This is a genomic window from Mycolicibacterium arcueilense, from assembly GCF_058536225.1.
Window position 1 is genome coordinate 114447 of record NZ_JBZTYL010000036.1, and the last position, 57671, is coordinate 172117.

Below are 57671 nucleotides of genomic sequence, written 5' to 3' on the forward strand. Positions count from 1 at the left end.
ACACTTTCGGTACGGGAACTCGGCAGTCATCTGCGAGGGCGCATCGATGCGCGCACAGTGCCGCCAACTGGCGACAGTGGTAACCGTCAAGGGAGATGTCGACAGCAACAACATCGACCAGATCGCGTCGTATGTGAATCGATTCATTCTTGCGGAGAAGCCTTTGGCACTCGATCTGAGTGGCGTGAACAGCTTTACCCCGCAGGCGATCTCACTGTTCTACGACATCGATGACCGGTGCGGCGCACTCGGTGTGGACTGGGCGGTAGTCGCCAGCCAGCCGGTCGCCGCCGAGATCCACCACCAGGAGGTGGGCGTACCGCTCAGCTCGTCGGTGCCCGAAGCCCTGCATCACTTCGCCGAAGGCAATACGGCGCGCCGCCGGTTGCTGCCCCTGCTTACCAAGAGCGCCTGAGAGAAAGGCCAACGCAATGTTGATCGATGTCCGCTGGTTGTCCCGCCTGCTTCGTCATCGTCACCGGGCGGTGCACATCTAACCCAACGCACACCAAACGACTTTCGAGGTGGCTGCCGGACCTGGTCCGGCAGCCACCTCGTTTTTGTCGGGTCTAGGTGTATGCGACGTGCACGCGGTGAATACGACCTTCGAAGGGGAACGGCGCGCGCTCGCGGTAGTCCAGCGATACGGGTGAGCCGAGGCAGGTGCCGATGTCCAGGCAGTCGTTGGCGGTGAACAACAACGGTGCACTGATCGGGACCTGGCCACTGGCGATCGTTTCGCCATTGCGCGCGACGGTGATGTCCAGCGGGCCGGCCGGGCGTGGATCCGCGTACTGAGTGGTCACCGTGAGGGTGGCGCGTCCCGGCGGGACCTTGCCCTCGGATCGGATCTTTGTGCGCTGCAGAATGAACAGGTTGTACTCGTAGCAGAGCTGCCCTTCGTCCAGATACAGGGTCAGCCCACCTGCCCCGGCGCCGAGCGCGTACAGCACCCCGTTCGCGCTGGCGGGAATGTCGACGTCGATGGTGACGACGTTGTTCTTGTTTCCGAGCGCCGGTGCGCAGAACTCCGGCATCCGGATGGTGTCGCCCGAGAACTCCCACTCCCGGTACGGCGGCGCGATGCGCAGCTCGGGGTGATACACCGGCACCCACAGCCCACCGCCGACCGGCAGCACCTCGTTGCGGGCCGCCTCGACCATGAACATCTCCCGCATCTGAGCCAGCTTCTCGGGCTGTTCAGCGGCGAGATCGTGGGCCTGGGACCAGTCTTCGTCGAGGTGGTAGAGCTCCCAGGTGTCGTTGTCGGGCGTCCAGGTGGCGATCCCCGGCGGCTGGCCCGGCACCCACGGCAGCCGCGGTCCGCGCGCCGAGGCCATCCAGCCATCGTGGTAGATGCCGCGGCTACCCATGATCTCGAAGTACTGGGTCAACTTGCCGCCGGGCGCATTTCGGTCTCCCAGCGTGCGGGCGAAACTCACTCCCGCCAGCGGCATCTGAGGTTCACCGTTGACCGTATGCGGCGGCACGATACCGACGACGTCGTAGATGGTCGGCACGATGTCGTTGCAGTGCAGGAACACGTCCCGCGGGGCGCTCTCCGCGGCGACCTTGGCCGGCCAGCGCACCGCCATCGGGTTGCGCGTGCCACCCAGATGCGACGCGAGCAGCTTCATCCCCTTGTACGGCGTGCTGCCGGCCCAGGCCCACGCCGCGTGATACTGGTTGTCGACCAACGGTGAGCCCAGAACGTCGAGGCCGCCGAGTTCGTCGAGAGCGTCGATGTGCTGACGCACCGTGGTGGGAATCCCGTTCTGCGCCAACAGTTCGGCGATGGTGCCGTTCTGGCCCTCGCCCGACGAGCCGTTGTCACCCCAGATGTAGAGGAACAGGGTGTTCTCGGCGTAGCCGAGCGAGTCGAGCTCATCGGCGATCCGGCCGACCTGGACGTCGACGTGTTCGCCGAACCCGGCGGCGACCTCCATCAGGCGTCGCTGGAACGGTTTCTCGTCCTCGGGGATGTCATCCCAGGCGGCGAGCTGCTCATCACGTTCGGTCAGTTCGCAGTTCTGCGGGATCCAGCCCTTGTCCTTGGCGCGCGCGAACACCCGCTGCCGGTAGGCATCCCAGCCGTCGTCGAACTTGCCCGCGTACTTGTCCGCCCACTCCTTCATGATGTGGTGCGGGCCGTGGATGGCGCCGCTGGCCCAGTACATGAAGAACGGCTTGTCGGCGTTGAACGCCTTGTGCCGGCGCAGCCACGAGATCGCGTCGTCGGCCAGATCCTCCGACAGGTGGTAGCCCTCCTCCGGAGTCCGGGGCGGTGGGACGACGGTGGTGTTGCGCACCAGGTTCGGTTCGTACTGCGACGCCTCTCCGGCGAGGAAGCCGTAGAAGTATTCGAAACCCAATCCGGTGGGCCAGTTCTCGAACGGCCCCGCCGCGGTGGTCTCCTCCGCGGGGGTGTTGTGCCACTTTCCGAAGGCCGATGTCGCGTAGCCGTACTGCTTGAGCACTTCGGCCACGGTGGCGCTGGACCGCGGGATCTTGCCGGCGTAGCCGTCCCAGTCATTGGCCAGCTCGGCGATCTGGCCGTTGCCGATCTCGTGGTGGTTGCGGCCCGTGAGCAGCGAGGCCCGCGTCGGCGAGCACATCGCCGTGGTGTGAAAACGGTTGTACGACACCCCTTCAGCGCAGATTCTGTCGAGGGTCGCGGTCGTCACCTCACCACCGAAGGTCGAGGGCAGGCCGGGTCCGGCATCGTCAATGAGCACGATGACGATGTTCGGCGAGTCGTCATGGAGTCGCTTCGGCACTGACCGCGGGTTGTACGTGGACTCCTGCAACGTGCGGCCCGCGATACTGCCCGACGGGACCGGCGGGAACGGCAAAACGCCGCCGTCCGGTAGAGCTGCTGCCACCAACTGGTCACCCTGCACGTCAGACACCGCGCCCCTCTTCTCCATGAGGACTGGGCTGTGCAGCCGACCACTGGTGGGGCAAGCCGCGCAGCCGATTCACCCCGACCCGGGCATCCACTGTGCAGCAAACTGCCAGCTTCTGTCTTGACATTCCAGGACAAATCTTTGACATTGTGGGACATGGCCGTGATCCGGGGCACGGCACTCACGAATTTTCACCAGTTGGTCACCGAACTCGGTGGAGATAGTCGCGCTCTGGTCGATGCCGCCCACATTCCCTACGACGATGTCGGCCGCCACGACCGCTTCATCTCCCTGCCCAACGGGGCACAAATGCTCGAAGACACTGCCGCCACACTCGAAACCCCGGACTTCGGGCGGCGTTTGGCGCTCCGCCAAGGCATCGACATCCTCGGCCCGGTCGGGCTGGCGGGTCGTAATGCCGCCAGCGTTGCCGAAGCCTTCCTGATCTTCGACAAGTTCATGGCGGCCTACAGCCCGTCGATCACCGCGCGGGTGACCACCCATCTGGACCCGAATCTGCGTCGCTTCGAATTCGAGTACGCCCTGAACCCGGCACCTCCGCAAGCCCAGGCCATCGAGCTGTCGCTGGGAGTCACATTGCAGGTACTGCGGCTGTTCCTCGGTGCCGACTACCGGCCCGTCGCCGTGCACCTACCCCATCCCGCCCTGACGCCCACCGACGACTATCAGACCTACTTCGGCTGTCCGCCCAGCTTTTTCGAACCGGTCGCCGGGTTCACCCTGCGCACCACCGACCTGCAACGCCCGCTGCCCACCGATCGGCTTGCCCACCAGACCGCGGTCGACTATCTGGCCCAGGTGATGGGTGAATCCAACCCGACCACCAGCCAACTGGTCCGCAGCCTGGTGCGCCAACTCCTGCCCACCGGAGTGGTCGGCCTGACCGACATCGCCCGTCACATCGGTCTTCATCCGAAGGCCCTGCAACGGCGCCTGCTCGCCGAGAACGCCACGTTCGCCGACCTCGTCGACCAGACGCGGCGCGAGTCCGCTCAACGTCTGCTGCTCGACACCGACCTCAGCCTCGACCAGCTCTGCCACCAACTCGGCTATGCCGAGCAGAGTGTCCTCACCCGCTCCTGCAAACGCTGGTTCGGCACCACCCCGACGGCGTATCGCAATGGCCGCACCGCGGTACCGCCGCGGCCCTAAAGGCTGACGCACCAAGACATGCCACGTGCTTGCCGAGCGAAAGATTCGTCGCACACACCCCGTCCCACCTGCTAAAGTTCGGCCCGCCGGGCGATGCAATCGGCACCTGCCCACCTCGGGAAGGAGTCCCGCTGTGTCCCGCACACCGACCACCGTGCGCTACGGAATGATGCCGGCGTTCGCCGCTGGTGCCGTCGGGGTTGTCGTCGGCCTGTTCGGCCCTGTGACAGCAGCCGCCGAGCCGCCGCCGCCCAATTGCACGGCCGCCGATCTCGCCGGCATCGCCTCCGGAGTCGCCGCGGCAACCTCCACATACTTGTGGACCCATCCGGACGTGAACGATTTCTACACAAATCTGCACGGCCGCCCACAGGAAGAAGTGCAGGGCGACACCAAGGCCTTCTTCGACGCCAACCCGCAGGCCCACGCCGACCTGGTCGGGATCCGTCAGCCGCTGACCGACTTCCGCGCCCGTTGCGGGATCAAGCCACCTGATCAGCCCCTAGGACAACGATGAACACCCCAACGCCTCGATCATCATGGCTCCGCGCGGCCACGGTCGCGCTCGCCTTCACCGCGCTGCCCGGCGCCATCGTCCTGGCGGCCCCGGCCGGGACCGCCAACGCCGACGTGTGCGCCAGCGCCGGGCGCCGGATCTCGGTCGGCGGCTGCGTCAACATCGCCGACGCCGTCGCCCCTTACGTTCCGCCGCCGGCCTATTACGCGCCGCTCCCGGAGGACGCGCCTCCGCCGCCGCCCCCACCGGGTTCCAACGTCAGCGGCTGCATCGGCTACAACGGCCGGTGGGTTCACGCGGGCGGTTGCAACTAGCTCCGGCGATCGCGTTTGCGTGCGTCGGTGCTTCGTTGCGCCCCGCCGGCGGGCGTTTCGCCGGTGCTTCTTCGCACTCCCGTCGGCGTGCGTTTCGCCGATTTCTACCTAGGGGTCGCTGCCGCCGCGATGAGCAGCCCTGGTGTAGAAAACCGCGCCAAAGCCTGCGCAGCGACGCCGCGGCTAACCACGCCAAAGCGTGCGCCGACGCGGCAGACCGCGCGCCAACCACCTCAGGCGATCGCGCCCGAGTCCTTGAGCTCCTCGATCCGGTCCCAGTCGAGGCCGAGTTCCATCAGCACGATCTCGGTGTGCTCGGAGGCCTGGGGCGCCCGGGTGGTCTCCAAGGGTTCGTGGTTGAACTGCACGGGCCCGCGCACCACCTTGAACGGCTTGCCGCCGTCACTGGCGTCCACCTCGACGACCATGTCGTTGGCCACCGCCTGGTCGTCCGAAGCGAGATCGACCAGGCTCTGGAACGGCGCCCACTGGCCCTTCATGGTCTTGAGGTGCTGACGCCAGTACTCGAACGGCTTGCTGCCGATCGCCTTCGCGATGAGTTCGACGCCTTCCGAGGCGTTCTCGATCAGCGGGAGCACATCGGAGAACCGTGGATCATCGGCAAGCTCGGGCAGACCGAGATGTTCGAAGGCATCACGGATGTAGCCAGTCGGGCTGACAATGCACAGATTGATGGTGCCGCCGTCGGACGTCCGGTAGTTGGCCATGAACGGGTTCACCGAAGTGGCGTCGTCGGGCATCAGCGAGCGCATCGTCTCACCGGTCTCCATGCCCTGCGTGACGCTGGCGCCGGCCGCCCACCACGCCGTGCTCAGCAGTGAGACGTCGATCTCGGCCGTTTCCCCGGTCCGCTCGCGGTGGAACAACGCCGCCGAGATCCCGCCGGCAATGTTCATGCCGCCGATCGAATCACCGAAGGCCGGGATGCCCTGGGACAGTGCACCGTTGATGGCCTCCGGGGTGAGGGCATGGCCGACGCCGCTGCGGGTCCAGAAGGCGGTGCCGTCGAAGCCGCCGGTATCACGCTCGGAACCTTTGTCGCCGTAGGCGCTGCCGCGGGCGTAGATGATGTTGGGGTTCACCGCCCGGATGTGCTCGACGTCGAACTTGTTCTTCTGCCGTTGGGCGGGAAGGTAATTGGTCAGGAAGACGTCTGCCGTCTTTGCGATCTCATAGAGCACCTCCTGCCCGCCGGGGGTCGAGACGTCGATGCCGACGCTGCGCTTACCGCGGTTGGGGTGCTCGATGAGCGGATGACGGTTCGGGTCGAGTTGGAACCCGCCCATGTTGATGAACCCACGCTGAGTGTCGCCGCGCACCGGGTGCTCGACTTTGATGACGTCGGCGCCCCAGTCGGCGAGGATGGCTCCCGCCGCCGGCACGAAGGTGAATTGCGCGACCTCGAGCACTCGCACGCCCTGCATGACCTTGATCAACGCGGCTCCTAACCGTTGCACTTACAGTAAGTGTAGCTAGGGCCGGGTCGGCGCAGTCGCTCCCCGCCGAAACCGCACTCCGGCAGGAGAAGTTCGAGAGCCGGCCTGCTGGAATGCCGTTTCGGCGAAATTTGGCGCGGGTATGCCACCAGCGAACGGACGTATGGAGGCCGGCCGATGACCGCTACCGGAGAAGTCAACGAACGACAAGCCAGGCAGGTCGCCGAGGAGGCGCGGGAAGCGCGATGGGACCAGCCCAGTTTCGGCAAAGAACTGTTTCTCGGCAGACTGCGGTTGGACCTGGTCCATCCGTACCCGCGTGGTCCGGCCGCGACCACGGATCGGGGCGAGGCCTTCCTGGCCGAGCTGCGGGAGTTCTGCGAGACGCAGATCGACGCTGCGGTCATCGAACGCGACGCGCAGATCCCGGACAAGGTCATCCAGGGTTTGAAGGGACTCGGCGCGTTCGGCATGAAGATCGGCGTCGACTACGAGGGGCTCGGCCTGTCGCAGGTGTACTACAACAAGGCCCTCGCCCTGGTCGGCTCGGTGCACCCCGCGCTGGGCGCCTTGCTGTCCGCACATCAGTCGATCGGTGTGCCGCAGCCGGTGTCGATGTTCGGGACAACCGAGCAGAAGCAGACCTGGCTGCCGCGGTGCACGCGGGAGATCAGCGCCTTCCTGCTCACCGAACCCGACGTCGGCAGCGACCCGGCCAGGTTGCACGCCACCGCGACCCCCGACGGCGACGACTATCTGCTGAACGGCGTCAAACTGTGGACCACCAACGGGGTCATCGCCGATCTACTGGTAGTGATGGCCCAGGTGCCGCCCGGCGAGGGACACAAAGGCGGCATCACCGCCTTCGTCGTCGAGGCAGACACCCCCGGCATCGTCGTCACCAACCGCAACGCATTCATGGGGCTACGCGGAATCGAGAACGGTCTGACCAAACTGACCGACGTGCGGGTGCCCGCGGCGAACCGCATCGGTCGCGAGGGTGAAGGCCTCAAGATCGCGCTGACCACGCTCAATGTCGGACGGCTGTCGCTGCCGGCCGTATGCACCGGGACGGCGAAGTGGTGCGTGAAGATCGCCAGGGAATGGTCGAAGGAGCGCGTTCAGTGGGGCCGGCCGGTCGGCGAGCACGACGCCGTGGCCGGCAAGGTGGCGTTCATCGCAGCCACCGCTTACGGAATCGAGTCGATGGTCGAGCTTGCCAGCGAGCTCGCCGACGCCGGCCGCACCGACATCCGGATCGAGGCCGCACTGGCCAAGCTCTACGGCTCGGAGATGACCTGGCTGATCGCCGACGAGCTGGTGCAGATCCGTGGCGGCCGCGGCTTCGAGACCGCCGAATCGCTGGCGGCCCGCGGCGAGCGCGGGGTGCCCGTCGAGCAGGTACTGCGCGACATGCGGATCAACCGCATCTTCGAGGGGTCCACCGAGATCATGCATCTGATGCTCGCCCGCGAGGCCGTCGACGCCCATCTTTCCGTGGCGGGCGACATCATCGACCCCGACGCCGACCTCAAACACAAGGCGAAAGCAGCCGCCCAAGCCGGGAAATTCTACGCACGTTGGCTACCCACCCTGGTCACCGGAAAAGGGCAACTACCAACATCATTCACCGAGTTCGGACCGCTCGGCGAACACCTGCGCTACGTCGAACGGGCCAGCCGCAAGCTCGCCCGCAGCACGTTCTATGCGATGTCCCGGTGGCAGGGCAAGTTGGAATACCGACAGCGCTTCCTCGGCCGGATCGTCGACATCGGGGCAGAACTGTTCGCGATTACGGCGGCCTGCGTCCGGGCCCGCAGCGACACGCCGGACTCCGCGGTGGAGCTCGCCGACGCGTTCTGCCGCCAGTCCCGGGTGCGGGCCGAGCGGCTGTTCACCGAACTCTGGGACAACAGCGACGACTCTGACCGGACACTGGCGCACAACGTGCTCGGCGGTCGGTACACGTGGCTGGAGGACGGGATCATCGATCCGTCGATCGACGGACCATGGATCGCTCAGGAAGGCGGCGAGGTGATCGATGATGTGCACAGAGTCATCCGTTGAAGAAATTACTTGCGCACGTGAACAACCCGCGCGCACGCACTTCCTGCCAACGCGGCACGCTCGTAGACTCGATAGGTTATGACGACCCCGTCGAACGCGCACGGCGGCTGGGCACAGCGGCCGCATTCGGTCGATGCCCTCGATCACCGTCTCACCCGCAGACAGGCGCGTCAGATGAGTCGGCGGTTCGACCGGGTCGGCGTGGGCATCGCCGCAGCCCGCCTTCGTGAAATCTCCTCCGGGGCCCCTGCCGCCGATGCCGAACTGGAACGCGTCCAATTCGCCGTCGTCGCAGACGAACTCATGCACGACGAGCGGATAGCGAAGCTGGCACGCGGCAAGCAGCGCTGCGCGTCGTGGTTCGTGGTCGTCATCATGGGGCTGATCATGTTCAGCTCATTGCTGTGCATGGTCGTGCTGATGTTGAGCCTGATGCAGCACTCGGCGCCGTTCTGAGCCGACCGGTCAGTCGAAGGCCACGCTGAAGTACTGCGTCTCCTGGAACTCCTCGAGGCCGACACGTGCGCCTTCGCGGCCGAGACCGCTCTGCTTCATCCCGCCGAACGGGGTCGACGGATCGGACACGACGCCCCGGTTGATGCCGACCATTCCGGCGTCGAGGGATTCGGCGAGTCGCACCGCATCTTGCAGCCGGCCGGCGTAAACATAGGCAGCCAAACCATATTCGGTGTCGTTGGCCCAGCGCAGGAGGTCTTCCTCGTCGTCCCACACCACCACCGGAGCGACAGGTCCGAAGATCTCGTCGGCGAGGACGGCGGCGTCCGGGGCGACTCCGGTCAACAGTGTGGGCGCGACGAACCAGCCCGCCGATGGCACCTCGGCCTGCGCGGCGATCACCGCACCGTCGGCCACTGCGGCATCGATCGTGGCGGCCACCCGCAGCGCCGCGCGCTCGCTGACCAGGGGGCCGATCTGCGATGCCGGATCGGATGCCGGACCCACTCGCAGCGCCGCGACCTCGGCGCCCAAACCGGCAACGAACTCATCGACGACCGACGCGTGCACATAGAACCGGTTGGCCGCCGTGCAGGCCTGCCCACCGCCACGGAACTTGGCCACCATCGCACCGGCGATGGCCGCCTCGACGTCGGCGTCGGCGGTGACGACAAACGGCGCGTTGCCGCCGAGTTCCATGCTGGCGTTGACGATCCGGTCCGAGGCCTGCTTGAGCAGCACGCGGCCGACGCCGGTGGAACCGGTGAACGACACCTTGCGGACCCGGTCATCGCTCAACCAGTTCTCGACCACGGCGGCGGCATCGGTGGTGGGCACCATGTTCACCACACCGTCGGGGACGCCTGCGGCCGACAGTATTCCGGCGATCGCCAGTGCCGTCAGGGGCGTCTCGGCGGCCGGCTTGAGAACCACGGTGCATCCCGCGGCCAGCGCGGGGGCGATCTTGCGGGTCGCCATCGCGGCCGGGAAGTTCCAGGGCGTCACGAGCGCCGCGACCCCGACCGGCTTGTGTGTGACCAGGGTCCGGGTGCCACCGGCGGGGCTGACGCCGTAGGCGCCGTCCGTCCGCACCGCCTCCTCGGAGAACCAGCGGAAGAACTCAGCGGCATAGGCCACCTCGGCCCGGGCGTCGGCCTGCGATTTGCCGTTCTCCGCGCAGATCAGGGCGGCCAGGCGCTCGGAGTCGGCGACCATCAGGTCGAACACCCGGCGCAGGATGTCGCTGCGTTGTCTCGGGCTCGTCCCGGCCCAGCCGGCGAAGGCCCGGTGCGCGGCGTCGACAGCCGAGCGGGCGTCGGCCACGGTGCCGTCGGCCACTTCGGCGATGGACAGGCCGGTGGCCGGGTCACGCACTTCGAACGTGGTGGCAGCCCCGCGGTTCTGCCCGTCGATGAGGATCCCGTGCTTGGTGTCGAGACCGGCGATCGCGTTCTGTGTGTTCACTGAAATCTCCAGGGATCGAGCCGGCCAGGGTTCAGCGGGTCTCGGCGAAGATGGCGGCCAGGATGTCCAGCCCCTCCTCGAGCAGGTGGTCGGGCATCGACAGCGGCGGCAGGAAACGGAGCACGTTGCCGTAGGTTCCGCAGGTCAGCACCACCAGCCCCTGGGCGTGGGCAGCGGCCGAGACCTGCTTGGCCAGGTCGGCGTCGGGTTCGGTGGTGCCGGCCTTGACCAGTTCGACGGCGATCATCGCGCCGCGGCCGCGGACCTCGCCGATTCGGGAATCCTCGGCAGCGATGGCCTCGAGGCGGCCGGTCATCGCCTTCTCGATCTCCACCGCACGGGCCAGCAGCCCGTCGCGCTCGATGGTGTCGATCACCGCGAGCGCCGCCGCGCAGGCGATCGGGTTGCCGCCGTAGGTACCGCCGAGCCCGCCGGCATGCGGCGCATCCATGATCTCGGCGCGACCGGTGACCGCCGACAGCGGCAGGCCACCGGCGATGCCCTTGGCGGTCACGATCAGATCGGGGACGACGCCGTCGTGCTCGATGGCGAACATCGCGCCGGTGCGGGCGAAGCCCGACTGCACCTCGTCGGCGACGAACACCGCGCCGGCCTCGGTACACCAGTCCTGCAGTGCGCGCAGGAATCCCGGTGCGGGAACGATGAATCCGCCTTCACCCTGAATGGGCTCGATCACCACGGCAGCGACGTTCTCGGTGCCGACCTGCTTGTCGATCAGGTCCAGGGCGCGGGCGGCCGCAGCGGCACCGTCGGTCTCGCCGTCACGGAACGGGAACGAGGTCGGCACGCGGTACACCTCACCGGCGAATGGCCCGAAGCCGTTCTTGTACGGCTGGTTCTTGGCGGTCATCGCCATGGTCAGGTTGGTACGGCCGTGGTAGGCGTGGTCGAACACCACGACGGCCTGCCGATGCGTGTAGGCCCGCGCGATCTTGACGGCGTTCTCGACGGCCTCGGCACCGGAGTTGAACAGCACGCTGCGCTTGTCGTGGTCGCCGGGGGTGAGCCGGTTGAGCTCCTCGGCCACCCGCACGTAACCCTCGTACGGGGTGACCATGAAGCAGGTGTGGGTGAACGCGGCGACCTGCTCGGTGACGGCCTCGACCACAGCCGGTGCGCTGTTGCCCACGGTGGTCACGGCGATGCCGGAGCCGAAGTCGATGAGCTGGTTGCCGTCGGCGTCGACGAGGATTCCGCCGCCGGCGGCGACCACGTAAACGGGCAAGGTGGTGCCGACGCCACCCGCGACCGCAGCAGTCTTCCGTGCCTGCATCTGCTGCGAGACGGGGCCCGGAATGGCGGTGACGATCCGGCGTTCCTGGGTGACGGCCGCACCCGCGACCTCGGCGATGCTCACGTGTTCCTCCTGCTGCTGGCGGTTGTCTGCCCTCACGCTAGGCAACGGTCTCCGCGCACGGGAGGTCAGGAGTGCACATTTTGCAGCAGATAATTGTGCAAAACTGGCAGCATGGTCCTGGTCAGCGATCTCCTCGACGAGCGCGTACTCGGACTCAGTGCCGTGCAGGTCGATCAACCCGACGCAGCGGTCCGCTGGGTGGCCACAAGTGAGCTCGCCGACCCGGGGCCGTTCCTGGAAGGCGGCGAGATCCTGCTGACCACCGGCTTGGAGACCGGCGACTGGCACGGCCAGTGGGACGGCTACGTGCGCCGGCTTGCCGACGCCGGGGTGGCGGGCATCGGATTCGCCGTCGGGCTCACCCACGCCGAAACGCCCGCCGAACTCGCCGACGCCTGCCGCAGGCACCAGGTGAATCTGTTCGAGGTGCCGCGTCCGACCACGTTCGTCGCGATCAGCCGATACGTCGCGCACCTTCTGGAGGAACAGGAGTCCACCGCCACTCGCGAGTCACTCAAGACGCAGCGCAAGCTCATCTCGGCGGCGGCCAAACCGGATCCCGCCGTTGCGGTCATCACTGCACTGGCCGCGGCGCTCGACGGCGCGACGTGCCTGATGAATCCCGACGGCCGCGTCGTCACCGGCCCGGTCGGCGCCCGCCGCAGCGAGTTTCCGCTCGACGAGGTCGCCGACGACGTCATGCGCCTCCAGGCACACGGATTGCGTTCGGCTGCGGCACAGTCCAATCCGACCACCTCGGTGTCGGTGCACCCCATCGGTTTGCGCGGGCGGGCGTCGGCCTATCTGGCCGCCTTGATGCCGGCCAGGGCATCGGAAGAACACCGTCAGGCCGTGACGACCGCCGTGGCCCTGTTGGGCCTCGTCGACGAACAGGATCGCAGCCGTGCCACCACCCGTCGGCATCTGCGTGGCCGGGCAATCGAGCTTCTCGCCGAAAGCGATGTCCGCACTGCCCAATTGGTGTTGGAGGTGGACCAGGCGGCGACCGTGCTGCCGAAGCGGATTCGCTTCTTGCGGGCCACCGGGGACGAGGCCGCCGTCGAGAACGCGGCGGCCGCCCTGGAGCGGCGCGGCATCCTTGCCGGGGTCTACGCCGGTGAGCTGTGCGCGACCACCGAACCGTCCCGGGCCGGGTCGACGGCGTCCCGGCTGGCCGAGGACGCGCTGCTCGTCGGGGTCGGGAATTCGGTCGCGCCCACCGACGGCGAGACGGGTTACCGCACCGCGGGCCTGGCGCTGGGCCAGGCCACCGACGGCTCCGGTCCGGTGGTCTGGGACCGGGTGATCGACGACGGCCCCCTGGGTCTGATCGATCCCGACAAGGCCGCCGCCTTCGCCGAATCCTGGTTGCACGGCCTCGATTCCGAGCAGCTGGAGACGTTGCGTTGTTTCCTGCGCCATCACGGGTCCAGACTCAAGGTCTCCGAGGAACTCGGCCTGCATCGCAACACCGTGCGTAATCGTCTCGCTGCCATCGAGACGGTGCTGCCCGGCAAGCTCGACGATCCACAGACCCGGGTGAGCGCCTGGATCGCCCTGCAATCGGTGCCCGAGGACCTCAGGCCTTGAAGTACACGAACTGGTGGCTGGTGGCCAGCAACGCACCGCTTCGCCCGAACAGGCGGGCGCTCTGATCGAAGTAGCCGCCGGAATATCGGTGCGCCCGTGCCGTTCCCAGAATGAAGTCGTCCCCCTGAGCCGCGAGCTGTTCGTCGTCGGCGTGGAAATACACCGAGATCGACACCGTCCCGGCCGGAACGAAGTGCCCGCGCCGCAGGAACACCCGCGGATAGAAGATATCGCTCACCGCGGTCAACGCGGCGAAATCCATTGGCCTGGGAGGCTTGTTGCGTACCCACAGGGTCGTGGTCGAACTCGCCGATTCGGTCGGTTCGGCAGAATCATTGTGGGCGTCCGGCATCGCGCCGTCGACGAAACGCATGTCGAAGTTGTCGAACCACACCACGCCGAACGGCGGCACCGACGGCTCGATGCCCTCGGGGGCCTGAGCCTGCGGCCATTCGATCTCGGTGTCCGACCAGCCTTCCCGGCGCAGCCCGAATACCGCGGTGGCGGTGGTCTTGACCTCGCCGTCCTGGCTGAGTTCGACGATCCAGTGCTGATTGGACCGGTTGGTCTTGACCAGCCTTGTCACGACCTCGAACGCACCGTCAGCGATGGGCGCCACGTAGTTCACGGTCAGCGCGATCGGTTGGCCGTGCCGCTGTGGGTGCAGCTCTACCGCGTGCAGCAGGGTGGCCGCGGTGATGCCACCGAACGGGCCCACCATGTTGGCCCACTCCGGCAGCGTCCGCCCGCGCCAGCGGTCATCACCTGCGGGTTCGAGCTCAAGGGCGTTGTCCAAGGGATGCACCCGGCCACAGTACCGAGGCCGCCTGCGCGGGTTTTCCGCGCGCCAGGGGCCTCACCGCCGGCCACGGCGGCTCACTTCGCGGGCGCGTAGTTCGGCCGGCCCAGGCCCAGCGCCTGCTGGGCGATCATGTTGCGGAACACCTCGAGGGTCCCGCCATAGATCCCGGTCGGACCGGCCAGTCGGAAGATGTACTCGGCGGCACCGTCGTCGACGGCCCCCGGCGTACCGACGGACAAAGCGCCGGCGGATCCGACGATATCCATCAGGTCCGGCGACACCTCCCGCATGGTCTGGGCGATCGCGACACGGCCGTACATGTCGGGACTGCTCAGAGCCGCTTCCAACCGGGCGACGCCCCGGCCCAACCGGTAACGCGACGCCGCGTCGTCCGGGGCCACCGCAGCGACGCGGTCCACTGCCTCGGCCATCAAGGTGATGTGCTCGGTCATGGTGGCGAGCTTCTGCAGGCCACGGGTCTCGCGTTCGAAGGTGCCGTGTTCGAGTTCGAGCGCGCCACGCAGCACCGTCCAGCCGCCGTTGACCTCGCCGACGCGGTACCGGTCGCTCACCCGGACGTCGCTGTAGTAGGTGATGTTGGTGCGGTCCCCGTCGACGGTGCGGATCGGCTGAATCTCGACGCCCTCGGAATCCAGCGGCACGAGGAACATCGTGAGGCTCTTGTGTTTGGGCGCGGCGGGGTCGGTGTTGGTCAGCAGGAACACGTATTGGGCGTTGTGCGCATTCGAGGTGAACATCTTGGACCCATTGATAATCCAGCTGTCGCCATCCCGGACGGCACGGGTCTTGCAGGTCGCGACGTCGGACCCGCCTTCGGGTTCGGTGTAGCCCAGGCACAGCCGCAGGCGCCCGTCCAAGACACCGGGCAGTACCTCGTCGAGAAGCTCGCGTGAGGCGAACTTCTCAATTGAATGCGCGACCATCGCGGTCGTGCCCCAGTGGAACCAGGGGGTGTGCGCCCGGCCCACTTCCAGCTCCCAGATGCGGCGCCGGACCGCGCTGAATCCGCCGTCGGCCTCGGCCTGGTAGTCACCGGCCAGGTACCCGGCCTTGCCCAGGGCCAGATGCACTGCCTCGTCGAAGTTCTCGCCGGTCTCGCGGTCATGCTGGATCACCTCGTCGGTGACCACCTCGGCCAGGAAGGCCCGCAGCTCATCCCGGAAGGCCCGGTCTTCCGCGGAGAGCTCGACATGGGAGAAGTCCATCAGCACACCGTGACACTTTTATCGTCATTTGTAAATATGGCCGGTCGACGGCGCAGCAGTAGCAGAAGGGCGCCTCCGATGAATGCGGCGACTCCCGCCAACACCAGGAACCCGTCGAAGCTGTTGGTGGAAACCAACATACGACTGAGCACCACGGCCCCCACCGCAGACGAGACACCGATCACCGCGGACAGGATGCTGAGGACGGTGCTGTACACGCCGAGGCTGAAGTGCCGCGCCACCAGGTAGGCGATGACATCACCTTCGGCTCCCCAGGCGGCGCCGAGACAGCAGACGGCCACGGTGAGGACACCGATGCCCTCCCACGGCGACGCGATGAGCAGGCAGCCGAGACCCGGCAGTGCCATCGCCACCGCGGCGACCACCTGCGCGGGCAGCCGATCGAGCGCCACGCCGCACACGAAGCGACCGACGATGACGGCGATCGCGAACACCGTGATGAGCACCGCGACGTCGGCGCCGGCCCCGGCGTCGCCGAGCATGATCCCGAGCTGGGTGGTGGTGACCGAGTGGTACAGGTTGCACAACAGGACACCGGTCAACAGAATCCAGAAGACCCTGCTGCGCCCGATGGCACGGTAGTCCTTGCCGGCCTTACGTTCTCCCGCGGCCTGCGCCGGCTCGCCGTTGTGTCCGGGAACGAGCACCAGGGCCAAGACGCCGATGAGCGCAATGGTGGCCGCGATGGCCAGACAACCGACCCGCCAACCAAAGGTGCGGTTGACGACATCGAGCGCCGGGGCGCCGATGGCACCCAGCAGCGGCGGACCGGAGATCGCGATGGCCAGGGCCAGACCCCGGGCCGCCTGGAAACGCGTCGCGACCAGCCGGCTGTAGATCGCCGGTGTCGTGGTCACCCCGAGCGCGATGAGGGCGACGTTGATCGCGAAGTACTGCCAGATGGGTCCGGACATCATCGCGTACGCGACCCAGCACGCAGGCAGTCCGACGACGCCGACGGCGGCAATCCGCCGGACCCCGAACAGGTCGGCGAGGCGGCCGTAGAACGGCAGGAACACGAACGTCAGCAACGTGATCGCACCGGTCAGGGCGAAATCCGAGCGGCTCCACCCGAACGCCGCGAGGAACTGCGGCCCCATCGCGGCATTGGTGTAGGCGCTCAGGCTCAGACCGGCGCTGAGTCCGGCGGTGGCGGCAGCGAGCGGTTGCCAGTGGGTCCGCAGCTCGCCGAAGTACGTCATGGTGCCCCTCCCTATCCGCCGAAGTGGCATTCCAGCAGGCCTTTACTCGCACTTCTCCTGCCGGAATGCGGTTTCGGCGAATGCTAGGTGCTGGGCACCGGGCCGGCAGTCACCAGGTGACCGGCAGCTCCACAACGCCGTAGATCTCCTTGTCGTTGTGGAATCTCAACTCGTTCGGCTCGACCGCCAGTCGCAATCCGGGCAGTCTGCGCACCAATGCGGTCAGGGCGATCTGCAGTTCGGCCCGAGCGAGGTTCTGGCCGAGACACTGATGCACGCCGTAACCGAAGCCGAGATGCCCTCGGCTGTTGCGGTTTACGTCGAAGGCATCGGGTTGTTCGACGAATGCCGTGTCGAAGTTGCCCGCAGGCAGGTTCATGAGGACCGCGTCACCGGCTCGGACGAGCTGCCCGCCGATGACCACATCCTCCAGAGCAACGCGGTCCACCAGGCTGTGCACGATCGACAGATAGCGCATCAACTCCTCGACGATGCTGGCCACCACGGCTGGGTCATCGGTCTCCCGTAGACGCGCGGCAGCGTCGGGATGCTGGATCAAGGCCAGCGCACCCAAGGCGATCATGCTGGCGGTGGTTTCGTGGCCGGCAGCCAACAACATCTGGCCGTTCATGGCGGCAGTTTCGCGGTTGAGTTCACCCGTGGCCACATGGTCGGTGATCAGCCGACTCATCAGATCGTCACCCGGTTCCCGCTCCTTGCGGGCCACCAGGTCGAACATGTAGGTGAACAACGCCAGCTGGGCCTGCAGGCGGTCCTCCTCGGATGCGTTGGCGTCGAGCCCGGCCGCACTCTGCTTCTGGAAGAACTCGTGATCCTCGTACGGCACCCCCAGCAGCAGACAAATGACCATCGACGGCACCGGCAGCGCGAACTTGCTCACGAGGTCCGCCGGCGAACCGGCCGCGATCATCTCGTCGAGGAAGCCGTCTACCACCTCCTGAATCTGCGGACGCATCCCTTCTGCACGACGGAAAGTGAAGTCCCTGGTCAACATTCGACGCAGCCGCTGATGCTCGGGATCATCCAGACGCGGAAAGATCAGGGCGATCTCGCCGCTCTCCGTCGGTACGCCGTACAACCCCGTATTGGCGCTGAGCCGCTCGTCGACAAGGGCTGCCCGGATGTCCTCGTAGCGGCTGATCATCCATACCGGCTTCCCCTTCCAGACCGCGGCCTGAAGTCCTTCGGCCTCCCGCCATCGGGCGAACACCGGGGCCGGCGCCAATGGGCACCCGTCAGCGCGTGGAGCGGGGATCGTGGGAAGTTCAGCCTCCACCGACACGTCAGGACGAGGCATGGTCATCGGTGATCCTCACAATCTCCGGGCAGCAACTGGCAGTCAGCTGCCAGTTGCTGCGAGGTTAGAACGAGCAGATCTGGCAGTCAACTGTCAGATAGGCTGACGCCATGTCGATGGCCGAACGCCCGCTGCGCACCGATGCGGCGCGCAATGCCGACCGCATCCTGCGGGCGGCTCGTGAGGTGTTCGCCGAGCTCGGCCCCGATGCGCAGATCGACACGATCGCCGACCGCGCCGGAGTGGGTGAACGAACGCTGTACCGCAGGTTCCCGACGAAGGCTGACCTCCTGCGCGCCGCGCTCGATCAGAGCATCGATGAGAATCTGTCTCCGGCAATCGAAAAAGCGCTCGCCAGGAAGGATCCGCTACGCGGGCTGACCGAGCTGATCGAGGCTGCCACCGCACTCGGTGCCGCCGAGCACAACATCCTTGCTGCAGCCAGGCGCGCCGACGCGCTGGCCAACGTCGCGGATCGCCTCGAAGCCGCCATGCAGGAACTCACGACGCGGGCCCAGGAGGACGGCCTGGTTCGCGGCGATCTCGTCGCCGAGGATCTGCCGAGGATCGTTGCGATGCTCAACAGCGTGCTGTGGACGATGGACCTCGGCAGCGACGGCTGGCGCCGCTATGTGGTCCTGATCCTGGATGCCATCACCACCGCGCAGCCGCGACCGCTGCCCGCCGCTGCGCCCCTCAATCGTCCTGATTCCCTGGACAATTGGCCGATGTGAACGTGCGACGTTAACCCGACGACACCGGAATGGCCGCTGTGTCCTCATCGTCGGCGCGGGGCGGACGCGGCGGCGACGGCTTGCGGAAGTGGTTGTCCCCGCGGGGATAAACCACTTGCGGCCACCAGAACCACCTGCCCAGCAGGGTGGCGATGGACGGCATCAGCAGTGACCGCACGATGAAGGTGTCGATCAGCAGGCCGATCGCGATGGTCGAGCCCATCTGGGCCAGCACAATCAGGTTGCTCGCCATCATGCCGGCCATCGTGGCCGCGAACACCAGCCCGGCCGAGGTGACCACGCCACCGGTGCCGGCCATGGACCGGATGATGCCGGTCTTCAGGCCCGCGTGGATCTCGTCCTGGAACCGGGACACCAGCAGCAGGTTGTAGTCGGATCCGACCGCCAGCAGGATGATCACCGACATCAGCATGACCAGCCAGTGCACCGGCATCCCGAACAGGTCCTGCCACAACAACACCGAGATGCCGAACGACGCGGCGATCGAACTGCCGGCCGTCAGCACGATGACCAACGCGGCCACCGCACTGCGCGTCAGAATGAGCATGATCATGAAAATCAGCGTCAGCGCCGACACCACCGCGATCATCAGGTCATAGCGGGCACCGTCGGACATGTCCTTGTAGGTCGCCGCGACACCGCCGAGATAGATCTTGGCGTCCGACAGTGACGACATCTTCAGCGCCTCTTGCGCGGCTTTGCGCTCGGACTCGACGCGTGCGATCCCATCCACCGTCGCCGGGTCGGTCTGGTGGGTGATGAACATGCGGGCGGACTTACCGTCCGGCGACAGGAACATCTTGAGGCCGCGCTCGAAATCGGGATTCGTGAAGGCTTCCGGGGGCAGATAGAACAGGTCGTCGTTCTTGGCGTCGTCGAAGGCCGCACCCATCGACAGCGCGGTGTCGTTCATCGCCTGCATCTGGTCGATCAGGGCCTTCTGCGAGTTGTACGACGCCAGCGACAGGTCCCGGCTGGTTTCCATCGACGCGATCGTCTGCGGGAGCAACGCGGTCAGCTTCGGCGCGAGGTCCGCGAGTTGATCGGTGTTGACCTGTACCGACGAGGTCTTGTCGGTCAGCTCGTCGATCCCGTCGAGGGCGTCGAAGACCGACCGGGCCGCAGAGCACATCGGGATGTCGAAGCAGTGCGGTTCCCAGTAGAAGTAGTTACGCATGGGCCGGAACTGGTCGTCGAAGTTCGCGATGTTGTCCCGCATCTTCTTGGTGACCTCCAGCAGCTCCTGCGACTTCGCCGCGGAGTCCTGGGTGAGGTGGGTCTGTTCGAGCGAGAGCTGGTATTGCCGCTTCATGATGTCGATCGAGGTGTTGGTCGCGTCGATCATCCGAAGCTGGTCGTCGAGTTGCTTGCGCTGGAACGGCAGGTTCATATTGCTGGTCTGCCCCGAGATACTGGTCTGGAACGGAATCGAGCTGTGCTGGATGGGGATTCCCAGCGGCCGGGTGATGCTCTGCACCATCGCGATGCCTTCGGAGTGCATCACGTTGCTCGAAATCTTGTTCAGCACAAGCATGTCGGCGGGATTGCGCATGTCATGGGTGGACTCGACCATCAGGATGTCGGGGTTCATCCTGGCCTGGGAGAAATGCCGGTCGGCAGCGGCGAAACCGACGTTCACCGGGGCATCGTCGGGCAGGTAGTACCGGTCGTTGTAAGCCGGCTTGTACCCGGGGATGGCCACCACCCCGATCAGCACGATGAACAGGCTGGTCACGAAAATCGGTGCGGGCCAACGCACCACCGCGGTGCCGACCTTGCGCCAGAACTTGCTCTGCGGGGGCCGCTTGGACTCGTACAGCCCGACACGGCTGCCGAGGTAGAGCACCGCCGGGCCGAGCGTGACCGAGATGACCACGACAACGACCATGCCGATCGCGACAGGGGCACCCATGGTGGAGAAGTAGGGCAGTCGCGCGAAGCTGAGGCAGTAGGTCGCTCCGGCGATGGTCAGACCGGAACCCACGATGACGGGCGCGACCGATTTGAAGGTCGCGTAGTAGGAGTCATCCCGGTCCAGGCCCATGCCGCGGTCTTCGCGGTACCGGCCGAAGATGAAGATGCCGTAGTCGGTGGCAGCGGCGATCGCCAACATAGTCAGGATGTTGCCCGCGAAGGTGGTCAACCCGAACACGTCGTGCATGGCCAGCACGGACACCACGCCGCGGGCGGTCAGCAGCGCCAGGAACGTCAGGAACAACTGGATCAGCGTGGTCCTGATCGAGCGATAGACCACCAGCAGCATGGCTGCGATGGCGACCAGGGTGATCAGGGTGATCTCGGCCAGGCTCGCGTTGCCGATGACGTGCATGTCGTTGGTCAGTGCGGCAGGGCCGGCGACGTGCGCCTGCACCCCGGGCGGAGCCTTCGTCTCCTCGATGACCTTGCGGACGGCTTCGACGCCCTCGTTGGCGAGCGTCATGCCTTGCTCGCCGGCGAGGTTGATCATCACGTACGACGCCTTGCCGTCGGCGCTCTGCGCGCCGGCCGCGGTCAGCGTGTCACCCCAGAAGTCCTGGATGTGCTGGATGTGCTCGGGATCCTGCTGCAGCTTGTGGATGATCTCGTCGTAGTACTGGTGCGCGTCCGGGCCCAGCGGCTCCTGGCCCTCGATGACGATCATGATCGTGCTGTTGGAGTTGAACTCCTGGAAGTTGGCGCCCATCAACTTCATGGCCTGCATCGACGGGGCGTCCTCGGGCGCCATCGGTGCGGCGTGCAATTCGCCGACGACCTCCAGCTGCGGCGCGATCACATTCACGACGACCGCGATCGCGATCCAGATCAGGATGATCGGCCACGCCAGAATGCGGAGCAGGTGCGGGAAGGCAGGCCGCTTCGGCTTGCCGGTGGACTCGGGCGAGGTGACGGATGTGGTCATGCGGACTTCACCAGGCAGTAGGTCTGGGCGTTGACGCCATTGGCGGATTGCTCCTCGCGCACGGTGCCGTTGACGGTCACACGGCACCCGATGTGGTCGCCGCTGCTTTCACTGTCGCTGCGCGCCATGAGGTTCGCGCTGACCGTCGGCAACGTGGTGGACAAGGTGACGGACCAGGGCAGCTGGGCGTTGACCGAGTGCACCTTGGCGTCTGGATCGAAATAACTGATCTCGGCGGAAGTTCCGGGCGGCCCGTACACCTCGTACAAGACCACCTTGGGGTTGAACTGGACGATCTCGATCCCGGCTCCGGCATTCGCGTTGAGATCCTCCGAGCCGAACATCCGGTGTAGTCGTGAGACCACCAGGCCCGATACGGCCAGTACGACAATCAGAACCACTGGAATCCATGCGTGTTTCAACACACGACGAGCACCCCGACCAGGACTCACCGGTACCTCCCGACGATTACCCGAACCCGCCGACAGCGATGAGGCTTTCGGCGCTCGGCGAATTAGTTCGAATAACTATGTACAGCGCGGGGAACTTTACACCGCTGCGACCGAGGGCGCAGTCACGGCCTCGATGCTGGGAACTAGCTGTCGATTTCCTGAAAGGCTGGAGACCGGCGCGCTAGGCCGCCGTGCCGTCACGCGAAGGACGATCCAGATAGCCTCGGGCGGCGGCCATTTCAACCAGCCTCGAACGCAGGGCGCGGCGCCCGCGATGCAGCCTCGACATCACCGTCCCCACCGGAATCTGCAGAATCTCCGCGATCTCCTTGTACCGGAAACCCGCAACGTCGGCGTAGTACACGACGACGCCTTGTGATTCCGGCAATGCCCGCATCGCCCCGCGCACCTCGTCATCGCCCATCGACTCCAGGGCCGCCAGTTCCGCCGAGACCACGCCGAGCGGGAATCGCTGCGCCACCTCCGCGAGCTGGGCGTCGGAGAGCTCGTCGGCGAAGACCTCCTGCGGTCGACGCTGCGCGGTGCGGTAGGAGTTGATCCACGTGTTGGTCAGGATCCGGAACAGCCAGGCTCGGATGTTCGTGCCGTCCTGGTACGTGTGAAAACTGCTGTAGGCCTTGACCATTGTCTCCTGCACGAGGTCCTCGGCGTCGGCCATATTGCGCGTGTAACGACGCGCGGCCGCGAACAGCTGATCCACCAGCGGCAGCGCATCACGCTCGAATCGCTCCGCGCGACAATCGTCGTCGAAACTCACGTGCCTACCTGTGCTCATCGGCATGGCCCCCGCTCCTGCCACTGCTCATATCGCTAGCCTCAGATGCTCGCCACTCGAAGCTATCCGGCGACGCAGCCGATCCCCAGGGGGATTACCCCCAGGTTCGCGGTGGTTTTCCACACCGCGCCGGCCGCGCCGAACTGTCATGCACGCAGCATGACACCTCAACCCAAGTTGAGGTCAAATGGTTTTCCCGGCGCCAATCTCTTTGCGGCTGTTGCATTTGCACATCTCGCTGATGAATCCGCGGCAGACATCGGCCATACGTCAGGAAACCGGGCCACTCCCGCCTTAGGCTCATCGGTTATGAATCGACTCGATCGCTTCTTCGAGATCTCGGCTCGCGGCTCGACGGCCCTCTCCGAGATCCGTGGAGGCCTGGTCACCTTCATCGCGATGGCCTACATCATCGTGCTGAACCCGGTCGTCCTCTCCGCCACCGCCGACGTCGCGGGCAACAAGCTCGCATTCGCGCAAGTCTCGGCCACCACCTGTCTGGCGGCCGGCGTGATGACGATCCTGTTCGGGATCATCGCGCGACTGCCGTTCGCGTTCGCCGCGGGCCTGGGCATCAACTCGTTTCTGGCCACGACCGTGGTGGGCACAGTCACCTGGCCCGAGGCCATGGGCCTCGTGGTCATCGACGGTCTGATCATCGTGGCGCTGGCCGCCAGCGGGTTCCGCCGCATGGTGTTCGACGCAGTGCCCATGCAGCTCAAATTGGCGATCACCGCGGGCATCGGCCTGTTCATCCTCTTCATCGGAGTGGTCGACGCCGGGTTCGTCGGCTCCACCGGTCTGGCCTCTCCCCCGGTCGGGCTCGGCACCGGCGGCATCGGGTCGATCAACACCGTGCCGACCGTCGTCTTCGTATTCACCCTGCTGGTCACCGGCATCCTCGTGGCACGCAAAGTCCGCGGCGGCATCCTGATCGGTCTGGTCACCGGCACCGTGGTGGCCGTGATCGTCGAGGCGATCTGGCACCTCGGGTCGGCTCAGGACAAGCCCGGCGGCTGGGGCCTGTCGGTCCCGACCCTGTCCGGCTCCCCGTTCGCGCTGCCCGACCTGTCGCTGGTCGGCGACGTCAGCCTGGGCGCCTTCAGCCGGATCGGGTACTTGGCGGCCATCATGCTGGTGTTCACGCTGGTGTTCGCCAACTTCTTCGACGCCATGGGCACGATGACCGGGCTGTCGCGGGAGGCCGGTCTGTCCGACCCGCAGGGCAACTTCCCGCGGCTGAAGTCAGCGCTGATCGTCGAGGGCGCCGGTGCCGTCGTCGGCGGATCCTCCTCGGCGTCGTCGAACACCGTGTTCATCGAATCCGGCGCGGGCATCGAGGAGGGCTCCCGCACCGGGTTCGCCAACCTCGTCACCGGTGCCCTGTTCCTCGCGGCCATGTTCGTCGCCCCGCTGGCCTCGATCGTGCCCACCGAGGTCGCGGCCGCGGCCCTTGTGATCGTCGGCGCCATGATGGTCTCGCAGCTGCGCCACATCGACCTCTCCGAGTTCTCGGTGGCCCTGCCCGTGGTGCTCACCGTGGCCACCATGGCCTTCAGCTATTCGATCGCCAACGGCATCGGCGTCGGCTTTGTGGCCTGGGCGGTGTTGCGGTCGGCCGCCGGTAAGGCCCGTGAGGTCAGCCCGCTGCTGTGGATCGTGGCCGCCGGCTTCATCCTGTACTTCGCCCGGGGCTGGATCGAGTCACTCATCGGCATGTAGCGGCCGGTAGCCTTCTCGAACATGGGGACAACGGTATGAGCGCCGGCCTGTTCGGTTTGCTCGACGACATTGCTGCCCTGGCGCGGCTGGCGGCGGCTTCGATCGACGACATCGGTGCGGCCACCGGCAAGGCGACCGCCAAGGCAGCCGGCGTGGTGATCGACGACACCGCGGTGACGCCGCAGTACGTGCACGGCATCAGTGCCGACCGCGAGCTACCGGTCATCAAGCGCATCGCGATCGGCTCGCTGCGCAACAAGATCCTGTTCATCCTGCCCGCGGCCTTGCTGCTCAGCCAGTTCGCACCGTGGTTGCTGACCCCGATCCTGATGCTGGGCGCCACCTACCTGTGTTTCGAGGGCGCCGAGAAGGTCTGGGGGCGGTTCACCGGCCACGGCGGACACGACACCCACGACGAACCCACCACGGCCGTCGGCGGCGACGCCGAGAAGTACATGATCACCGGGGCAATCCGGACCGACTTCATCCTGTCCGCCGAGATCATGGTGATCGCCCTCAACGAGGTGGCCAACCAGACTTTCTGGCCACGGCTGATCATCCTGGTGATCGTCGCCCTGGTGATCACCGCCGCGGTCTACGGAGTGGTGGCCGGCATCGTCAAGATGGACGACATCGGCCTGCTGATGGCCCAGCGCTCATCGAAGGTGGCACAGAAAATCGGCCGTGGCCTGGTCGCCGGGATGCCCAAGCTGCTGTCGGCACTGTCGACCATCGGCACGGTCGCGATGTTGTGGGTCGGTGGGCACATCCTGCTGGCGGGCACCAACACGCTGGGCTGGCGCACCATCTACGACGTGGTCCACCACGCCGAGGAAGCGGTGCACCACGCGGTGGGCGACCCGTTCGGCGGAGTGCTGGCCTGGCTGACCAACACCGCCGCATCGGCAGTCATCGGTCTGGTGGTCGGCACCGTGGTGGTGGGGATCGTGCATGTGCTGCCGTTCGGCAAGAAAGAGGGTCACGACACCCCTGCCTGACTGCGGGTCGAAGCTATTCCACCCATGGGCAATTGGACCCGCACCGCAGCAAAACCGATTGCGGCAAAGGCAAATACTTTTAGGCGCGCCACGCATCGACGTGTCATACTCGTCCAGGACGTTTTTGGTACGTCCAGTTTTACAATGAGAGAAGTAAAAATATGACACAGGGAACTGTGAAATGGTTCAACGGCGAAAAGGGCTTCGGCTTCATCGCTCCTGACGGCGGCGCCCCGGACGTCTTCGTCCACTACTCCGAGATCAACGGTGGTGGATTCCGGTCGCTCGAAGAGAACCAGCGTGTCGAGTTCGAGATCACCCAGGGTGCCAAGGGCCCCCAGGCGGTGGGAGTCACTGCGATCTGATCGCCCCAAGACCTGAGATGGGCTGGTACGGATGCTTCCGTACCAGCCCATCTTCATGTCACACCGGCGTTTCGGCCTGCAGATGCCCCAACCAGCGCACGGATTCGACCCGGGCTACGCCCAGCACCCGATCTGCGGTGTCGAACACCGGGGTGCGCCGTACCGCGTCCTCCACGGGCATCGCTGCGGCACAACGCATCACCAACCCGCCCAGGGCGACGGATGTCTTGCACGGGACGACAAGGAGTTTCACGCACGCGTCCCGGCCCGCCACCATCATCAACCGTGGCCGACTCAGCTTCACCCCGTTGGGCACCCGGGTGCCGGTCACGATCGAGTCGAGGTCGAGCTGCCCCTCCGCGGCCGACCAATTGACGCGAATATCAACAACTTCCCCCAGTGATCGATGCAGCGCCCCGACCAGTTCGGGCAGTTCGCTTGCCACCGAGGCGGTGTGTGGCCACCACGCTCCGTCGATATCCGCGCCCAACTGTCGGGCGAGCGTGAGGCGGACGGGACTGGCGAGCCGCCGTGTCCCGTTGAGGCCGTTCACGACGACTGCGCATCTGCACGCGACTGTGGCCTGGGCCGATCCGAGAAAACCAGATCCGCCGGCGGAGCATTCGAGCTCTCGACCGCCGGCACGGGTTCTTGCTGCTCGGGATGTGAAAACAGTTCGGACGATTCCATAAGAGTGTCCTCGAAAGGTGCGGGACTACCGCACGGGGTTTGGAGGCGAGCGATGGTTGATCACCGGGCCTAACCACAAACCTACACCCGATGGCCGCGACGGCGCGGTGCCGGGGGCACCACGGGCCACCATCGTCATCGGCCGCGGACGGCCGGCAGGATCAAGGTGTCGATGACATCGCGGACAAACTTCGAGTCGACGCTCTGACCGTTGACCACCCGCATCAGACCCATTCCGGTCAGCACATCGGCCACCAACGACCAGTCCCGGTCGGCGGCGACCTCGCCGCGAGCAACGGCCTGCGCCAGGATCGTCGTCATCACGCGGCGGCCCTTGAGCAGCATCAGATCTTCGAGCGCCGAGCCGAGGTGCGGGTCGTGGGTGGCCTCGACCGCCACCCTCAGCACCAGGTCGTACGAGAAGAGGTCGTTGTCACTGCGCGCGGTGCGCTGGACGATTTCGTCGAAATCGCCTTCCAGGCTTCCGGTGTCGGGCGCGTCGTCCTCCATCAGGTCCGGCTTCCAGTACACCAGCGCATCGGTGATCAACGCGGCCTTCGACGACCAGCGCCGGTAGATGGCCGCCTTACCGACACCGGCGCGCGCGGCGATGTCGTTCATATTGGTGTTGACGTAACCGTTTTCGGCCAACGCAGCCAACGCCGCATTGAGGATCGCCGGATCACGCGACCGATCAAGGCGGCCGTCGGTGCGCCGGCGCAGTCTCGACTCTGCGTCCGGCGTACTGCCACAGTCACTCACGACAATCATCTACTGGTCGGGATGGGCGCGGTGCTGTCGTCGCTCTCACTGGCCTTCTTGCGTTCGCGCTCAAGGCGCCCCTGCCGGGTGATCTCAAAGGTGTTGAGCGGCCACCAGAACCAGCGACCCAGCGCCGCCGCGATGGACGGTGTCATGAACGAGCGCACGATCAGCGTATCCACTACCAGGCCGATGCCGATCGTCATACCGAGTTGGCCGACCACCCGCAGATCCGACACGATCATCGACATCATGGTGAAGGCGAACACCAGGCCGGCCGCGGTGACGACACGGCCGGTGGCCCCGATCCCGCGGATGATCCCGGTATTGAGCCCGGCGTGGATCTCTTCCCTGAAGCGCGAGACCACCAACAGGTTGTAGTCCGAACCCACCGCCAGCAGGATCACCATCGACAGCGGGATCACGATCCACTGCACGCCCAGGCCCAGGATGTCCTGCCAGAGCAACACCGACAAGCCACACGCCGTTCCCAGAGAAGCGGCCACCGTGCCCACGATCACCATGGCGGCCACCACACTTCGGGTGATGATCAGCATGATGCTGAAAATGAGGATCATCGCCGCGATCACCACGATCATCAGATCGGTTACCACGCCATCCTGCATGTCGCTGTACATCGATGCCGTACCGGCGAGCGATACCTTCGCACTGGCCAGCGGGGTGCCCTTGAGCGCATCGGCGACAACACCTTTGAGGTCGCGGACATGTTCGATACCGTCCACCGAGGCCGGGTCGCCCTGGTGGGTGATGATCATTCGGACCGCCTTGCCGTCGGGCGACATGAACATCTTGACCGCACGGTTGAAGTCAGGGTTCTCGAACACATCCGGAGGCAGGTAGAACATGTCGTCGTTCTTGGCCTGATCGAAGTACAGGCCGATCTCCGTCGCCCCCTTCGCCGCCTCCTGTTGCGCGGCCTGGGTACCGGCCATGGTGCTGTGCGTCGCGATCATGAAGTCTCGCATCCGCTTCATCGTCCCGATGGTGTCCTGCAACACCGGCAACATCTGCGGCATCAGCTGATCCATGCGGTCCATGTCGACTGTCAGACCCTGCATTTCATCGGTCAATTTGTCGATGCCGTCGAGAGTGTCGAAGATCGACCGCATCGACTGGCACATCGGGATGTCGAAGCAGTGCGGCTCCCAGTAGAGGTAGTTGCGCAGCGGCCGGAAGAAATCGTCGAAATTGGCCAGGTTGTCCCGCATCTCCTTGGTCGCTTCCACCATGTCGTGGGTTCGACCCACCATGCTGTGGGTGGTTTCGGTGAGCTCCTTGGTGATGGCGTACATGCGTTCCATGCTGGCGACGGTCTTGCTCATCTCGTCGGCCTGTTCGAGCATCTGCGCCGAGTTGTCGTTGTTGAACTTGGCGGACTGCAGCGTGCTGGCGTTCTGCGCGCCGAGCAGGAACGGGATCGAGCTGTGCTCGATCGGGGCACCCAACGGGCGGGTGATGGTCTGCACCCGTTCGATTCCCCGCATGTGCATCACGTTCTTGGCGACCTTTTCGATCACCAGCATGTCCGAGGGGGTGCGCAGGTCATGATCCGCTTCTAGCATCAGCAGCTCGGGGTTCATCCGGGCTTGGGAGAAGTGCCGATCAGCAACGCCCATGGCCAGGTTCGCCGGCATATCGGCGGGGGTGAACTGCTTGTCGTTGTATTGCGGCACATAGGTCATCAGGGCGGCGAAGCCGATGACGGCGATCAGGCTGGTGACGAAGACGATGGGGATCGGCCAGCGAACCACCGACGTACCGATCTTGCGCCAACCCGGCGACGCGATCTTGTGCTTGGGATCGAGCAGGCCGAACTTCGACGCGATGGTCAGGACGGCAGGTGCCAACGTCAGTCCGGCGATGATGATCACCAGAACTGAGATGGCGCAGGGCAGACCCATGGTCTGGAAGTAGGGCAGCGTGGTCATGGTGAGGCACAGGCAGGCCCCGACGATCGTCAAACCGGAGCCGAGGATGACGTGCGATACGCCGCTGTAGGCGACGTAGAACGCGTCCTCGCGGTCCAGGCCTTTCGATCTCTCCTCGTGATATCGGCCGAGGAGGAATATCACATAATCGGTGCCTGCGGCCAGGGCCAGCATGGTCACCATGCTCACCGCGTACGGGGTCAGGCCGATGATGTTCAGGTAACCGGCGGCAGCCGTAACACCCTGTGCGGCAAATAGTTCCACAAGAATGACGACCATCGACACGAGCAGCGTCACGACGGAGCGGTACACCGCGAGCAGCATCACGATGATGACGCCGACCGACACCAACTCCATTTTCGCCATACTTTGATGGCCTGCCACGCTGGTATCGGCGTTGAGCACGCTGTTTCCGGCGACGTGGGCCGAGATACCCGGCGGAGCGGGCACCGAGGCCACGATGTCACGCACCGCGGCCACGGAGTCGTGGCTCTTGCTGGTGCCCTGGTCCCCGGCAAGGAAGATCTGCACATAAGCGGACTTGCCGTCCACACTCTGCGAACCCGCCGCGGTCATCGGATCGCTCCAGAAGTCTTGAACGTTCTGGACGTGCTCGGTATCGGCCTTCAGTTTCGCGACGATCTCGTCGTAGTACTTGTGCGCGGCCGCACCGACCGGTTCGTCGCTCTCCAGCACCACCATCGCTGAGGAATCCGAATCGTACTGCTGAAACACCTTGCCGATGTTCAGCATCGCCTTGTAGGAGTCCGAACTGGTGGGGCTCAGCGGCACGGACCGGGATGCGGCGACCTCATCGAGTGACGGGACAAGGGTTCCCAGGGCAACCGTGAGGAGTACCCAGAACACGACGATCGGCAGCGAAAAGATCCGGACCATGTGGCCCAGGAACGGGCGATGGGTCTTCGAGTGCGCGTTGCTCATACGGATTTCACCAAGCAGTAGATGAACGGTTTGAAGGTGTCGGTGCTCGCCCGGTCGTCACGGACGTCGTCGTCGACGGTCACCCGGCATCCGAGACCACTGACGTCGTCGTCACCCTGAGCCATGATGTTGGCCGACATGGACGGCAGCGTCGTCACGATCGTGAACGACCAGGGCAGCGGGGCGTTTTCGATGAGGTTGGGTTGACCGTATTCGTCGAGATAGTTGATGTTCGCCGTGCCCCCGGAACCGGTGATCTCGTACTTGATGTGCTTCGGATTGAAGTTCTCGGTGATTCCGGAGCCCTCCGCCAAGTTCGGTCCCTGTTTGTCGGTCTCCCGAATTCGAAGGATCGCGTAGGCGCCCAGGCCGACGACAACCACCAGCACAATCGGTATCCACGCTTTTTTGAGCAACCTGAACACCGTTGCGCCTCCCCGACTGTGACACTTGAAAATTAACCCAGACGGAACTCAGGTTCCGCCTAAGAGGATGCTGAGTACTGTACTCGAGTCAAGATCGGCTGACGACTCGGTGGCTACTCGGCCAGAAATCGCTCAAGCCCGGCAATCACGATGTCGAGGTTGAATTCGAAATCGTGGGCTGCCGCCGCATCCACGTCACGATCGGCCACCACACCGCTGAGCAGCGGGAAGTCTTTGGACGGCAGGTCTTTCAGGGCGCGGATCACCTCGGGCGTCTGATGATGCAGCCGCGATCCGGCCGAACCCAGCACATCATGCGCGGCGGACATCGCGAGCCCGGACACCAGCGTGAGTACCCGGCCCGCATCGTCAGTGGTGAAGCCCGCAGCGGTCAGGGCCCGTAACACCTGCTCGGCCAGCGCAAGGCTGGCCGCGCCGCCGGTCCCGCTCAGACGGAAACTCGTGGCCGTCACGCCGAGTTTGAGTACGCCCTGACGGATCGCGCGTGTGTGCGCCCGCAGGATCTCCTGCCAACTCGCGTTCTCGGGCAGCCTCACCGAGGCGAGCTCGGTCTCGAACAGGTCGGCCACAACGAGCTCGAGCAGACCGTCGCGGTCACCGACGTAGTAGTGCAACGTCGTGCGGTCGACCCCGAGCGCGTCGGCCACCGCCTGCATCGTCAACGTGCCCGGCGGCATAGCCCGTGCCGCGGCGACGATCTGCTGCTGGTCGATGCGCGGTGGACGGCCCCGGCGCGGCGTGTTTGCGGTGGCCACGCGGGCAGTCTAGTTGCCGAGCGGGCCGTCGTCGGGCGACTCTTCCCTTTTTCTCACGGTCGTGGAAAACTGCCGGAAACCGAGCAAGGGAGCCGCTGCCGTGTCACAAACTTCGCCATACCGGGTTGTCCAGTGGACGACGGGAAACGTCGGGAAGAGTTCGGTGGCGGCCATCGCCCGCAACCCGAACCTGGAACTGGTGGGCTGCTATGCGTGGTCGCCAGACAAGTCCGGAAAAGACGTCGGCGAGCTCGTCGGCATCGAGCCCCTCGGGGTCGCGGCCACCAATGACGTGCAGGCACTGCTGGCCCTCAAACCGGACGTCGTGGTCTACAACCCGATGTGGATCGACGTCGACGAACTCGTCGAAATCCTTTCCGCCGGCATCAATGTCGTGGCGACAGCCTCATTCATCACCGGACACAATCAGGGCGAGGGCCGCGACCGCATCGTCGAGGCCTGCCGCAAGGGCGGCTCGACGATGTTCGGATCGGGCATCAGCCCCGGCTACGTCAACCAGTTGGCCATCGTGGCCGCAGGCATCTGCGACCGGGTGGACAAGGTCACGGTCAACGAGGCCGCCGACACCACCTTCTACGATTCACCGGAAACCGAGAAGCCGGTCGGATTCGGCCAGCCCATCGACCATCCCGACCTCCAAGCGATGACCGCCCATGGCACCGGGGTGTTCGGCGAGGCGGTACGGATGATCGGTGACGCACTCGGTATCGAGTTCGACGAGGTTCGTTGCGACGCCGAATATGCCCAGACAACAGAGGATCTCGACCTCGGCTCGTGGACGATTCCGGCCGGCGGCGTCGCCGGCGTGTTCGTCAGCTGGAAGGGCATCATCGGCGATACCACCCGTGTCGAGCTCACCTTGCGCTGGCGCAAAGGCCAGACGTTGCAACCGGATTGGCAGATCGATCAGGACGGCTGGGTCATCGAGGTCGCGGGCCGTCCGACCGTGACGATGAAGGTCGGCTTCCTGCCGCCACCGGATTTCGAGGCCACCACCCTGGAGGAGTTCATGGTGCTCGGGCACATCATGACCGCCACTCCCCCGATCAACGCGATCCCCGCGGTGATCGACGCCGCGCCCGGCATCGTCACCTACAACGATCTTCCGTTGATCCTGCCGCGCGGTGTCGTCCCGACGGGCTAGGTCGTGTCTGTTAATTGCGGACGCGGTAGAAGGTGAAGACGGTGGTGGCGGATCCTCAGCCCTGGCCGTGCCCGTGCCGCCACAACACCATTCATATTGATTAGCCATGCTCTACTTCTAGGATTGCAGCCACATGCTGGCAGCAATCCTCGGCGTAGGCGCTTCCAGGGTTTGAATCAGCTGCGCCTGAGCCAACCACCGGCATGAGCATCTCAATTGACTCGAGCCGGCCGGCATCACCGCCGGCCGGCCGCGTCGTTTTGCGGTGGCGAAACCACCAGCTGCCACCGATGCAGGCTTACAGACTGTATTGAGCAGCATCGGATCTCTGACACTTTGCAGCACCTGAAGGCGTGCTCCTCACCACAGGATTGGTCCATCCGTCGAACGCAACCGACGGCATCGATCAACGACGATTGAGGAGACCGGAACCGTGGACTCGTTGCGCGCCAACCCCATTACGCCCGATATACAGGATCAGCAGGCCGGGGTTGTGGTACCCAGCCGGCTACTGGGAGTCAACGCGCTCAACGATCTGATGGGCGATGCCGTCGAGGTGAACCTCGACTGGACCGATGCCGCAGACGGACGGCTGAACTTTGCGCTCGCAGCCCTCGAGCCGGTGCCGCTGCGCCGGATGCTGCCCGCGCTGCAGAGCATGGACCTCGAGGTCCTGGAGGAACAGGCGGATACCTGGACCAGGCCGGACGGGCGGGTCTGCCACGTCTACCACCTGCTGTTGCAGCCCGGTCCCGACGTCGTCGACGCGGTGGCCCAGCCGCAGGACGACACCGTCGACCGCATCCGCGAGACCTTCCGAGCGATGTGGGCGGGCCGCGTCGAATCGGACGGATTCAATGCGCTGCTACTGCGGGCTGCCCTGAGCTGGCGACAGGTGACCGTGCTGCGCAGCTACAGCCGTTACCTTCGACAGCTGCCGATGCCCTACGGCCAGACGCGCATCCAACGGGTCCTGCTGGACAACCCGGCGGCCACCCGCGCACTGCTGGATCTGTTCGAGGCCCGGTTCGACCGCACCGAGCAGCCCGCGGACAGCCCCCACCGCATTTCCCGCATCGCAGAGGCCGAGCAGCAGGTGGCCACCGAGATCGATCAGGTGCTGCACATCGACGCCGACCGGATCCTGCGCGCGTACCACAATCTGATCAACGCCACGGTGCGCACCAACGCGTTCGCGCCCGATGCCCTCACGGTCTGGGCACCCTATCTGGTCCACAAACTCGATGCGCGGTCCGTCGACGAGCTGCCACAGCCACGTCCGCTTTCCGAAATCTTCGTGTACTCACCGGAATTCGAGGGCCTGCATCTTCGGTTCGGGCTGGTGGCCCGCGGCGGGCTCCGTTGGTCCGACCGCCACGACGACTACCGCACCGAGGTCCTGGGACTCGTGAAGGCACAGGCCGTCAAGAACGCGATGATCGTTCCGGTCGGAGCCAAGGGCGTATTCGTCGTCAAAGCCCGTGCCGCCGCGGGCCAATCACCCCGTGTTCAGGGGCTGCGGAGCTACCGGCAGTTCATCGCCGCACTGCTCGACGTGGTCGACAAGACCGCCCCGTCAGATTCCGAAGATCGGCCCCGCTTCGGCGGAGTGGTGTGCCACGACGGACCCGACCCGTACCTCGTGGTGGCCGCGGACAAGGGCACCGCCACATTCTCCGATTCCGCCAATGCGGTGGCGCTCGACCGCGGTTACTGGATGGGCGATGCCTTTGCCTCCGGCGGCTCCGCCGGTTACGACCACAAGGCGATGGGCATCACCGCTCGCGGCGCCTGGGTCAGCGGCGACACCCACCTCGCCGAACTCGGTATCGACTCGGCGACCGATGAGTTCACCGCTGTCGGCGTCGGCGATATGAGCGGGGACGTCTTCGGCAACGGCATGCTGCTGCGTCCCGGCCTGCGACTCGTGGCCGCATTCGATCACCGGCACATCTTCATCGACCCACAGCCCGACACCGTGCCGGCCCGCAAAGAACGCCAACGGCTGTTCGAACTGCCCCAGTCGTCGTGGGATGACTACGACCGTTCGGTGATCAGCCCGGGTGGCGGGGTGTGGCCGCGGACCGTGAAAACCATTGCCACCACACCGCAGATGCGTGCCGCGCTCGGCATCGACGACGACCAGACCCGGCTCACTCCCACCCAACTGATCAGCCATATCCTGCGCGCCCCGGTAGACCTGTTGTTCAACGGTGGAATCGGCACCTACATCAAGGCTCGCGACGAACAGCACTCCGATATCGCCGACAAGGTGAACGATCCGGTGCGGGTGGACGCCGAGGATGTCCGGGTCCAGGTGATCGTCGAGGGCGGCAACCTCGGGCTGTCCCAGCGCGCCCGCATCGCCTACGCCCGGCGAGGTGGCCTGGTGAACACCGATGCCATCGACAACGCGGCCGGAGTGGACTGCTCGGATCACGAGGTCAACATCAAGATCCTGCTCGACTCCGCCACCCGGTCCGGCCTGATCACGGGTAGCGCGCGCAACCGACTACTGGCCGATATGACCGACGAAGTGGCACAGCTGGTCCTGGCCAACAACCAGGCGCACAATCGTCTGCTCAGCGATGCCCGCTCGAACGCCACCCAGATGGTCGACGTGCACGCCCGGATGACGGCGGACCTGGAGACCCGACGAGGGCTACACCGATCCCGCGAAAACATGCCCAGTCCAGAGGAATTCGCTGACCTGGCCAAGGACGGTCGCGGCCTTGCCGCGCCACAACTGGCCACCTTGATGGCGCACGTGAAACTCGACCTCAAGGCTGACCTGCTCGCCGGCGAGATGTTCGACGACCCGTACTTCGTCGCGCTGCTGACCCGGTACTTCCCACCGACGTTGCGGCGCCAACTCGGCGAGCCACTGCCCGAGCATCCGCTCCGTCGGGAGATCATCGCCACCTCGATCGTCAACCGCGTGCTGGCCACCTCAGGGCTGACCTTCGCATTCCGGCTCTCCGAGGAGACCGGCGCGGCCCCAGCCGATATCGTGCGGGCCCATGCCGTCGTGTCCGAGGTTTTCGACCTCGACACACTCTGGTCCGATATCTATGCCGCCGACCTCTCACCTGCGCTGACGAATGCGATGGTCATCGAGGGCAGGCGCCTTCTCGACCGAGCCGCCCGCTGGTTCCTGCTCAACCGGCCGCAGCCGCTCGAAATCGACACCGAGACCACCCGATTCAGCAATCAGCTGGCGATGCTGCACGGGCAACTGGGATCGATGCTGCGAGGCCAGGAGCGTGCCACCGTCTTGACGGCGCACGACGACCTGGTGGCGCGCGGCGTACCAGGCAACATCGCCCACCGGATCAGCGAATCCCTCTATGCGTTCAGCCTTCTGGACATCATCGAGGTCGCTCATGTCCACGGAGAGGACGCGGCCCAACTGGCCAGGATCTACTTCGAACTGTCGGACCGGCTAGGGGTGGATCGGCTACTGCTGGCGGTGTCGTCGCTTCCGCGGGGTGGCCGCTGGCATGCCCAGGCCCGGCTGGCCCTTCGGGAAGACCTCTACCGCTCATTGCGCGATCTCACGATCGACGTCACCAAGCACGGGCTCGAGGGCGATAAGGCCGCATGCAGCATCCGCGACTTCGAGGCCTACAACCGGCCGCGCCTGGACCGGGCCAAACGCACGCTGGACGAGTTCCTCGACTCCGCTGAGCCCGACCTGGCGGTGTTGTCGGTGGCGTCGGCCCAGCTGCGCCGGCTCCATCGATGAACTCGTAACCAACCCACCGAAAACCTCATCCGGCGGCCGATTCCGCGGTTAGCATCCAGCCAATCGCGGGATCGGCGCACCAGGGGGGAACACGTGGCGTACTTAGGATGGGTGGGCGCCGGCGTGCTGACCGCCGGAGTGTCGGCGGCGCTGCTAGCCGGTGCCGGCACAGCCAACGCCGAGGCCGACTCTCCAAGCGATTCGCATCCCGGTCCGAAGACGTCGTCCAGCAGTGCAAAGCCGGTCCGCTCCGCGTCCGCCGGTAATCGACGTGTCACACCGCACCTCAAGCGGGCCGATCATCCGGCCCGTTCCGCGGCACCTCGTGTGCGTCGCACCGTCGAGCGGGAAGTCGTCGGGAAGGACGCCGTCGGGACGGCAGAGGCAGCTACCAAGCAGACACCGCTTCGCCCGCTGTCGACGCAGCGCAGCGCGGTACGCAAACAGCTGCGTGAGCGCCTGGCACCGCTGACCGCCGACCTGGTGCAACACGACAAACCAGCCAGCGACGTGCGTAATAGGCTGACCGCGATTTCTCAAGTGCCGAAAACGATTTCAGCTACCGCACCGAGCGGATTCGGCATGACTGCGTCGTCGCCCGCACAACTCCCCGATCTGATCCAATCCGGCTTGCAGTCGGTGGTCACCGCTGTCGGGTCCGCGTTGTTCGACGCGGTCGGCGGAGTGATCCAAGCCGTCGACGGACCACCGACCGTGCCGCCCGGGCTTCGGGATTCGGTCGAGGTGAGCAAGTCGACGCTGGTGGTCTCGCCCGGCAACGAGGTTCCCGCCGACTGGTACTTCCCGACGCACGGTCAGCCGGACCGGCTGATCTACCTCCAGCACGGATTCATCGCCACCGGACCGATGTACAGCTACACCGCGTCCTATCTGGCCGACCGCACCAACAGCGTCGTCGTGGTAACCACCGTGACGTCCAACCCGTACACCCCCGGCGGCATGTGGCTCGGTGGGGACAACATGCACAAAGCGGTCGCCGAGCTCTTTCTCGACCCGGATCGAAAAGCCTTGAACGCCAGTATGGCTACCGCATCATTGAAGGCCGGCCAGGAAAGCTTCACCGTTCCACAGCGATTCGTGCTCGTCGGCCATTCACTCGGCGGTGGCTTCGCGCCCGGGGTGGCCGGCTACTACGCCGAGGGGTTGGTCGCCCGCCGCGCCGAAGGACAGGATGCCCCCAACGACTTTGCCGGCGTGGTGCTGCTGGACGGGGTTCCCCCCTCGGGCAGTCTGCCGGCTGCGATGGACCGCCTCCATCGGCTCGAGGCCAGCAATGGCAACGACCCTGCCGACTATGTGCCGGTCTATGAGCTCGGTGCGCCGCTGAACGCGTTCAACTCCACCAGCAAGGTGAACGACGAGCTCTCGGCGGCCAGACCTGGGACGTTCGTCGGGGTCGTCGTCAACGGTGGTGTCCATATGGATTCCATGCTGGGCGGTAACCCACTGATCCAGGCGGCGGCCTATCTGGTGGCGGGCATTCCGCAGCCGCAGAACCCGCCCGCAGTGCAATTGTTGATGGCCGGATGGGTCAACGACATGTTCGAGGGCAACATCGATCCGGCCACGGGCCGGTGCCTGAGTGACTGCAACGGCACATACGGCGACGCGGGTCAGACCGTCGACATCGATGCCGGGACAGGCAGTGCCACCGCCGTCGTCATCGACTCGGGAACGCTGCCCGGCGAATCCGACTGGAGTGCACTCGGGTTCGTCCCGGTCGACGCGTCGTTTATTCCCCGCTCGGTGCTGTCACGGTGGGTGTAGCGCTCACCGGGAAATTGACCGAGTTGGCGATGAAGCACATCCGGTGGGCTTCGTGATGAAGCTCGGTGGCCTCGCCGACCCGGTGCCCGTCGGTGATGGTGACCTGCGGCCGTAGCGTGACATCGGTGAAAACGCCACTGCCCTCGGCGTTCTCGCTCATCGTGCCGTCCGGCCGGTCACTATAGTCAGTGACGACGATGCCCGCCTTGGCGCACAGCGCCAGGTACCACAGCATGTGGCACTGCGACAGGCTGACCACGAGCAGCTCCTCGGGGTTCCAGCGCTGAGGGTCTCCCCGGAAGGCCGGATCGGCGCTACCCAGGATCACCGGCTTGCCGGGCGTCTCGACGCCGGTCACGTCGTGGTCACGTGCGTAGTCGCGGTAGCCGCTGGTGCCCGAACCCGTGTTGCCGGTCCAGGTCACCTCGACCTCGTATCGATGCGTCCGGTTGGCCATGCGCGTGACGGTACCAATCGAGTACGTCAGGACGATTTCCACTATTGACACATTGGCACAGATTGCTAGCCTTTGTGCCATGTCTATTGGCAGTGTGGCCGAACAGGACGTAGTGCGGCCGAACGTACTGGCAGATTTCCGCAGGCACTCGGGCAGCATCCTGGGAGGCGCCTTCGGTGCAGCAGCCTTCGACGAGGTGGCCCTGGTCCCGGTGGCCGCGGCCGTCGATCGCAGCGGCCGGTTCGAGCGCAACTTTCTCGATCGCGGGGTGCGCAGCGGATTCTCGGCATTTCTGGCGATCTGGGGCGACGCGACAGACCGGGAGGCGGAGGGGCGCCGGCTGCAGACCATGCACCGCGACGTCCGTGGACACGGCAAGGACGACTTCGCCGAGGTCCGCTACAGCGCCCTGAACCCCCAGCTGTGGAACTGGATTGCGATCAGCGGCATCTTCGTGGTCCTGCATTCGTTCACCCCGGCAACCGGTATCACGATGAATGCAGCCGAGCAGGAGGCGGCCTACGGTCAACTGCTCGAAGCGTTCCGCTCCATCGAACTGCCTGGCGCATCGGCGAAGCTGCCGGAAACCTATGCCGACGCGGCTCGCTATTACGACGACATGGTGGAAAACCAGTTGCAGGGCAATCCATTCCTGAGCCGAGTGACGGCTGGCCTGACCCAGCTGCCGCTGCCGACCCTGCTGTTGCCCACCCCACTGCGATTGGCGCTGACCCCGTCTTGGATGGCGGTGCGACCGATCGCCGGCCGCGTGATCAAGGTGTGCTCATTCGGCATCATGCATCCGGGGATCCGGGAGATGACGGGGTTCCGCTGGCAGCCCCGCCATGAGCGGGAGTTCGCGGTCTACACCCGATTGCTTCAGCTGGCCTGGCGGACGCTGCCCGACCGGCTCCTGCTGGTGCCCCTGGCCTACAACCGACTGCAGTACGAGAAGCTGGTGCGCCTGCACCGATCGGTGGCACTGGATTCGTTCGCGCCGCTGGGATGCCCGGCGGCAGGCTGACACACTGGTAGCGATGCCACGCAGTAACGCCAGCCAATCCGAGCAGGAAGACGCCATCCTCAAGGCCACCGCCGAGGAGGTGTCGCTCGTCGGGCTCGGCCGGGCCAGCCTGGACGTCATCGCCAAGCAGGCCGGCGTCAGCCGCCGCACTCTGTACCGTCGTTTCCCCACCCGCGATGCTTTGATCACCGAGCTGGGACGGCGTACGTTCGACGCGGCGATGCACCGGTTGCGTACCGTCGCAATCGATTCCGGCCCCAACGAGGCTGCAGTGGCGGCGTTCTGCGAAGGCATGCGGCTGTTGACCACCGAACCGGTGATGCGCCGGTTCCTGCGGCTGGACACCGACTTCACCGCGGTGGCCGGTGCCTACGACCAGGCTCCGGCGTTTCTGCACCACGCCTCGTCGGCGATGGCCAAGGCACTTCGCGCGGCGGGCGCGACCATGCCTGACGCCGAGCTGCTGGCCGTGGCCGAGTTGCACATCCGGTTGGCGTGCTCGCTGGCTCAGATGCCGACAACGGTGTTGGACGTCAACGACGACGACGCGGTGCGGGCCTACGCGCGACAGCATCTGGCCCCACTGGTGCGGTAGCGGACCCTCAGGCCCGGGCCGGCCCGCGCAGGCCGGCCGCCGCATCGCGAACCGCCGCCGTGACGGCGTCGACCATGGGGCTGTCGAGCTTCCAGCACTGCCAGTACAGCGGCACGTCCAGATACTGCTCGGTGATCCGGACGAAGTCGTCGTCCACCAGTTCTTCGGGGTACATCCCCCAGCCCAGCCCGGCCCGCACCGCGGCGCCGAAACCCTCGGCGGTCGGGATGAAATGGATCGGCCTGACGACATCTTTGCGGAACACCTTGCGCACCAACTGATCCTGTAGTGCGTCATCGCGGTTCCAGGCCAGCGACGGCGCCACCTGCGCGGCGTCGCGGGTGAATCCGTCCGGCAGGTAACGCTGCATGTACCCGGCACCGGCCACCGGTACGTAGCGCATCGCCCCCAGGGAATACACCCGGCAGCCCGGCACCGGGCGTCGCTCGGTGGTGACCGCGCCCATCACCACACCCTCACGCAGGAAGCGTGCCGAGAGGTCCTGGTCCTCGATCCGGATGTCGAACAAGAACTCGGACGCCCGGGCGAACACTCCGGTGAACCAGGTCGCCATCGAATCGGCGTTGACCGCCAACGCGATCCTGGTGCGGTGCCCGGCACCGCCACCCATCTCCGCCAGCGTCTCGGATTCCAGCAACGCCGTCTGCGCCGCCAACCTCAGCAAGGGCACACCGGCAGGCGTTGCCGTACAGGGCTTTTCGCGAACCACCAGAACCTGCCCGACACGCTGCTCCAGGGCCTTGATGCGCTGACTGACCGCCGACGGCGTCACATGCAGACGCTGCGCGGCCGCGTCGAAACTTCCCAGCTCGACCACCGCGGCGAAGGCAGCGAGCTGCTGGCCGTCGATCTGCACGCCACGATCCTAATCGGGCTGACCCTCGTTGCCGCACAAACCGCTGCCGGTGAACCGGACCAACTGGTCAACCCACCCGCGGTCCAAGCCGCCGGGCCCCAAAGGCCGACCGTAGAGCGACAAGTCCGAGCTGGCCAGCGCGCCGATCATCCCGAGGATGGCAATTGTGCTGCGCTGCTGGCCTTCTCTGGTCTGAATGTCCGGCACCGCACGCCCGGCCGCGGCGAAGAACAACTCCGGCAGACTCGGTGTGCCCGCCAGCTGGTCGAGCCAGATCTGGTCTTCATCCAAGGCAAGCTGATTCATCACCTTGAGCCACCGCAATCCGCCGACCGGATCCTCGTCGAGCAGCCTGACGTAGGGCGCGATGAGAGCTTCGACGACGTCAGAGACCCCGATCTCGTCGCCGCCCTCAGCCACCCGCACCAGCTCCTCGACAACGGCCTCGAACACCGTCGGGGCACGGCGTCGCGCCACCTCCAGCACCAGGTCCCGCTTGGCCGGGAAGTGATAGGCCACCGCACGACTGGCCACGCCCGCCTCGCGGGCCACCGCCCGCGCCGCCACCGCACCGATCGACATCTCCGCGAACATTCGCTCTGCGGTATCGACGATCAGAGTTCGGGTGTCGACATCACGCCGGGGACCACGCCTACGGGTCGAACTCGAGGGCACAACAGGAGCCTAACCAGTTGCGGCCCCATCGTCCTGTGGTCGGTTCAGTTCTCCTACTACGGTCGTAGGTCAAGATCGGACAACAGCGCGATGTGGGCTGACCTGCATTCTTCGTAGCGTCGAGCCATGACACGAGCACAGCGTTCCCCAGCTATCTCGATAGCGAATTCGATGACCGGCGTCGCCCGTGGATGGACGGCGAAAGACGCCGTTTTCGCGCCTCCGGTGACAGGTCCAGCGATCCCGAGCGGCCCCACCCGTCGGGAGGGCGGTTTCTGGCGGCGCACCCTGACCGCGCTACGCACAGCCCTGGCGGCGGCTCCCCGACCCGATCTGAAGCAGCCGTACTATCCGCCGCTGCGCGAAAAATTCGTGGAGGACTCCGCGATGGCACGCGAGATGTGGCGACTCTGAGTGTTGAAATCCGACCCCAGGAAATCCGGCCCCAAAAAATCCAACTGTAGTAGGACGTACGAAAACAAGCTCACCTTCTACGATCAGAACATGCTCGGCAGCATCGCCCGCGGCTTCCGCGCGCATGTACACCGGCGGGGGTACGCCCTGCCGGTGGGCTACAACTGGGCCATCGTGTTGGCGTTCGACACCACCGTCATGGGTGCCGGCGTGGTGGCGATGTTGCAGCGGCCGTCGGCCGACCTTCCGGCGGGTCTGCTCGCACTCGTCATCTGTATCGCCCCCTTCGCGTTGTTCTACCTGTCCGGCATCGATTTCAAGGCGCCGATCGTCTGGGCGACCTGGACGACCTCGACCGCGATCCTGCTGTTCGCGACCGCGACACCGGTGCCCAACGACTTCGCCCCACTGATCGCGGTGCTGATGGTCGGCGAAGTGGCCTCGCTGACCGGCGTGTGGGGCGGATTCCTCGCGTCGCTGACCGCGGCCACCCTGCTGCTGACCGCCGCAGCGCAGCACCGCCTCGACGCTCTGCCGCTCTATCTCGGAATCCTCGGGATGGGCTGGCTGGTGGGCTATCTCGTACATACCCAGCAGCAACTCATGCGGCAGCAGCAGGAGTCGCAGGCCGCGCAGGCCCGCCACGCCGCGGCCGATGAACGGCGCCGGATCGCCCGCGAGGTCCACGACGTGATCGCGCATTCGCTGAGTGTGACCCTCCTGCATGTGACGGGTGCACGTCGTGGGTTACAGCAGGACCGCGACGTCGACGACGCCGTGGAGGCGTTGGAGCAGGCTGAACGTCTGGGCCGTCAGGCCATGGCCGATATCCGCCGCACGGTCGGGCTACTCGACGGCGCCCCGATGAGCATGGCTCCCGAGCCGGGCGTCGACGACATCAGTTGTCTGGTAGATGATTTCGTGCGTGCCGGGCTCAATGTGCGGTGCGACGCCACCGGCCGCACCGATGCGGTCTCCGCGGCGGTGGGCTTGGCCCTATATCGCATCGCCCAGGAGTCCTTGGCCAACATCGCCAAACATGCACCCGATGCGGAAGCGACAGTGTTACTGAGGATCTCACGTACCTCGGCGACCTTGACGGTTGCCAACCGACTGCCGGTCCCAGCGTTGTCTGTGAGGAACGGTCACGACGTGGAGGGTCGCGGTGTGCGCGGAATGCGCCAGCGCGTCGAGCTCCTCGGCGGGATCATCAGCGTCGGCCCCGCCGACGACGGATGGTCGGTGCGCACGAACATTCCACTGGACGACACCGACCGGGCACCCCGATGGTGCCCCGTGGTGTCATGACTGATCCCGTGAGCGAGGTCGCGGTCCTGCTCGTCGACGACCAAGATCTGGTGCGCTCCGGCCTACGTCGCATCCTTCGGCGCAAGGACGGCTTCACGATCGTCGCCGAATGCGCCGACGGCGACGAGGTGCCCGACGCCATCAGCCGGTACCGCCCCGACGTGGTGGTGATGGATCTACGGATGAAACGGGTCGACGGGATCGAGGCCACCCGCCAGGTGACAGCGGTCGACGGGCCGCCGGTGCTGGCGCTGACCACATTCAACGACGACGAGTTGCTCTCGGGTGCGTTGCGCGCGGGAGCCAGCGGGTTCGTCCTCAAGGATTCCTCCGCCGAGGAACTGATCCGGGCGGTGCGCGCCGTGGCACTGGGCGACAGCTATCTCGACCCCGCGGTGACCTCGCGGGTACTCACCACCTACCGCAAGTCCGCCGAACCGCGTCGCGTCGCCGCCGTCGGCGACCTCACGGCCCGTGAACTCGATGTGCTGACACTCATCGCCAAGGGGCATTCGAACGCCGAGATCGCCGATGAACTGAGCATCTCCGGGCTCACCGTCAAGAGCCACATCGGCCACATCTTCATCAAGCTCGACCTGCGCGACCGCGCGGCCGCGATCATCCACGCCTACGACTCCGGACTGGTCAGTCCCCGGTAATAGAGTCTTCGGTCCATGGGCTGAAGGACTTTCGGCAGGCGAACGCCGACGGATGACCACTACCTTCCGTTGTCCGAGCGGAGCCATCATGGGTTATGGCCGCAACCGAAATCCACGAAACACACACCGGGATCGTCGCGTTGGTGGGCGAGAAGGCTTACAAGGTCAAGAAACCCGTCACCACGGACTTTCTGGATTTCAGCTCGGTCGAGCAGCGCGAACAGGTGTGCCTGCGTGAGGTTCGCCTGAACCAGCGGCTGGCGCCCGACAGCTACCTCGGGGTCGCCCATTTCTCCGATCCGCAGGGTGGTCGGCCCGAGCCGGTGATCGTGATGCGCAGGTACCCCGATGCGCGCCGGTTGACGTCGATGGTGCTCAGTGGCGAACCCGTGGAAAAGCATCTGTCGGCGATCGCAGAGGCGATCGCGCGGTTTCACGCCGGCGCCGAACGTTCGGAAGACATCGACCGTGCAGGGACCGTGCCTGCGGTTTCCGGCCGTTGGCGTGACAACCTCACCGAATTGCGCACGTACGCCGGAACAGTGGTACCCGCGGAATCGCTGGCCGAGGTCGACCGTCTGTATGACCAGTTCATCGCGGGACGCACCGCACTGTTCGACGGCCGCATCGCCGAGCGCCGCATCGTCGACGGCCACGCCGACCTGTTGACCGGCGATATCTTCTGCATGCCGGAAGGGCCGGCCATCCTCGACTGCCTGGAGTTCGACGACGACCTACGCCATGTCGACTGCTGCGACGACGCCGCGTTTCTGGCGATGGACCTGGAGTTCCTCGGCCGCCCAGACCTGGCGGGCTACTTCATCGCCGAGTACCAGCGGCTTTCCGGGGATACGCCGCCGCCGGCCTTGGTCGACTTCTACATCGCCTACCGTGCCGTGGTCCGCGCCAAGGTCGACTGCATCCGGGTGGACCAGGGCAACGCGAGCGCCGCGGACGACGCCACGCGCCATCTCGACATAGCCCTCGATCACCTCCGCCGAGGTGCCGTGCGACTGGTCATCGTCGGCGGTGGTCCCGGTACCGGTAAGACCACGCTCGCGCACGGTCTCGCCGAACATGTGGCGGCGCGGGTCATCTCTACCGATGACGTGCGCCGCGAGTTGCAGGACCGTGGTGTCCTCGACGGAGCGGCCGGGATATTGAACGAGGGGCTCTACAGCACCGAGAACGTGGCAGCTGTCTACGAGGCCGTGCTGGAGAAGGCCCAACAAACCTTGGCCATGGGGCAGTCGGTGATCCTCGACGGCACCTGGCGGGATCCGGGCCTGCGCCGGCGAGCGCGGGAGATGGCGGCGGGCCAGAATTGCCCGACCGTGGAGTTGGCGTGCACGGTGCCTCTCGACGAAGCCAAGCAGCGCATCGTCCAGCGTCAGGTCACCAACTCGGACGCCACCCCGCAGATCGCAGAAGGTTTGGCGTCCGACGCCGATTGGTCTGACGCCCACCCCATCAACACCCGCCGTCCGCTTGCGGACTCCGTCGCCGAAGCCCAACGGATCTGTTGCTCGGCGATCTGACCTCCATTACGAAATGAGGTTTCGGTGTAAACCCGGAGCCGCTGGCCGATAGATAGCCCTTGTAAAGTAAAACGGCGGCCTTCCTTCCGGCTGCGACCAGTACAAACTTTCCGGGTCACCAGGTTCGGCACATCCACCAAGGGGGAAATATGAATGAAGTGCTGGCCCGTGCCGGCATCTTCCAGGGTGTGTCGCCAGACGCCGTGGCAGCGCTCGTCCGGCAGTTGGAGCCGGTGACCTTCCGTCGGACCGAGGTGGTGTTCTCCGAAGGCGAGCCCGGCGACACGCTCTTCATCATCACGGCAGGCAAGGTGAAGATCGGCCGCAAGTCCGTGGACGGTCGCGAAAGCCTGATCACGCTGATGGGCCCGTCGGACATGTTCGGTGAGCTCGCCATCTTCGATCCGGGACCGCGGACCTCGACCGTGACCGCACTGACCGAGGTGAAGGCGGTCGTGATGAGCCGCAGCGTGCTGCGGAGCTGGATCGCCGACCGTCCCGAGATCGCCGAACAGCTCCTGCGCGTGCTGGCCCGCCGGTTGCGCCGCACCAACGACAACCTGTCCGACCTGATCTTCACCGATGTGCCGGGCCGGGTGGCCAAGCAACTGCTCTACCTGGCACAACGATTCGGCAGCCGCGACGGCAGCGCGCTGCGCGTCGACCACGAGCTGACCCAGGAAGAGATCGCCCAACTCGTCGGCTCCTCCCGCGAGACGGTCAACAAGGCCTTGTCGGACTTCGCGCAGCGCGGCTGGATCCGCGTGCAGGGCCGCAGCATCCTGATCGACAACGCCGAACGATTGGCCAAGCGCGCACACTGACCGTGTGACCGTCGAGACATTGTTAGTGCCCTAACTATTAGGGTACTTTCTAAGTATGACCGCAGTATCCGAAGCGTCTGCACCCTCGGGTCAGCTCAGCGCCGACCCCCTGGCTCTTGAGCGGCAGGTCTGTTTCGCGTTGGCCGTCAGCAACCGCGCCGTGCTGGCCGTATACCGACCACTACTGGAGCCGCTGGGCCTGACCCATCCGCAGTATCTAGTGATGCTGGCGTTGTGGGATCACCAACGGTCCGATTCCGGCGGCACTCCGCCGCTGTCGGTCAAAGAGATCGCCTCCGCGCTGCAGCTCGATTCGGCGACGCTCTCGCCGATGCTCAAACGGCTGGAAGCCCTCGGCCTGCTCACCCGCAGCCGCCGGGCCGGCGATGAACGCGCGACCGATGTCGAGCTCACCGAGGCCGGGATCGCCCTGCGTGAACGGGCCCTGGCCATCCCGCCTGCGGTGGTGGAGCGCCTGGGCGTCGACATCGCCGAACTCGAAGAGCTGCATCGGGTATTGACCCGCATCAACGTGGCTGCGCTGGCGGCCAATTCACTCACCGATTGATTTCAGGAGCCCTCATGGCCGGCCAGAAGAAGACCCAAGACCGTCCCAACTTCTTTCAATACGTCGCCTACTGCTACGGCAAGCGGTTGCCCGATTCCATGCGCGAGTGGGTGGCTCACGACCTGGCCGACCATGGCGCCGTGCGGCGGCACTTGATCCGGATGGCGATCCCGCCGCTGTTCGTACTGGCGCCGCTGTGGCTCCTGCCCGCGTCGCTCTATGTGCACATCGAGATGACCGTGCCGATCTACATCTGGGCCATCTTGATGGCACTCGCGCTCAACAAGATCTGGCGCCGGCACCGGTTGGCACAGCACGGGCTGGACCCCAATCTGGTCGACGAGATCCAGTACAAGAAGGACCAGCGGAAGCACGAGGAGTACATCCGCCGGTTCGGTCCCCGTCCGGAAGCGTCCAAGCGTCAGGCCAACAGCAGCCCGTTCTAGGGTCTGACCTGGCCACACCCCTTGCATGCAAGCTTGCATGCAAGGGGTACAGTGGTCTTCCGTGGGCCAGGACGAGAAATCGAGCAACAGCCAGCGCGTCTACCGGATGACCAAGGACCAGATCCTCTCCGGTGAGTTTCGCGGCGGGCAGCTGCTCAGCGAGGTAGAGGTGGCGACGCAGCTCGGCGTCAGCCGCACGCCGGTGCACGAGGCGTTTCTGCGCCTGGCCGCCGAGGACTTCCTGGATCTGATGCCGCGACGCGGCGCCGTCGTCGTCCCCGTGTCCGCCCAGGAGGCCACCGACCTGCTGGAGATGCGCCTGGCACTGGAGACCGCGGCGGTGCGCCGGCTGTGCCGGTCATCGGAATCCATCGACGCCCTGTTCGGTGAACTGACCGAGTTGGTCGAACGGCAGCGCCATGGCGCCGCGATCGGTGACGCCGATCAGTTCGCCGCCGCCGACGATGCGTTCCACCGCCGGATCGTGCAGGTCGCCGGGAATTCGATCGCCGGCCGCTTCTACGGATCACTCAGTGATCGGCAGCGCCGCATGATGGCCGACGCCGCCCGATCGGACTCCGCCCGGCTCACCGAGTTGATCGGCGAACACGCGGATCTGGCCGATGCCATCGGCCGCCGTGACGTCGCCGGTTTCGAGGGTGCCCTGCTGTCCCACCTGGAAGCGACCTACCGGGTGGTGCTGGCATGACCGCTGTCGCAACGGAATTCGTCGAGGCGCCCATCCAGCGTCGGCGACGCATGCAGCCATGGCTTGCCGTCGCCATCGCCGTCTTCTGTATCGGTTGGGGCGGAAACCAATTCACCCCACTGCTGATCGCCTATGCCCAGCACTCCGGCTACACGCGGGTGGACGTCGACATCCTGTTGGGCGCCTACGTTCTCGGCCTGATTCCGGGGCTGCTGATCGCCTCGACGCTGTCAGACCGCCACGGTCGGCGCAACGTGATGGCCGCCGGGGTGATCAGTGCGGCGTTGGGCAGTCTCATCCTGGCCGTCGGTGACTACTGGGGCTTCCCGGCCCTGTTCGTCGGCCGATTGTTCAGCGGGGTGGCAGTCGGCATCGCGATGGCAGTCGGTTCGGCGTGGATCGCCGAACTGTCCAGGCCGCCCTTCGACCCCGACGCTTCCGCCGGGGCCGGTGCGCGCCGCGCCTCGATCTGCCTGTCCCTGGGCTTCGGCGTCGGGCCGCTGTGCGCCGGCCTGCTCACCGTGTACGCGCCGCTGCCGTTGGTGTTGACCTACCTGGTCCACGCTGCCCTGTGCGTGCCGGTGGTGTGGGCGGTGTGGAACCGGACCGTCGAGACGCGGTCCCGCACGACCTCACGACCCCTCCTCGACGGGTTGAAAGTGCCCGCAGCCGGTCATCGCCGCTTCCTGCATGTCGTTGTTCCCATGGCGCCGTGGATCTTCGGCTCGGCCGCCATCGCGTACGCCGTGGTGCCGGCGCTGGTCGCCGACCAGCTCGGGTCCTGGGCGCTGCTGTACACCGTGGGGCTGACCGTGCTGACACTGGGCTGCGGCGTGGCGATCCAACCGGTCGCGCGCCGGCTCGACGACGTGTCCAGCTCTCGCGCCGTGGTGGTGTCGATGGCGTTGATGGCACTGGGCATCTTCGCCGCGGTGGCCACCGCCGTCACACACTCGGCGCTCGTCGCGCCGCTGGTCGCGATGCTGCTCGGCAGCGCCTACGGCATTGCGATCGTGTCGGGTCTGCTTGAGATCCAACGCATCGCCCCGCCCGACGAGCTCGCCGGCATCTCCGGGGTCTACTACTCGCTGGCCTACCTGGGGTTCCTGCTGCCCGCGGTACTTGCTGCGCTGGCGCACTGGTTCAGCTATCCGGAGATGCTGACTTTCGTTGGCGTACTGGCGATTGTCTGCACGGCCGTGTGCGCGTCGGGGTGGGCCAAGCATCTGGAACCGCGGACGCCGGCGCTACAACTCGGCAACGCGCCCGTCGTCGACCAGCCACCTTCGGTCCAACCGAACGTTCTGCAGCATGCGGCGGTCATGCGTCACCAGTAACAACGCACCGTCGTAGGCCTCAAGCGCCTGTTCGAGTTGCTCGATGGCGGGCAGGTCCAGATGGTTCGTCGGCTCGTCGAGAACCAGCACATTGGTGCCACGTGCCTGCAGCAACGCCAGGCCGGCACGGGTTCGCTCCCCCGGTGACAGCTCGTCAACCGGGCGCTCGACATGATCGGCCCGCAGCCCGAACTTGGCCAACAGGGTGCGCACATCGGCCGTCGACCATTCCGGCAGCTGCTGTTCAAAGCGGTCCACGAGTCGCGCGGTGCCGGTGAAATCGGCTCGGGCCTGGTCGATCTCGCCGATGGCGACACTGGCACCCAGGCCGGCGCGACCCTCATCGGGCTGTCGACGTCCCAGCAGTAGCCGCAGCAATGTCGACTTCCCCGCCCCGTTGGCGCCGGTGATACCGATCCGTTCGCCGGCATCAACCTGCAGCGACACCGGACCCAGCACGAAATCACCTTGCCGCACAACGGCATTGTCGAGGGTCGCGACGACGGAGCTCGACCGTGGCGCAGCACCGATGGTGAACTGCAGGGTCCATTCCTTCCGGGGTTCCTCGACCTCCTCGAGTCGGGCGATCCGGCTCTCCATCTGACGTACCTTCTGCGCCTGCTTCTCGCTGGACTCGGTGGCCGCACGTCGACGGATCTTGTCGTTGTCCGGTGACTTGCGCATTGCGTTGCGGGTGCCCTGGCTCGACCACTCGCGCTGGGTACGGGCGCGGGCCACCAGGTCGGCCTTCTTCTCGGCGAACTCCTCGTACTGCTCGCGCCGGTGCCGGCGGCCGACCTCACGCTCCTCCAGATAGCTTTCGTACCCACCGCCGAAAACGGTGGTGGTGTTCTGCGCCAGATCCAGCTCGAGTACGCGAGTCACGCTGCGGGCGAGGAACTCCCGATCGTGACTCACCAGGACCACACCCCCACGAAGTTCCCTGACGAACTGCTCGAGCCGGGCGAGGCCGTCGAGGTCCAGATCGTTGGTCGGCTCATCGAGCAGCACGATGTCGAACCGCGACAACAGCAGTGCCGCCAACCCCACCCGCGCCGCCTGCCCACCGGACAGTGCGGTCATCGGCGTCGAGTCCGGTCGCACGGCATCGGTGTCGAGTCCGAGATCGGCCAGCACGGCCGGCAGCCGTTCGTCGAGGTCGGCCGCGCCCGTGGCGAGCCAGTGGTCCAGCGCGGCTGAGTAGGCAGCAGCCGGATCCTCCTCGCCCGGGATCGGGTCGGCGAGTGCTGCGGCCGCGGCATCCATGACCCGCGTGGCTTCGGTGCACCCTGTGCGGCGGGCGATGTAGGCCGCGACGGTCTCCCCCGGTATGCGCTCGTGTTCCTGCGGCAGCCATCCGACGAACGCATCGGCCGGCGCGACGGTGACGGTGCCTTCGAGCGGTTCGAGATCCCCGGCCAGGATCCTCAGCAGTGTGCTCTTGCCGGCGCCGTTGACGCCGACAACCCCGATCACATCACCCGGCGCGACCGTCAGGTCGACCCCTTCGAACAGGGTGCGATGGGCGAAACCGCCGGCCACATTCTTCGCGACAAGCGTTGCGGTCATGGCCCTATCGTCGCATCACCGGGATCACGGTCCCCAGCCGCGCAGATACGTCAGCACCGCCCGCACCCGGCGGTGCTGTTCGCCGTCGATCGGCAGGCCGAGTTTGGCGAAGATACTGCTGATGTGCTTCTCCACGGCACCAGCACTGACGACCAGGGTGCGGGCGATGTTCGCGTTGGACCGCCCCTCTGCCATCAGCCCGAGGACTTCCTGCTCGCGCGCCGTCATCTGCCGCAGCGGGTCGTCGCGTCGACGTCGGACCAGTAACTGGGCCACCACATCGGGGTCGAGCACCGTGCCACCGGACGCCACCCGTTGCACCGCATCGAGGAAGTCCGCGATCGCCACGACCCGGTCCTTGAGGAGATAGCCGATCGCGCCCGTTCCGTCCGCCAGCAGGTCGTCGGCGTAGGACACCTCGACGTACTGGGACAGCACGAGAACGGGCGATCGGGCCACCCGACGCCGGGCTTCCACCGCGGCGCGCAGGCCCTCGTCGGTGTGAGACGGCGGCATCCGGACGTCGACCACCGAGACGTCCGGCCGATGCTGTTCGATCGCCTGAACCAGCGACGGGCCATCGCCGACCGCGGCAACCACGTCGTGGCCGTTCTCGGTCAGCAACCGGACGAGGCCCTCCCGCAGGAGGACCGCATCGTCGGCCACCACCACTCTCAACACAACAGCTCCACCCCGATCGTGGTCGGCCCGCCGGCGGGACTCACCACGCTCAGCGTGCCACCGCCGGCCCGAATCCGATCGGCCAGACCCGCCAGGCCGTGGCCCTTGGCCACGTGAGCACCGCCGTCACCGTCGTCGACGATCTCGACGCGCACACCGCTGGGCCCGTGTGCGACCGTGACCCAACAGTTCTGTGCACCACTGTGTTTGGCGATATTGGTCAGCGCCTCGGCCACCGCGAAGTAGGCGGTGGTCTCCACCGCGGCGTCGAGCCTTCCCGCCGGCTCACCCAGGGCGGGGTCGACCGCGAGCTCGACCGGGATGGTGCACCGCGCCGCCAGTGCGGCCAGCGCGCTGGGCAGTCCACGGTCGGTGAGTACCGGCGGGGCGATACCGCGGGACAGCGCACGCAACTCGTTCAGGGTGTCCTGCGTCTGACTGATCGCTTCGTCGAGGGTGTCGCGCAGCGGCCCCGGATCACCGTCGAGGTGCTGGCGCGCGCGACCCAGGTCCATCGCGAGGCGGATGAGCCGCTGCTGAGGTCCGTCGTGAATATCCCGTTCCAGCCGGCGCAGGGCGGTGGCCTCGGCGGAGGCGGCCGCGGCCTTCTGTTCCGTCAGCACGTTGATCGTCTGACGAAGCTCGGCCACACCGGTCAACAGGGCGCGGCTGAAACCGGCCTGGAGCACGGCGCACCCCCGCACCACGAGCGGGAGGCTGACCAGGCAGACCAGGCCGATCGCGGTCTGGAAGGCGATCCGGGCGAAGGCGCTGTCGCCGAGCCCGATCAGCTGGGCGAGCGAGGTGTTGTCTGGGCCGCGCGGGATGCTCCAGTCCCACAGAACGGTCAATGTGCCGGCGATCGCCGACGCCCACCAGCTGATCACGATGGTGAACGTGACCACCGCGATCGGAAAGCACAGAATGCCGTACACGAGGTCAAGCCAGAACTGGCCCTGCGTGAGCGGGGCGAGGATCCGCTTCCAGAGGCCCGCACCCGGCGGGGCCGCCCGGTAGACCGGCCGGCTGCGGGGCCGACGCAGTACCGCCGGAAAGCGAAGCCGCTCGATATCGGCGAACAGGCGCGCCACGAACAGGGTGCCGACGAGGATCAGCAGGCCGACACCGATGACCAGCGTCCCCACCCCCGCGGACAGTCCGGTCACCAGCACGCTGAAACTCACTGTGGCGAGCGGAAATCCGAGCAATACATATCCGGTGTCCACGCCGAGCTGCCGAAGGAGGCCGACTTTGGGCTGCGTCGTGGTCCTCGGCAGGGTGCCGCTGGTCATGGGCTCGACGCTACGCATCTGTCGGATCCACCCCCATCCGGCGCGCCTGCGTGTCCGGGGTAGGGCTGTCCCTACCCTCGGGGATGGCCGGACGAAAAGGCGCGGCGTGTTTCAAAGCCCCAAACTCCTCGCAGCGTCCACCGCCCAACTACCGTCTTTCCGGTGGCAATGTCACGGTCGCGTCTTGCTCGGCTCTGCGCCGTCGGAGCCGTCGCGTTCACGATCGCGGCGGTCACATCGTGCGGGTCGTCGACGCGTCCACCGGCGGCCAGTTCCACGTCGACGACGACTACGCCGGCACCCATCGCCCCACCACCCACGACGGCCGCCGTTGTTCCCACGGGTGACTTCACCCCGGTCGTCCAGATCATCGACGACGCGATCGCGGCACCTCGACTGCCCGGAGCGGTGGTCCAGGTCGGGCACGGCGGAAACATCGTCTTCCGTCAGGCTTTCGGCTCACGCAAGCTGGCCGGCGAACCGGGGCTGGACGGGGCACCCGCCCCTGCCGAACCGATGACCGAGGACACGATCTTCGATCTGGCCTCGCTGTCGAAGTGCCTCACGACGGCTGTCGGCATCCTGCAGCTCTACGAACAGGGCCGGGTTCAGCTCGACGAACCCGTGCAGAGCTACCTGCCCGACTTCAACCCCAACAACGACCCACGCCGTGCGCGGGTCACGGTGCGCATGTTGCTCACCCATACGTCGGGCATCGCGGGAGATCTGAGCCTGGACGGGCCGTGGGGACTGGACAAGCCCGACAAGGCCGAAGGCATCCACCGGGCGCTCGGGGCGTGGGTGGTGTTCGAGCCCGGAGAGCGCTTTCACTACTCCGACATAGGCTTCATCATCCTCGGTGCACTTCTCGAGAAGATCACCGGCGAACCCGAGGACACCTACATTCAGAAGAACGTGTTCGCACCGCTCGGGATGGCAGATACCCGCTATCTCCCCGTCACCAAAGCATGTGGACCACACCAGGTTCGGGGAACCGCCATCGCCCTCGATCCGAACGCACGCAAAGTTGCCGACTGTCCGGCGGGCACGTGGAACACCGACCTTCTGGCGCGCGTCGCACCCACGGCGCTCGACGAAGACACCCCAGGCCTCAACCCGGACTTCGGGCACCCCCTGCGCGGCACCGTGCACGATCCGACGGCCCGCCGCATGGGCGGAGTGGCGGGCAGCGCCGGGGTGTTCTCGACGGTGAACGACGTCGGCCGGTTCGCGCAAGCGCTGCTCGACCGCCTCGCCGGCCGGCCGAGTTCCTTTCCGCTGAAACAGTCGACCCTGGAATTGATGACGACTCCGCAGCAGCCCGGGCACAACCCGGCTCAGGTCGAGGCGGCCAACAACGCCACCCGCGAAGCGGTCGAGAACACCCCTAACACAACACATCCCCTGCTCGCACCGCACTATCCCGCCATTGCCGGGCAAGACCTCCGCGGATTCGGTTGGGACATCGACACGGAGCAGTCCCGCCCGAGGGGCATGGTGTTTCCGATCGGCAGCTTCGGGCACACCGGCTTCACGGGAGTGACGTTGTGGATGGACCCCGGGTCGGACACCTACGTCGTGGTCCTCGGTAACGTGATCCATCAGCGCGGCGCGCCGCCCATGGCCGGGCTGAGCGGTGAAGTGGCCACGCTGACCGGCCGGGCCTTACATCTGTACGGGACCTAGCTTGCTGCCGCTGAGCCGACCACCCGCCCCTGTGCCAGCACCAACTGCCGCCGAATCAGGAACAGCGGAAACGCCACGCTTACTGCGATCACCGCACTGAGCACGATGTAGATCCACACCTTCGGGATCCCGATCCGACGCGCCTCGACGACCATGAACACGAACGCGGCCAGCCCGAACAGCAGTAGGTCGTTGGTGAGCGAGGACGACGCGTAGTTGGCGTAGCCGCTCAGGAAAAAATCGATCGTGCTCGTACTTTCCGTAGTGAAGTAGCGGATGTTGTTCCACCAGGTCGCAACCAACGCGACTACCGCGATCACGGCATAGACGCCACACAGAATCTTGTCGTTTCTCGTCAGCTCCGCCATCGTCACGCCTCCCCGTCGGACCGATCAGTCCAGGTCAACCTATCGATCCGGCGGCCGTGCGGGGGCCCGTTTGCGCCCAAAATTGGTGAGTGAGTACTCTCTCACCATGTCATCCGGACGCGACCGGCTCCTGGCCACAGCGCTGAAGCTGTTCGCCGCCAAGGGGTATGCCGCCACGTCGGTGGCTCACATTCAGCAGGCCGCCGGCCTGGCACCCGGCTCGGGGGCGCTCTACAAGCACTTCGGCTCCAAGCGGGAACTGCTCGAGTCCGCGGTCTCGCACCGCATCGACGCGATCGTGAGTGCGCGGGAGCAGTACGACGCGGGCCACCCGAAGACCACCGAGGAGGCGGTCCGTAGCGCCGGGCAATTGATCTGGGCCAATCTGACCCAGAGCGAGGAACTTCTGCGGGTCATGCTGCGGGAACCCGACGAGCTCGGCGACCTCGACGAGAAGACGTGGCAGGTCATCACCGACAACGCCTATCAACGATTCGCCGATGAACTGGCCGCGTCGAATCGCTCGGGCCGTACCCAGATCCCCGATCCCGAGGCCACCGCGGCCGTCGCGATCTCCGCACTGTCCTATGCCGCGACGCTGCAGGCGCTGACCAAACGCTCGCCGGGCAACGTCGACAACGATCGCTTCTTCGAGGCCTGGGTCACCCAGACCGTCAGCGTGATCGAACAGCACCGCTCGTAAATCACCGAACATCAACATATTTCAGGAGCAAACCGTGACGTTCTCCATGCAACTGAGCGACGACGTGATCGAGGTCCGCGACTGGGTGCACCAGTTCGCCGCCGAGGTGGTGCGTCCGGCCGCCGCGGAATGGGACGAGCGCGAGGAGACCCCGTGGCCCGTCATCCAGGAGGCCGCCAAGGTCGGGCTGTACTCGCCCGAACTGTTCGCCCAGCAGGCCGCCGAACCCACCGGGCTCGGCATGCTGACCGTGTTCGAGGAGCTCTTCTGGGGTGACGCCGGCATCGCCCTGTCGATCCTCGGTACCGGACTGGCCGCAGCGGCGTTGGCGGGCAACGGAACTCCCGAACAGCTGGGCCGCTGGCTGCCCGAGATGTTCGGCACCGCCGACGCGCCCCACCTGGGCGCATTCTGTTCGTCCGAACCCGATGCGGGATCCGACGTCGGCGCCATCCGCACCCGTGCCCGCTTCGACGAGGCGACCCGCGAGTGGGTGCTCAACGGCACCAAGACCTGGGCCACCAACGGCGGCATCGCCAACGTCCACATCGTGGTCGCCTCGGTCTACCCCGAACTCGGGTCCCGCGGCCAGGCCACGTTCATCATCCCGCCGGACACCCACGGCTTCACGCAGGGCCAGAAGTTCAAGAAGCACGGCATCCGCGCCTCCCACACCGCCGAGGTGGTGCTCGACAACGTCCGCCTGTCCGAGGATCTGATCCTGGGCGGTCGGGAGAAGTTCGAGGAGCGCATCGCCCGCGTGAAGTCGGGCGCCTCCGCCGGCGGCCAGGCAGCGATGAAGACCTTCGAGCGCACCCGGCCCACCGTCGGCGCCATGGCGGTCGGCGTCGCCCGCGCCGCCTACGAATACGCACTCGACTACGCCTGCCAGCGTGAGCAATTCGGCCGCAAGATCGGCGAGTTCCAGGCCGTCGCGTTCAAGCTCGCCGACATGAAGAGTCGTATCGACGCGGCCCGGATGCTGGTGTGGCGCGCGGGTTGGATGGCCCGCAACAACCAGGCATTCGACAACGCCGAGGGCTCGATGGCCAAGCTGGTGGCCAGTGAGACCGCGGTCTACGTGACCGATGAGGCCATCCAGATCCTCGGCGGCAACGGCTACACCCGCGACTACCCGGTCGAGCGGATGCACCGCGACGCCAAGATCTTCACGATCTTCGAGGGCACCAGCGAGATTCAGCGCCTGGTGATCTCCCGGGCCATCACCGGTCTGTCGATCCGGTAGGCAGCAGCGGCTACTTGCCGGTGCGCTCGCGGTGTTTGCACCCGGGCCAGCAGCAGGGTCGCCGCTGCCCCTCCTCCAACTCCTCCTGCGTACGACGGATCCGTCGCTCGCGCGTCACCTGCTGCTTGGCGTCCTCCACCCAGCAGATGAACTCGTTGCGCGCGAGCGGCGTGATGTCTTTCCACGCGGCCATGGCCGTGTCATTGCCGATCAGCGCCTCACGCAGGTCCGCCGGCAGCTTGTGCACCACTCCACCGGGCACTCGTTGGCCAGTCACCCGGCCAGGTTAAGCCCCTCAGCTCAGCAACACAGTTGCGACACGACATTGCCCTTACCGTGACCTTAGAAGGGCCTTATTTTTCTTAGAGTTGGTGTACGGTGGGTTCCCAGGGGCGGTTGTGAGCACGGCCACACCGTGTAATCGCAGGTCAGAATTTCCCGACCAGCCGCCTCGCAGTGACGGAAAGGAACCCGACATGCAGCCTGCAGCAGCCACCCGGATCGCTCTTGTCACCGGTGCATCGCGGGGTATCGGCGCCGACGTCGCACAGCAGCTCGCCGGCCCGGACACCCAC

General features: G+C 66.0%; 53 protein-coding genes (2 of these 53 cut by a window edge). 29 read left to right on the forward strand and 24 right to left on the reverse strand.

The genetic code is table 11. From position 1 onward, the window contains the following. On the forward strand, positions 1-415 hold the 3' portion of the coding sequence (locus AC4LGL_RS31030) for an STAS domain-containing protein (protein WP_491842107.1). 35 nt of this gene lie to the left of the window's left edge; the window shows 415 of its 450 coding nt (coding positions 36-450); its start codon lies off the left edge, out of view; it ends in the stop codon at positions 413-415. Positions 416-569: 154 nt separating this feature from the next. Here AC4LGL_RS31030 and AC4LGL_RS31035 read toward each other — a convergent pair whose 3' ends face one another. Beyond that, positions 570-2909, reverse strand: a complete 2340-nt coding sequence (locus AC4LGL_RS31035) for an arylsulfatase (RefSeq protein ID WP_491842108.1) — start codon at positions 2907-2909, stop codon at positions 570-572. A 153-nt stretch (positions 2910-3062) separates the two neighbouring features. Here AC4LGL_RS31035 and AC4LGL_RS31040 point away from each other — a divergent pair, with 153 nt between their 5' ends. The 3 genes from AC4LGL_RS31040 (at position 3063) to AC4LGL_RS31050 (ending at position 4910) form a co-directional block, all read left to right on the forward strand. Next, complete coding sequence (locus AC4LGL_RS31040) at positions 3063-4079, forward strand: AraC family transcriptional regulator (protein ID WP_491842109.1); 1017 nt, start codon at positions 3063-3065, stop codon at positions 4077-4079. Positions 4080-4245: 166 nt separating this feature from the next. After that, positions 4246-4596 (forward strand): heme-binding protein, encoded by a 351-nt coding sequence (locus AC4LGL_RS31045; RefSeq protein WP_491842200.1) that lies wholly within the window; start codon positions 4246-4248, stop codon positions 4594-4596. Beyond that, the gene (locus AC4LGL_RS31050; RefSeq protein WP_055110798.1) at positions 4593-4910 is read left to right on the forward strand and encodes a hypothetical protein; all 318 of its coding nucleotides are present in this window, start codon (positions 4593-4595) and stop codon (positions 4908-4910) included. Before AC4LGL_RS31045 ends, AC4LGL_RS31050 begins: the two co-directional genes overlap by 4 nt. A 233-nt stretch (positions 4911-5143) precedes the next feature. Here the strand turns inward: AC4LGL_RS31050 and AC4LGL_RS31055 are convergent, their stop codons facing one another. Then, positions 5144-6355, reverse strand: coding sequence for a CaiB/BaiF CoA transferase family protein (locus tag AC4LGL_RS31055; RefSeq protein WP_491842201.1), 1212 nt, complete (start codon positions 6353-6355; stop codon positions 5144-5146). A gap of 189 nt (positions 6356-6544) precedes the next feature. Here AC4LGL_RS31055 and AC4LGL_RS31060 point away from each other — a divergent pair, with 189 nt between their 5' ends. After that, positions 6545-8434 (forward strand): acyl-CoA dehydrogenase family protein, encoded by a 1890-nt coding sequence (locus AC4LGL_RS31060; RefSeq protein ID WP_491842110.1) that lies wholly within the window; start codon positions 6545-6547, stop codon positions 8432-8434. 78 nt (positions 8435-8512) lie between these two features. Next, on the forward strand, positions 8513-8890 hold the full coding sequence (locus AC4LGL_RS31065; RefSeq protein ID WP_491842111.1) for a hypothetical protein: 378 nt from the start codon (positions 8513-8515) through the stop codon (positions 8888-8890). Between the two features lie 9 nt (positions 8891-8899). Here the strand turns inward: AC4LGL_RS31065 and AC4LGL_RS31070 are convergent, their stop codons facing one another. Together AC4LGL_RS31070 and gabT are read right to left on the reverse strand one after the other, a co-directional pair. After that, the gene (locus AC4LGL_RS31070) at positions 8900-10354 is read right to left on the reverse strand and encodes an NAD-dependent succinate-semialdehyde dehydrogenase (RefSeq protein ID WP_491842112.1); all 1455 of its coding nucleotides are present in this window, start codon (positions 10352-10354) and stop codon (positions 8900-8902) included. A 31-nt stretch (positions 10355-10385) separates the two neighbouring features. After that, positions 10386-11732, reverse strand: a complete 1347-nt coding sequence (gene gabT / locus AC4LGL_RS31075; protein WP_491842202.1) for a 4-aminobutyrate--2-oxoglutarate transaminase — start codon at positions 11730-11732, stop codon at positions 10386-10388. Between the two features lie 111 nt (positions 11733-11843). On the opposite strand from gabT, the gene AC4LGL_RS31080 reads away from it, so the two are divergent. After that, positions 11844-13322, forward strand: a complete 1479-nt coding sequence (locus AC4LGL_RS31080) for a PucR family transcriptional regulator (RefSeq protein ID WP_491842113.1) — start codon at positions 11844-11846, stop codon at positions 13320-13322. Here AC4LGL_RS31080 and AC4LGL_RS31085 read toward each other — a convergent pair. The 4 genes from AC4LGL_RS31085 to AC4LGL_RS31100 form a co-directional block, all read right to left on the reverse strand. Beyond that, on the reverse strand, positions 13312-14127 hold the full coding sequence (locus AC4LGL_RS31085) for an acyl-CoA thioesterase (RefSeq protein ID WP_491842114.1): 816 nt from the start codon (positions 14125-14127) through the stop codon (positions 13312-13314). The genes AC4LGL_RS31080 and AC4LGL_RS31085 overlap by 11 nt on opposite strands. 71 nt (positions 14128-14198) lie before the next feature. Continuing rightward, complete coding sequence (locus tag AC4LGL_RS31090; protein ID WP_491842115.1) at positions 14199-15350, reverse strand: acyl-CoA dehydrogenase family protein; 1152 nt, start codon at positions 15348-15350, stop codon at positions 14199-14201. Further along, on the reverse strand, positions 15350-16573 hold the full coding sequence (locus tag AC4LGL_RS31095; RefSeq protein ID WP_491842116.1) for an MFS transporter: 1224 nt from the start codon (positions 16571-16573) through the stop codon (positions 15350-15352). The genes AC4LGL_RS31090 and AC4LGL_RS31095 overlap by 1 nt, the downstream gene beginning before the upstream one ends. Before the next feature lie 109 nt (positions 16574-16682). Then, on the reverse strand, positions 16683-17897 hold the full coding sequence (locus tag AC4LGL_RS31100; RefSeq protein WP_491842117.1) for a cytochrome P450: 1215 nt from the start codon (positions 17895-17897) through the stop codon (positions 16683-16685). Positions 17898-18001: 104 nt separating this feature from the next. Here AC4LGL_RS31100 and AC4LGL_RS31105 point away from each other — a divergent pair, with 104 nt between their 5' ends. Then, positions 18002-18625, forward strand: coding sequence for a TetR/AcrR family transcriptional regulator (locus AC4LGL_RS31105; RefSeq protein WP_491842118.1), 624 nt, complete (start codon positions 18002-18004; stop codon positions 18623-18625). 10 nt (positions 18626-18635) lie between these two features. Here the strand turns inward: AC4LGL_RS31105 and AC4LGL_RS31110 are convergent, their stop codons facing one another. From AC4LGL_RS31110 to AC4LGL_RS31120, 3 genes are all read right to left on the reverse strand, one after another. Beyond that, positions 18636-21545, reverse strand: coding sequence for an MMPL/RND family transporter (locus AC4LGL_RS31110; RefSeq protein WP_491842119.1), 2910 nt, complete (start codon positions 21543-21545; stop codon positions 18636-18638). Further along, on the reverse strand, positions 21542-21970 hold the full coding sequence (locus AC4LGL_RS31115) for an MmpS family transport accessory protein (protein WP_064881610.1): 429 nt from the start codon (positions 21968-21970) through the stop codon (positions 21542-21544). The genes AC4LGL_RS31110 and AC4LGL_RS31115 overlap by 4 nt, the downstream gene beginning before the upstream one ends. A 208-nt stretch (positions 21971-22178) precedes the next feature. Continuing rightward, positions 22179-22793, reverse strand: a complete 615-nt coding sequence (locus tag AC4LGL_RS31120) for a sigma-70 family RNA polymerase sigma factor (protein WP_491842120.1) — start codon at positions 22791-22793, stop codon at positions 22179-22181. 309 nt (positions 22794-23102) lie between these two features. Between AC4LGL_RS31120 and AC4LGL_RS31125 the strand changes: the two genes are divergently transcribed. The 3 genes from AC4LGL_RS31125 to AC4LGL_RS31135 all read left to right on the forward strand — a co-directional run bounded on the left by AC4LGL_RS31125 (position 23103) and on the right by AC4LGL_RS31135 (position 25878). Continuing rightward, entirely contained in the window at positions 23103-24515 is a 1413-nt protein-coding gene (locus AC4LGL_RS31125) for an NCS2 family permease (protein WP_491842121.1), read from the forward strand. 35 nt (positions 24516-24550) lie between these two features. Beyond that, positions 24551-25513 carry a DUF808 domain-containing protein gene (locus AC4LGL_RS31130; protein WP_491842122.1) on the forward strand — a complete coding sequence of 321 codons (963 nt, stop codon included), beginning with the start codon at positions 24551-24553 and terminating at the stop codon, positions 25511-25513. Positions 25514-25674: 161 nt separating this feature from the next. Continuing rightward, entirely contained in the window at positions 25675-25878 is a 204-nt protein-coding gene (locus AC4LGL_RS31135; protein ID WP_065459362.1) for a cold-shock protein, read from the forward strand. A gap of 58 nt (positions 25879-25936) precedes the next feature. Here AC4LGL_RS31135 and AC4LGL_RS31140 read toward each other — a convergent pair whose 3' ends face one another. From AC4LGL_RS31140 to AC4LGL_RS31160, 5 genes are all read right to left on the reverse strand, one after another. Then, positions 25937-26431, reverse strand: a complete 495-nt coding sequence (locus tag AC4LGL_RS31140) for a DUF5994 family protein (protein WP_491842123.1) — start codon at positions 26429-26431, stop codon at positions 25937-25939. A gap of 272 nt (positions 26432-26703) precedes the next feature. Next, positions 26704-27330 (reverse strand): TetR/AcrR family transcriptional regulator, encoded by a 627-nt coding sequence (locus AC4LGL_RS31145; RefSeq protein ID WP_491842124.1) that lies wholly within the window; start codon positions 27328-27330, stop codon positions 26704-26706. A 5-nt stretch (positions 27331-27335) separates the two neighbouring features. Continuing rightward, entirely contained in the window at positions 27336-30221 is a 2886-nt protein-coding gene (locus tag AC4LGL_RS31150) for an MMPL/RND family transporter (protein ID WP_491842125.1), read from the reverse strand. Further along, positions 30218-30646 carry an MmpS family transport accessory protein gene (locus AC4LGL_RS31155; protein WP_491842126.1) on the reverse strand — a complete coding sequence of 143 codons (429 nt, stop codon included), beginning with the start codon at positions 30644-30646 and terminating at the stop codon, positions 30218-30220. The genes AC4LGL_RS31150 and AC4LGL_RS31155 overlap by 4 nt, the downstream gene beginning before the upstream one ends. A gap of 113 nt (positions 30647-30759) precedes the next feature. Continuing rightward, entirely contained in the window at positions 30760-31422 is a 663-nt protein-coding gene (locus AC4LGL_RS31160) for a TetR/AcrR family transcriptional regulator C-terminal domain-containing protein (RefSeq protein ID WP_491842127.1), read from the reverse strand. A 100-nt stretch (positions 31423-31522) separates the two neighbouring features. Between AC4LGL_RS31160 and AC4LGL_RS31165 the strand changes: the two genes are divergently transcribed. The 3 genes from AC4LGL_RS31165 (at position 31523) to AC4LGL_RS31175 (ending at position 38120) form a co-directional block, all read left to right on the forward strand. Then, positions 31523-32587 (forward strand): NAD(P)H-dependent amine dehydrogenase family protein, encoded by a 1065-nt coding sequence (locus AC4LGL_RS31165; protein ID WP_491842128.1) that lies wholly within the window; start codon positions 31523-31525, stop codon positions 32585-32587. A 538-nt stretch (positions 32588-33125) separates the two neighbouring features. After that, complete coding sequence (locus AC4LGL_RS31170; protein ID WP_491842203.1) at positions 33126-36332, forward strand: NAD-glutamate dehydrogenase domain-containing protein; 3207 nt, start codon at positions 33126-33128, stop codon at positions 36330-36332. A 93-nt stretch (positions 36333-36425) separates the two neighbouring features. Continuing rightward, a complete protein-coding gene (locus tag AC4LGL_RS31175) occupies positions 36426-38120 on the forward strand; it encodes an alpha/beta hydrolase (RefSeq protein ID WP_491842129.1) in 1695 nt (564 codons plus the stop codon). Here the strand turns inward: AC4LGL_RS31175 and AC4LGL_RS31180 are convergent. After that, a complete protein-coding gene (locus AC4LGL_RS31180; RefSeq protein WP_491842130.1) occupies positions 38086-38577 on the reverse strand; it encodes an OsmC family protein in 492 nt (163 codons plus the stop codon). The two genes, AC4LGL_RS31175 and AC4LGL_RS31180, sit on opposite strands and share 35 nt — an antisense overlap. 79 nt (positions 38578-38656) lie before the next feature. Between AC4LGL_RS31180 and AC4LGL_RS31185 the strand changes: the two genes are divergently transcribed. Then, the gene (locus AC4LGL_RS31185; protein WP_491842131.1) at positions 38657-39601 is read left to right on the forward strand and encodes an oxygenase MpaB family protein; all 945 of its coding nucleotides are present in this window, start codon (positions 38657-38659) and stop codon (positions 39599-39601) included. 13 nt (positions 39602-39614) lie between these two features. After that, positions 39615-40196 (forward strand): TetR/AcrR family transcriptional regulator, encoded by a 582-nt coding sequence (locus AC4LGL_RS31190; RefSeq protein ID WP_491842132.1) that lies wholly within the window; start codon positions 39615-39617, stop codon positions 40194-40196. Between the two features lie 7 nt (positions 40197-40203). Here AC4LGL_RS31190 and AC4LGL_RS31195 read toward each other — a convergent pair whose 3' ends face one another. Next, positions 40204-41073: a LysR family transcriptional regulator ArgP gene (locus AC4LGL_RS31195; protein WP_491842133.1), complete on the reverse strand. Its 870-nt coding sequence runs from the start codon at positions 41071-41073 to the stop codon at positions 40204-40206. Between the two features lie 9 nt (positions 41074-41082). Continuing rightward, the gene (locus AC4LGL_RS31200) at positions 41083-41748 is read right to left on the reverse strand and encodes a TetR/AcrR family transcriptional regulator (RefSeq protein WP_491842134.1); all 666 of its coding nucleotides are present in this window, start codon (positions 41746-41748) and stop codon (positions 41083-41085) included. A 126-nt stretch (positions 41749-41874) separates the two neighbouring features. On the opposite strand from AC4LGL_RS31200, the gene AC4LGL_RS31205 reads away from it, so the two are divergent. From AC4LGL_RS31205 to AC4LGL_RS31245, 9 genes are all read left to right on the forward strand, one after another. Further along, positions 41875-42162, forward strand: coding sequence for a hypothetical protein (locus AC4LGL_RS31205; RefSeq protein ID WP_491842135.1), 288 nt, complete (start codon positions 41875-41877; stop codon positions 42160-42162). A 90-nt stretch (positions 42163-42252) separates the two neighbouring features. Beyond that, on the forward strand, positions 42253-43470 hold the full coding sequence (locus tag AC4LGL_RS31210; protein ID WP_491842136.1) for a sensor histidine kinase: 1218 nt from the start codon (positions 42253-42255) through the stop codon (positions 43468-43470). Further along, complete coding sequence (locus tag AC4LGL_RS31215; RefSeq protein WP_491842137.1) at positions 43467-44129, forward strand: response regulator transcription factor; 663 nt, start codon at positions 43467-43469, stop codon at positions 44127-44129. The genes AC4LGL_RS31210 and AC4LGL_RS31215 overlap by 4 nt, the downstream gene beginning before the upstream one ends. Before the next feature lie 95 nt (positions 44130-44224). Continuing rightward, positions 44225-45667, forward strand: a complete 1443-nt coding sequence (locus tag AC4LGL_RS31220) for a bifunctional aminoglycoside phosphotransferase/ATP-binding protein (protein ID WP_491842138.1) — start codon at positions 44225-44227, stop codon at positions 45665-45667. A 149-nt stretch (positions 45668-45816) separates the two neighbouring features. Continuing rightward, a complete protein-coding gene (gene crp, locus AC4LGL_RS31225) occupies positions 45817-46491 on the forward strand; it encodes a cAMP-activated global transcriptional regulator CRP (RefSeq protein WP_491842139.1) in 675 nt (224 codons plus the stop codon). 55 nt (positions 46492-46546) lie between these two features. Further along, positions 46547-47059, forward strand: coding sequence for a MarR family winged helix-turn-helix transcriptional regulator (locus AC4LGL_RS31230; protein WP_491842140.1), 513 nt, complete (start codon positions 46547-46549; stop codon positions 47057-47059). Positions 47060-47073: 14 nt separating this feature from the next. Continuing rightward, positions 47074-47505 (forward strand): DUF5313 domain-containing protein, encoded by a 432-nt coding sequence (locus tag AC4LGL_RS31235; RefSeq protein WP_491842141.1) that lies wholly within the window; start codon positions 47074-47076, stop codon positions 47503-47505. Between the two features lie 61 nt (positions 47506-47566). Then, a complete protein-coding gene (locus tag AC4LGL_RS31240; protein WP_491842142.1) occupies positions 47567-48214 on the forward strand; it encodes a GntR family transcriptional regulator in 648 nt (215 codons plus the stop codon). Further along, positions 48211-49551, forward strand: a complete 1341-nt coding sequence (locus AC4LGL_RS31245; protein WP_491842143.1) for an MFS transporter — start codon at positions 48211-48213, stop codon at positions 49549-49551. Before AC4LGL_RS31240 ends, AC4LGL_RS31245 begins: the two co-directional genes overlap by 4 nt. Here the strand turns inward: AC4LGL_RS31245 and abc-f are convergent. Genes abc-f through AC4LGL_RS31260 form a run of 3 tightly spaced genes read right to left on the reverse strand, consistent with a single transcriptional unit; the run spans position 49462 to position 53093 of the window. After that, positions 49462-51120: a ribosomal protection-like ABC-F family protein gene (abc-f, locus tag AC4LGL_RS31250; protein ID WP_491842144.1), complete on the reverse strand. Its 1659-nt coding sequence runs from the start codon at positions 51118-51120 to the stop codon at positions 49462-49464. The genes AC4LGL_RS31245 and abc-f overlap by 90 nt on opposite strands. 24 nt (positions 51121-51144) lie before the next feature. After that, positions 51145-51798 (reverse strand): response regulator, encoded by a 654-nt coding sequence (locus AC4LGL_RS31255; protein ID WP_491842204.1) that lies wholly within the window; start codon positions 51796-51798, stop codon positions 51145-51147. After that, the gene (locus tag AC4LGL_RS31260; protein WP_491842145.1) at positions 51795-53093 is read right to left on the reverse strand and encodes a sensor histidine kinase; all 1299 of its coding nucleotides are present in this window, start codon (positions 53091-53093) and stop codon (positions 51795-51797) included. Before AC4LGL_RS31260 ends, AC4LGL_RS31255 begins: the two co-directional genes overlap by 4 nt. Positions 53094-53261: 168 nt before the next feature. Here AC4LGL_RS31260 and AC4LGL_RS31265 point away from each other — a divergent pair, with 168 nt between their 5' ends. After that, positions 53262-54779, forward strand: coding sequence for a serine hydrolase domain-containing protein (locus tag AC4LGL_RS31265; protein WP_491842205.1), 1518 nt, complete (start codon positions 53262-53264; stop codon positions 54777-54779). Here the strand turns inward: AC4LGL_RS31265 and AC4LGL_RS31270 are convergent. Next, on the reverse strand, positions 54776-55147 hold the full coding sequence (locus AC4LGL_RS31270; RefSeq protein ID WP_491842146.1) for a DUF2834 domain-containing protein: 372 nt from the start codon (positions 55145-55147) through the stop codon (positions 54776-54778). The two genes, AC4LGL_RS31265 and AC4LGL_RS31270, sit on opposite strands and share 4 nt — an antisense overlap. 106 nt (positions 55148-55253) lie before the next feature. Between AC4LGL_RS31270 and AC4LGL_RS31275 the strand changes: the two genes are divergently transcribed. Both AC4LGL_RS31275 and AC4LGL_RS31280 read left to right on the forward strand, forming a co-directional pair. After that, on the forward strand, positions 55254-55850 hold the full coding sequence (locus AC4LGL_RS31275) for a TetR/AcrR family transcriptional regulator (protein WP_055111709.1): 597 nt from the start codon (positions 55254-55256) through the stop codon (positions 55848-55850). Between the two features lie 34 nt (positions 55851-55884). Then, positions 55885-57096 carry an acyl-CoA dehydrogenase family protein gene (locus AC4LGL_RS31280; RefSeq protein WP_491842147.1) on the forward strand — a complete coding sequence of 404 codons (1212 nt, stop codon included), beginning with the start codon at positions 55885-55887 and terminating at the stop codon, positions 57094-57096. Positions 57097-57106: 10 nt separating this feature from the next. On the opposite strand, the gene AC4LGL_RS31285 is transcribed toward AC4LGL_RS31280, so the two are convergent. Continuing rightward, positions 57107-57373 (reverse strand): YdeI/OmpD-associated family protein, encoded by a 267-nt coding sequence (locus tag AC4LGL_RS31285; RefSeq protein WP_491842148.1) that lies wholly within the window; start codon positions 57371-57373, stop codon positions 57107-57109. A 199-nt stretch (positions 57374-57572) separates the two neighbouring features. On the opposite strand from AC4LGL_RS31285, the gene AC4LGL_RS31290 reads away from it, so the two are divergent. Further along, positions 57573-57671, forward strand: partial view of an SDR family oxidoreductase gene (locus AC4LGL_RS31290; RefSeq protein ID WP_491842149.1) — the 5' portion only. It continues 570 nt past the right edge of the window; the window shows 99 of its 669 coding nt (coding positions 1-99); it begins with the start codon at positions 57573-57575; the stop codon falls past the right edge of the window.

Bases quoted from the DNA above. Each gene is read 5' to 3' on its own strand.
- AC4LGL_RS31040 (WP_491842109.1), top strand. From the start codon at position 3,063: ATGGCCGTGATCCGGGGCACGGCACTCACGAATTTTCACCAGTTGGTC.
- AC4LGL_RS31045 (WP_491842200.1), top strand. From the start codon at position 4,246: ATGATGCCGGCGTTCGCCGCTGGTGCCGTCGGGGTTGTCGTCGGCCTG.
- AC4LGL_RS31050 (WP_055110798.1), top strand. From the start codon at position 4,593: ATGAACACCCCAACGCCTCGATCATCATGGCTCCGCGCGGCCACGGTC.
- AC4LGL_RS31055 (WP_491842201.1), bottom strand. From the start codon at position 6,355: ATGCAGGGCGTGCGAGTGCTCGAGGTCGCGCAATTCACCTTCGTGCCG.
- AC4LGL_RS31060 (WP_491842110.1), top strand. From the start codon at position 6,545: ATGACCGCTACCGGAGAAGTCAACGAACGACAAGCCAGGCAGGTCGCC.
- AC4LGL_RS31065 (WP_491842111.1), top strand. From the start codon at position 8,513: ATGACGACCCCGTCGAACGCGCACGGCGGCTGGGCACAGCGGCCGCAT.
- AC4LGL_RS31080 (WP_491842113.1), top strand. From the start codon at position 11,844: ATGGTCCTGGTCAGCGATCTCCTCGACGAGCGCGTACTCGGACTCAGT.
- AC4LGL_RS31090 (WP_491842115.1), bottom strand. From the start codon at position 15,350: ATGGACTTCTCCCATGTCGAGCTCTCCGCGGAAGACCGGGCCTTCCGG.
- AC4LGL_RS31095 (WP_491842116.1), bottom strand. From the start codon at position 16,573: ATGACGTACTTCGGCGAGCTGCGGACCCACTGGCAACCGCTCGCTGCC.
- AC4LGL_RS31100 (WP_491842117.1), bottom strand. From the start codon at position 17,897: ATGACCATGCCTCGTCCTGACGTGTCGGTGGAGGCTGAACTTCCCACG.
- AC4LGL_RS31105 (WP_491842118.1), top strand. From the start codon at position 18,002: ATGTCGATGGCCGAACGCCCGCTGCGCACCGATGCGGCGCGCAATGCC.
- AC4LGL_RS31110 (WP_491842119.1), bottom strand. From the start codon at position 21,545: ATGACCACATCCGTCACCTCGCCCGAGTCCACCGGCAAGCCGAAGCGG.
- AC4LGL_RS31120 (WP_491842120.1), bottom strand. From the start codon at position 22,793: ATGAGCACAGGTAGGCACGTGAGTTTCGACGACGATTGTCGCGCGGAG.
- AC4LGL_RS31125 (WP_491842121.1), top strand. From the start codon at position 23,103: ATGAATCGACTCGATCGCTTCTTCGAGATCTCGGCTCGCGGCTCGACG.
- AC4LGL_RS31130 (WP_491842122.1), top strand. From the start codon at position 24,551: ATGAGCGCCGGCCTGTTCGGTTTGCTCGACGACATTGCTGCCCTGGCG.
- AC4LGL_RS31135 (WP_065459362.1), top strand. From the start codon at position 25,675: ATGACACAGGGAACTGTGAAATGGTTCAACGGCGAAAAGGGCTTCGGC.
- AC4LGL_RS31150 (WP_491842125.1), bottom strand. From the start codon at position 30,221: ATGAGCAACGCGCACTCGAAGACCCATCGCCCGTTCCTGGGCCACATG.
- AC4LGL_RS31170 (WP_491842203.1), top strand. From the start codon at position 33,126: ATGGGCGATGCCGTCGAGGTGAACCTCGACTGGACCGATGCCGCAGAC.
- AC4LGL_RS31180 (WP_491842130.1), bottom strand. From the start codon at position 38,577: ATGGCCAACCGGACGCATCGATACGAGGTCGAGGTGACCTGGACCGGC.
- AC4LGL_RS31185 (WP_491842131.1), top strand. From the start codon at position 38,657: ATGTCTATTGGCAGTGTGGCCGAACAGGACGTAGTGCGGCCGAACGTA.
- AC4LGL_RS31190 (WP_491842132.1), top strand. From the start codon at position 39,615: ATGCCACGCAGTAACGCCAGCCAATCCGAGCAGGAAGACGCCATCCTC.
- AC4LGL_RS31205 (WP_491842135.1), top strand. From the start codon at position 41,875: ATGACACGAGCACAGCGTTCCCCAGCTATCTCGATAGCGAATTCGATG.
- AC4LGL_RS31210 (WP_491842136.1), top strand. From the start codon at position 42,253: ATGCTCGGCAGCATCGCCCGCGGCTTCCGCGCGCATGTACACCGGCGG.
- AC4LGL_RS31215 (WP_491842137.1), top strand. From the start codon at position 43,467: ATGACTGATCCCGTGAGCGAGGTCGCGGTCCTGCTCGTCGACGACCAA.
- AC4LGL_RS31220 (WP_491842138.1), top strand. From the start codon at position 44,225: ATGGCCGCAACCGAAATCCACGAAACACACACCGGGATCGTCGCGTTG.
- crp (WP_491842139.1), top strand. From the start codon at position 45,817: ATGAATGAAGTGCTGGCCCGTGCCGGCATCTTCCAGGGTGTGTCGCCA.
- AC4LGL_RS31230 (WP_491842140.1), top strand. From the start codon at position 46,547: ATGACCGCAGTATCCGAAGCGTCTGCACCCTCGGGTCAGCTCAGCGCC.
- AC4LGL_RS31235 (WP_491842141.1), top strand. From the start codon at position 47,074: ATGGCCGGCCAGAAGAAGACCCAAGACCGTCCCAACTTCTTTCAATAC.
- AC4LGL_RS31245 (WP_491842143.1), top strand. From the start codon at position 48,211: ATGACCGCTGTCGCAACGGAATTCGTCGAGGCGCCCATCCAGCGTCGG.
- abc-f (WP_491842144.1), bottom strand. From the start codon at position 51,120: ATGACCGCAACGCTTGTCGCGAAGAATGTGGCCGGCGGTTTCGCCCAT.
- AC4LGL_RS31260 (WP_491842145.1), bottom strand. From the start codon at position 53,093: ATGACCAGCGGCACCCTGCCGAGGACCACGACGCAGCCCAAAGTCGGC.
- AC4LGL_RS31265 (WP_491842205.1), top strand. From the start codon at position 53,262: ATGTCACGGTCGCGTCTTGCTCGGCTCTGCGCCGTCGGAGCCGTCGCG.
- AC4LGL_RS31270 (WP_491842146.1), bottom strand. From the start codon at position 55,147: ATGGCGGAGCTGACGAGAAACGACAAGATTCTGTGTGGCGTCTATGCC.
- AC4LGL_RS31275 (WP_055111709.1), top strand. From the start codon at position 55,254: ATGTCATCCGGACGCGACCGGCTCCTGGCCACAGCGCTGAAGCTGTTC.